The following is a 56,356-nucleotide window of genomic DNA, read 5'->3' on the forward strand; positions in this document are numbered from 1 at the left end:
TGGCGGAGAGAGAGGGATTCGAACCCTCGATGGGATTTTGTCCCATACGCCCTTAGCAGGGGCGCGCCTTCGGCCACTCGGCCATCTCTCCTTGCAAGCAAGATGCCTGCAAGGATACCTGCGCACCCCGGGGACGTAAAGCTAAAACCGGTAAATTCAGCCCTTGCTGCCGCCCTGAGCCATGCCGGGCATGGGATGCAACTCGCCCGATTCTTTCTCTTTTTTGATGCGCTCGTAGATTTCCTCGCGATGAACGGGGATCTCCTTGGGTGCATTTACACCGATCCGGACCTGATTGCCTTTGATGCCTAGCACGGTGACCTGAACATCGTCGCCGATGTTGAGGGATTCGCCAATGCGTCGAGTAAGTATCAGCATTGCTCTACACTCCTTTCAGTATTACCTAAATCCATAACGTTCCTTTCCCTTTTCCCTTTGCCCGGTCACCCACCCCTGGGCTTGACCGACTCCTCAACAAGTGTTGCCGAACATCTTTATGACAAATTTTTGGCAAACTTTCCCATGGCGGCAGGCGCTACGGCATTTTCAGCGTCTCGCGCAACCCGCTTGGCGCCTTACTGATCACCCGGCGGATTGCTAACTCGCGGATATCACAGGAAAATCCTGTTAATCCCGCTATATTCGCCTACCTGCCTATACCTATGCAGCTTCTGTGCCAGCTTTGGAGGGGTATTAAACTGCGGATTAAATGCTTTTTTCGAGACCAAAGGTACCGTGCAGGGCACGGACCCCCAATTCCAGGTACTTTTCATCGACCACCACGGAAATCTTGATCTCCGAGGTCGAAATCATCTGGATGTTGATGCCTTCGTCCGCCAGGGTCTTGAACATCTGACTGGCAATACCGGCGTGTGAGCGCATGCCAACACCGACCACGGAAATTTTCACGATCTTGTCGTCGCCGCTCACCTCGCGCGCCTTCAGCTCCTGGGCAACCCGCTTCAAAATTTCCATAGCCTGCTTGTAATCGCCACGATGGACCGTGAAGGTGAAGTCGGTGGTGCCATCCGCGCCGACATTCTGCACGATCATGTCGACATTGATATTGGCCTTGCCAATTTCATTCAGGATACGGGCGGCAATGCCAGGCTTGTCCGGTACACCACGTACGGTGAGCTTGGCTTCGTCACGATTGAACGCAATGCCTGAAATGGCGGGTGCTTCCATGTTGTTTTCCTCATAGGTAATGAGCGTGCCCGGCCCTTCCACGAAGGAGGAAAGCACGCGCAATGGGACCTTGTACTTGCCGGCGAATTCGACCGAGCGGATTTGCAACACCTTGGAGCCGAGGCTCGCCAACTCGAGCATCTCCTCGAAGGTGATGCGATCCAGTCGCCGTGCCTCGGGGACAATGCGTGGGTCGGTCGTATAGACGCCATCCACATCGGTGTAAATCTGGCATTCGTCGGCCTTGAGCGCGGCGGCCATGGCCACGCCCGTGGTGTCCGAACCGCCACGTCCCAGCGTGGTGATATTGCCCTCTTCGTCCACGCCCTGGAAACCGGCCACGACCACGACACGGCCTTTCTTCAAGTCCTCGCGGACGCGTGACTCGTCGATGTCGAGAATACGCGCCTTGCCGTAGACATTGTCGGTGCGGATATGCACCTGGTGGCCGGTATAGGAACGCGCCGGGCAACCGATTTTCTCCAGTGCCATGGCGAGCAAGGCAATGGTGGCCTGCTCGCCGGTTGCAAGCAGTACGTCGAGCTCGCGCGGCGGCAGATCGGTGTTAATGGATTTGGCAAGCTTCAACAACCGGTCGGTCTCGCCACTCATGGCAGAAACCACAACGACGAGATCGTCCCCGTTCTGGCGCATGCGCGCGACCTTCTCGGCCACAGCGTTGATACGCTCGGGACTGCCGACAGAAGTGCCGCCGTATTTCTGTACAATCAATGCCATGGATACCGGTTTCGCTTGCTGCTGGTTACCCCTCTCCCCTTGCCCTCTCCCGCAAGGGGAGAGGGGGGCAAGTGCGCCTGCGGCGCGTCATGAATGATTGGGGCGCAAATTAAACCCGCTTTTATGACGGGAGTAAACAGGCCGAGAGCAGCGTGAAAGCACTGGAACTACTTGAGATTTTGCTCGACCCACGCCGGCACATCGTTGAGTGCCTTCTCGAGACCATCGGGGTTGGTTCCACCCGCCTGCGCCATATCCGGCCGGCCGCCGCCCTTGCCGCCCACGCCCAACGCAACCTGGTTGACCAGTTCACCGGCGTGCAGTCGCCCCGCGAGATCCTTGGTCACCCCGGCAATGAGCGTGACCTTATTATCCGCGACAGCCGCCAGCACAATAGCCGCCGGCGCCAGTTTATCCTTGAGGCGGTCCATAGCATCGCGCAAACCCTTGGTGTCCATCCCGTCCAGCCGCGTGGCGAGCACCTTGATGCCTTTGACTTCTTTGGCCTCCGCGGCCAAATCCTTGGAACCGCCGGCGGCAAGCTTGCCACGCAGTTGATCCAGCTCCTTCTCAAGCCCCTTGAGGCGCTGGGTAAGTTGTTCGACCTTGCGCGGGACCTCCTCAGGAGTGGCGCGCAACAATTCGGCGGCTTCGCACAACTTGTTCTCTCGCTCGTAAAGATATTTCAGCACGCCGAGCCCGGTGACAGCCTCGATACGCCGTACACCGGAGGCGACACCACCTTCGGAAACGATCTTAAACAATCCGATGTCCCCGGTACGACGCACATGCGTGCCACCGCACAACTCGATGGAATCGCCGATATTCAGCACACGCACTTCGTTGCCATATTTTTCGCCGAATAATGCCATCGCGCCTTCGGCCTTGGCGGAATCCATGTCCATGACACGTGACCGCGCGTCAATGTTTTGCAGAATTTGTTCGTTGACACGTCGCTCGACTTCAATAATCTGATCTGGCGTCATGGGCGCGATATGCGAAAAATCAAAACGTGTATGCTGCTCGTCCACCCGCGAGCCCTTCTGCTGCACGTGCGCTCCCAGCACGTCACGCAGCGCCTTGTGCATGAGGTGAGTGGCCGAATGGTTAAGCACAGTTGCCCGACGCAGCGTAACGTCGACTTCGGCCGTTACTTTATCGCCCGCACGGAATTGGCCTTTCTCGACTCGCCCCTGGTGCACGTGGACCTGTCCGTGCTTCTGGGTATCTTCGACACGAAATACCGCATCACCCACACGCAGCACGCCACGGTCGCCTACTTGGCCGCCGGATTCGGCGTAAAACGGTGTGCGATCCAGCACAATATTCCCCTGTTCACCCTCGCGCAAACTGTCCGTCTGGGCGAGATCGGACCCGCGCGTGATTTGCAGTACTTTGCCTGCATCGCTCAGCTGTGCATAGCCGGTAAATTGTGTCGGCTTATCCACGGTGACGGCGCCAATCTCGGCCGTCTTGAAAGACGAGGCCGCGCGGGCGCGCGCCCGCTGTGCTTCCATTTCACGCTCGAAGCCTTCCATGTCGATTTTCAGATTGCGTTCCAGGGCCACGTCACGCGTGAGGTCCACCGGGAAACCATAGGTGTCATAAAGCTTGAAAGCGGTTGAGCCCGAAATGGTATTGCCTTTCAGAGAGGCAATGTCGTCTTCAAGTATGCGCAATCCCTGCTCGAGAGTTTCATTGAAACGGTCTTCCTCCTGCTGCAGCACGCGTTCTATGAGCGCGCGTTCCTTGTTAAGCTCCGGATAGGCATCGCCCATTTGCTGGCACAAGGGTCCGACCAACTTGTAAAAAAAGGTCTCGTGCGCACCGACTTTGTGGCCATGACGAATGGCACGGCGGATAATGCGCCGCAGAACGTAACCGCGACCCTCGTTCGACGGCAGAACGCCGTCGATAATAAGAAACGCCGCCGCGCGAATGTGATCAGCCACGACATTCAATGAATTGCCCTGACGATCGGTAGCGCCGGTAATCTCGGCGGCGGCACGAATCAGGTGTTGAAACAGATCAATTTGATAATTGCTGTGCACACCCTGCTGCACTGCCGCAATGCGCTCCAGCCCCATGCCGGTATCGACCGAGGGCTTGGGCAGCGGGGTGAGTTTGCCGCTCTGGTCGCGGTTGTACTGCATGAAGACCAGATTCCAGACCTCTACGTAGCGGTCGCCGTCTTCATCGGGTGAGCCGGGCGGGCCGCCGGGAATGCCGGGACCGTGATCGTAGAAGATCTCTGAACAGGGGCCGCAGGGGCCGGTATCGCCCATTTGCCAGAAATTGGAGCTTTCGCCCAGATAGCCGAAACGTTTCGGGTCCACCTTCATTTCCTTCAGCCAGATGTCGGCGGCCTCTTGATCATCCTTATATACCGTCACCCAGAGCCGCTCGGCGGGAAGCTTCAAGTCCTGGGTCAGGAATTCCCAGGCATAGCGAATGCCTTCGCGCTTGAAGTAATCGCCGAAGCTGAAATTGCCGAGCATCTCGAAGAAGGTGTGGTGGCGCGAGGTGTACCCGACGTTCTCAAGGTCGTTGTGCTTGCCGCCTGCACGCACGCAGCGCTGCGAACTGACCGCGCGCGCGTACGGACGCTTCTCCAGTCCAAGGAAGACTTCCTTGAATTGCACCATGCCAGCATTGGTGAACAGCAGCGTCGCGTCGTTTGCCGGCACCAACGGGCTGGATGGCACGATCGTATGGCCGTGCCGTTTGAAGAAATCGAGAAAACGTTGCCGGATTTCGCTGCTTTTCATTACGCGTAAAGACTAATCCTGACCGCGAGGATTGAGTAATTGCTGTATTTGATCATAAGTGAAGCCGCGATATTGCAGAAAACGCGCCTGACGGGCACGTTCCGCATAACTTTTGGGTATTTTGCCGCCGAATTTCTTGCGCTGGACACGGCGGATGTCTTCGAGCCATTCCTGTCTCGTGACAACGAGCCAGTTTTCGATGGCCGCGGGCGCCACCCCCTTTTCCTGTAATTCCTTCTGGATGCGCAGCGGCCCATAACCCCGGTTGCGTCGTGCCCGAATCAGGCTTTCCATGAAGCGGTCATCGGAAACAAGATGCTCGCTTTCCAGATTGCTGACGACCACCGCGGCCAACGCTTCGTCGCATCCCTTTCTCAACAATTTATGTTGTAACTCACGGCAACTGTGTTCGCGCCGCGCCAGATACTGCATGGCCATCTGACGCGCACGCGCCGGAGTGATCTCCGGCGAATCTGATTTCAGGCCTCTTCCTCCACGGTGGCTTCCTCGGCCTCATCTTCCTTCACTGGGCTCTGGTTCGCCAAAACAATCTTGTCACGGATGCGTTTTTCGATTTCGGCGGCGATGTCCGGGTTGTCCTTCAGGAACTGGCGGGCGTTGTCCTTGCCCTGGCCGATACGTTCCTTGTTAAAGCTGTACCAAGCCCCGGTCTTCTCGACAATTTCGCTTTCGGAGCCAATATCGATGAGCTCGCCTTCCTTCGAAATGCCTTCGTTATAAATGATATCGAACTCGGTCTGGCGGAACGGCGGTGCGACCTTGTTCTTGACCACCTTCACGCGCGTCTGGGCTCCGATGACTTCCTCGCCCTTCTTGATGGCGCCGATGCGACGAATGTCGAGGCGCACCGAGGCGTAGAACTTGAGCGCGTTGCCGCCGGTGGTGGTCTCGGGATTACCGAACATGACACCGATTTTCATGCGGATCTGGTTGATGAACACCACCATGGTGTTGGAGCGCTTGATGTTGGCGGTCAGCTTGCGCAGCGCCTGGCTCATCAGGCGCGCCTGCAGGCCCATGTGTGAATCGCCCATCTCGCCCTCGATCTCGGCCTTCGGGGTCAGCGCCGCCACCGAGTCGATGACCACGATGTCCACGCCACCCGAACGCACCAGCATGTCGGCGATTTCCAGCGCCTGCTCCCCGGAATCCGGCTGCGACACCAGCAAATCGTCAATATTCACGCCAAGCTTCTTGGCATACAGCGGGTCAAGCGCGTGTTCGGCATCGATGAAGGCCGCCGCTCCACCCAGTTTCTGGATCTGGGCGATGACGGAAAGAGACAACGTGGTTTTGCCAGAGGATTCCGGCCCGTAAATCTCCGTTACCCGGCCGCGCGGCAAGCCGCCGATGCCAAGCGCGATATCCAAACCTAACGAACCGGAAGAAACCGCCTCCACCTGCTGTACCACCCCGGCGTCGCCGAGGCGCATGACAGAACCCTTGCCAAACTGCTTCTCGATCTGTCCCAGGGCCATGCTCAACGCCTTAGTCTTGTTCGTGTCCATGCTGTTCTCCTGCGGCAATTCGCCGAAACGGTGTTCAATATTTTTGAAAAGCTAGATGTGAAAACGATTATTCCACAATTCCCATGAAATGGCCTAGCCCCACGCAGACAGCGTCTGCCAAGGCCTAAAAACCTCACCTTTCAGGTTAAAGGTTGATAAAAATACAACGCAATCTCAGCGAATAAAATCCAGCACGCCCTGAAGCGCCGCGGTCACAGCCTGCCTACGCACGCTCTCGCGGTCGCCGGAAAAGACCTGCTTGCGGCTCTGGGTGTCGCGTTTCTTGCCGGCCCAGGCGAAACAGACGGTGCCGACCGGTTTCTCCGGCGTGCCGCCGCTGGGGCCGGCAATACCGGTAATGGCAAGCGCGACCTGCGCGTGGGAATGGGTCAGCGCCCCCTCGGCCATGGCGCGCGCCGTCTGGTCGCTGACCGCGCCGTAGCGCGACAGAATTGTGGTCTTTACGCCCAGCATTTCGCGCTTAGACAGGTTGGTGTAAGCGACAAAACCGCGCTCAAACCATTCAGAACTGCCCGCCACCGAGGTCATCATCTGCGCCACCCATCCGCCGGTGCATGATTCGGCCGTGGCCAGCATGAGGCCCTGACGTTTCAGTTCCTGACTGACGGCACGCGCCAGCGTTTCGATTTCCATGCGCGCAAGGATAACGCGGTAACCGCCGAGGTGACAGAGTGGCCGGAAGATCTTTCAAAACACCTGAAACGCAGATATGCGACTAAAAGCCTTCTCAAAAACGTCGCGAGCGGCCGTCAGCCGGGTGAGTACGGAGCGCAGGAACCGGAGTGGACACGGCAATCCATGAGGGCGAGAGCGAAATAGGCGAAGCACCGCTTCGCCCGCTCGCAGCGCCCGCCGCCTACCAGCGGCGGGCCGGACCGCCGAAGGCGGCCGAGCACCGCCCGATCCCGGATCACGGACGCGCAGCAGTTTTTGGGATGACTTCTAGCCGATCAGCATGCGCACGCCGAGTACCGCCAGGAACACGGCGAAGAAACGGCGCAGCACGACAACTGGCAAGATATGCGTGAGCTTTGCGCCGAGCGGGGCAAACAACAGGCTGGATATTACGATGCCGGCGAATGCCGGCCAGTAGAGATAACCGCTGCTCCATTCGGGAAGACCGCTTTTATTCCAGCCCGTAGCGACAAAACCGGCCGCGCCGGCCAAGGCGATGGGCAAGCCGCAGGCGCTGGAAGTGGCTACGGCCTGACGCAGGGTAAAGTTGCACCAAACCAGGAAGGGAGTGGTCAAGGTTCCTCCGCCGATTCCCAATGCCGCCGATATCGCACCGATCACACCACCGGCGATGTTCGTGCCCACAGTCCCGGGCAAATGCCCGCGCGGCGCCACCATAAGATTAAATCCGATCTGCGCCGCCACCAGCAGCTCGAAAATGCCGAACCACAGACGCATCGCATTCGTGGGCAGGAAATCGGCGATCACCGCGCCCAGCAGCGCCCCGACCACGATGCCTGGTGTCAACCGGCGAAACACCGGCCATTGCACGGCGCCGTGCCGGTGGTGCGCGCGCATGGAGGAGATCGAGGTGATCGCGATGGTCGCGAGCGAGGTGCCGATCGCTAGATGCACGATCACGGTTGGATCGACGCCCTGCCCCTGAAAAACAAATACCAATACCGGGACGATAATCAGCCCACCGCCAACGCCGAGCAATCCGGCAATCAGTCCGGCGAAGGCGCCGACCAGCAGATAAATCAGTAGGGTTTCCAATTCCTCATTTTCCAGTCATCTGATAAATCTGGAACAACACGAATCCGGTGGCCGCGAGAAATCCGGTGATGGGAATCCAGACCGGATAAACACGAATGACGTCCGGCTTCGGATGACGCTGCTTGATAAGCACCAGAGACAGGTTGATCAGCGCAAACACTATCAGAATAATAAAGCTGGTCACCTTGGCCAGCGTCACCAGCGGCAGCCACAACGCCAGCGCGAGTACGATCGCGGTGGCCACGGCCGTGGACAGCAGCGGTGTCTGCGTGACGGCATGCACCTTCCCGAACGCGCCGTGCAGCCAGCCCTCGCGGCTCATGCCGTACAGCACGCGCGCCACCATGATGATCTGGATCAGCGCTCCGTTCACCACGGCGAAGATGCTGATCAAGCTGATGAGCGTGGGCGGGGAACCGGTGGCACGCTCGTAGATCAGCGCCAACGGCGCGCGGCTTTGCGCCAGCTCCGCCGGCGGCAGCGCCAGTACTGCCACCAGCGAGACCAGCAAGTACAAAACGGTTGAAACGACGATGGCGATGATGATGGCCAACGGAAGAATTCGTGCCGGGTCCTTCACTTCCTCGGCCACGTTGACCATGTCTTCGAAGCCGATGAAGGCATAGAACGCGAGAAATGCCCCCATCATGATCCCCAGCCAGATGCCACCATCGGCCGGCGGAATCAGCTCGGGCAGGCGCGCCGGCAGATCGCCCAGGCTGCCGCCAGCCACGAACAGCACCAGCAGCAAACCGCCCACTTCCACCAGCGTGATCAGGGACGCGGCCATCACGGATTCGGCGATGCCCCATGCCGCCAGCGCCCCCAGCAGCAATACCAGCAGCGTGATGGCAAACCAGTCGGGAATCGCCACGAAGACATGCAGGTAGCCGACGAAACCGTTAGCAATCGTGGCCGCCGAAACCACACCGGTGAGAATGATCAACCAGCCTACCAGCATTGAAAGCCTGCGCAGGCGAAAACCCTTCTGCACATAGACTGCCTCGCCCGCGTTTTTCGGATAGCGTGCCGATAACTCGGCGTAAGACAATCCCGTCAACGCCGCGAGCACTGCCGCAATCACGAACGACAACGGCGCGTAAAGACCGGCGAGACCGGCGACTTTACCGATCAGCACATAAATGCCGGCGCCGAGGATGGTGCCCAATCCGTACAGCGTGATTTGCGTCAAAGATAACGAGCGCTTGAGTTCGGTAGGTGGCGTCATGTGATTTTCAGATTTTTTATTTGCTCAGCGACTGTAATGGCAGCATAACGCACCCTATAAATGATGCACAAAAAAATCAGGCGCCCTGGACATTCATCCAATACACAGCCGCCTGTATCACGGCCAGGGAATAGAAACCGGCGAGGGCATCATCGAGCATGTTGCCCAATCCGCCCTGAATCCGGCGCTCGATCTGGCGGATGGGAAACGGTTTCCAGATATCGAACAGCCGGAACAGGATAAATCCCGTCACGATCCACATCCATCCGTTCGGAGCCATGAACATGGTAATCAGGTATCCGACGATTTCATCCCACACGATGCCGGGATGATCGTGCACGCCCAAATCTTTTTCCGTCACGTGACAAATCCAAATGCCCAGGCCGAACAGCAGAAATACGACAACGGCGTAGGTCAATGCTGACAGGGGTTGCAGCAACAGATAAATGGGGATTCCCACCAGTGTGCCAAAAGTGCCCGGTGCCATGGGTGCATTGCCGGCGCCGAAGCCAAAGGCGAGAAACCGTGCAAACTTTCGCAGCGCTGTCATATGCAAACGCACCGCCTCACGCGGGCGAAGCCTCGCGCAGATCCTGGCGAACGAGATTGTCACGCAAGAAGAATGCTTCGACATCTTGCAGCTTCTGGCTCAACGGCATGGGCGGCAGACTGGCGAGAAAGACCTTGCCATAACCTTTGCTCAACAAGCGCGGGTCGCACAACATCAGCACGCCGTGATCGCTTTCATCGCGTATCAGCCTGCCCACGCCCTGCTTCAGCGTAATGACGGCTTCCGGCAACTGGTATTCGGCGAAAGGGCTGCGTCCGGTCTGCTCCATCGCCGCCGCGCGCGCCTGCAGCACCGGATCGTCCGGCGAAGCAAAGGGAAGCTTGTCGATAATGACGCAGGACAACGCCTCACCGCGCACGTCCACACCTTCCCAGAAACTGCTGGTGCCAAGCAGCACGGCATTGCCCATGTCGCGGAAACGCCGGAGCAACTCCGAACGGGGAGCGTCACCCTGAACCAGCAGGGGATATTCCAGTTTGTCACGCAGCCGTGCAGTAGCCGCCTTGAGGGCACGGTGACTGGTGAACAGGATAAACGCACGACCGCGGCTGGCCTTTAGCACGGGTAACGACGCCTCGATCACACGATCCGTGTAATCCGGCGCCGACGGCGCAGGCAAACCGGGCGGAATGTATAAAAGAGTCTGTTGCGCATAATCGAAGGGGCTGTCCCACAATCCCGTTTCGGCTTCCTCCAGCCCCAGACGTGCCTGAAAGTGTGTGAAACTTTTTTTGATTGCGAGGGTGGCAGAGGTGAATATCCAGGCTTTCTTTCCATTGCCTGTGTGCTCGCGGAATGAAGCCGCGATATCGAGCGGGGTTAGATACAGTGTAAAGCTACGCACCGTGGTTTCGAACCAGGCAACGTACTCAGACGGCGGACTCTCACTGATCATCATCAGCCGGTCCAACAGATCCGAGGCCCGGCGCGCGCAGTTGGCCAGCCCTTGGCCCTTTCCAGCGGCGATATCGAGCACGGCGGAAAGATCCGTTAACCGTGATTTCAATTCCGTCAGCGCCGCATGAACTGCCTTGGTATTCTCCAGCTTTTCCCAGGCATCGCGGCGCGGCTCCACGCCAAACGCAAGACGAAAATCGGCGGCTGCCTTTTCGAGCGACTGCGTGGCTGGCAACAAACCGGCAACGCCACTATGCTCATTTAAATCCTCGGCAATGGCGTCGCGACACAGGCTGACAAGCTGATGGCCGCTGAGCGAAATACCAAGAAAATTCGACGCCACTTCCGGCAGCTGGTGTGCCTCATCGAAGATGACCGCCTCCACGCCGGGCAATAATTGCCCGAATCCTTCATCGCGCAAGGCCAGATCGGCAAAGAAGAGATGGTGATTCACGACGACCACATCGGCGGCCAGCGCCTCGCGGCGTGCGCGGTTGACGAAGCAATCGTCGTAATGTGTGCATTCGCCGCCCAGACAATTATCGGTGGTGGAAGTAACGAGCGGCCACAGATCGGAATCCTCGGAGATACGGCTCATCTCGGCAACATCCCCGCGCGGTGTGCTCCCGCTCCACTCCCGGATCAGTGCCAGATTCGACTGATGGCGCCTGCCGGCGAGACGGCCCTCCGTTTCCTCACGTTCGAGGCGATGGAGACAGAGGTAATTCGAACGACCCTTGAGCAGGGCCGTCGTGACGGGAATCGCGAGGGCGTCGCGCACTATGGGAAGGTCGCGGTGATACAGCTGGTCCTGCAGGTGGCGCGTGCCGGTCGAGATCAGGATTTTCTTGCCGGACAGCAGCGCCGGCACCAGATAGGCGAAGGTTTTGCCGGTGCCGGTACCCGACTCAGCGATGAAAACAGAATAATCCGCCAGCGCCTGCTCGATGCGGGTCGCCATTTCCTGTTGCGCGCGACGCGGTGTGAACCCTTCCTGCCGCCCGGCGAGCGGCCCGTCAAAACCCAGAATGTCTTTGCTGGTCAATGGCAATGTATCGCTCGTCTGCTTCTTGCGCCTGATCTGCCCCGGCGATAAGCTGGTGGAAGCATACAATATAATCGGGGTGCACCATAACCATGCTGGTCGAAATCAGGCCCCAGTCCGCGCTCGCGCCAACGCGTCCTGCCATGCTTCCTCATCTGATAATAAGAGGCATGTCGATCGTCCTTTGTGGTCTGGTTCTGAATGCCTGTTCCATGGGCCAGATGGTGGCGCGCTCCTCCCTGTCCATTCTGGATAGCGGCAACATCGCCATGAACCGCGAGACCGATCTGGAGCTCGCTCGTGCCGCCATTCCAGCCAATCTCAAACTCATCGAAGGACTGATCCTGGAGCTCCCGGACAATGCCGAGCTGCGACTTCAGGCCGCCCAGGGATTTTACGGTTACACCTACGGTTTCATCGAAGATGAGAATAGCCGGCGCGCCTCCGAGCTGTATCGCCGCGGTTTGGAACATGCCCTGCGGGCACTCATGTCAGCGGGGTTTTCCGCCGACGTTGCCACGCTGCCTCAGAAGGAGCTCGAGCGCCAGCTCGGCATGCTCGACCGCGGCGCCGTCCCGGCGCTTTTCTGGTCAGCCACCTGCTGGGCCAAATGGATAGACATGAACCGCGATGACCCGGCACGCATCGCCGAAATGGGCAAGGCCGCGGCACTGATGACGCGCGTGCTCGAACTCGATGAAAATTATTATTACGGTGGCGCACACCTGTTCTTCGGTGTTTATTACGGCGCCAAGCCGCCCATGTTCGGGGGTGATTTCAACCGCTCCGCGCAACATTTCGAGAAAGCGCGTGCCGTCACCCAGGGGAAACTGCTGTTTGTCGACATGCTAAGGGCGCAGTATCTGGCGCGTCAACAACTCGACCGTCAACAGTTTCATGAACGGCTGACGGCTGTCGTCAAGGCCCCGCCCGATATATTTCCGGAAATGGCACTGGCCAACGCCATCGCCCGGCAAAAAGCCAGACAACTATTGACCAAAGAAGAGGAATGGTTTTGAAAAAACTCTGCTCTTTGCTGTTACTGATTCTTTTCATTTCTCCCGTGCGCGCGAACGAAACCTACGTGCTTAAATTCGCCACCCTGGCGCCGCAGGGCTCCACCTGGATGAACATCATCACCGACTGGGCCAATCAGGTGGGCAAGGAAAGCAAGGGTCGTCTCACCTTCAAGCTCTATCCCGGCGGCGTCTCCGGAGATGAACCCGATGTCCTGCGCAAGATCCGCTTCGGCCAACTGCAGGGTGGCGCCATGACCGGGCACGGCATCGGATATATCTATTCGCCGGTGCGCGTGCTGGAAATCCCGTTTCTGTTCCGCAACTACGATGAAGTTGATCATGTGCGTGCGCGACTGATGCCGGACATCCGCGAAGGATTCCGCAAGAACGGCTTCGAGCTGCTCGGTTGGATGGAAGTCGGCTTTATCCAGCTCTTCTCCCAGGAACCCATTTATTCCCTCGAAGATATGAGGAAAAGGCGCATCTGGCTGTGGCAAGGAGATCCGTTGGGCAAGGCCTTCTTCGCGGCGAGCGGCATTTCGCCCGTGCCGTTGCCGATCACGGAGGTGTTTACCAGCCTCTCCACCGGCTTGATCGATACCACCATCGCACCGCCTCTGGGCGCCATTGCGCTGCAATGGTTTTCCAAGACACCTTATATGACCAACATGCCGGTGATGGACGGCATTGGCGGACTTCTGGTAACACGCAAGTTCTTTGAGGGTTTACCAGCGGATCTCCAGAAACTGCTTCTGCAAACCGGCGAGGAGGCGGGTAAACGTCTGTTGGTTGAAACACGGCAGGACAACGAAAAAAGTCTCAAGGTGTTAAAAGAACATGGCGTGACATTCACCAACGAATGGAAAGACAGTGACGCCGTTCTCTACGACTTGCGTGATCGCGCGGCGGCAGCGCTGGCGAAGGACGGCTATATCCCGGGCGAACTGTATGCCCGCACACGCCAGGAGCTCGAAGAATACCGCGCGCGGATCAGCAAAAAGTGATTGAGCCGGGTGAGCACTACGCACGAAACCGGACCTGGAAGGCCAAGCTCGAGTTCTATTTCACTCGCATAGAAAGCACACTTGCCATTTCCGGCCTGATACTGATGTTGGGCCTGTCGCTGATTGAAATTCTCCTGCGAAATCTGTTTCACACCTCGATTCCCGGCGCCGACATTCTGATCCGCCATCTGGTGCTGTGGGTAAGCTTCATCGGCGCCGTCGTGGCCGTGCGCGAGCGCCACATCAAGGTTGAAATCATTTCCGTTTGGTTGCCCGAGATTTGGCGAAGTCGTCTGGAGCGGCCGATCTTTCTGTTCTCCACCATAGTCTGCACCATGATCGCCTGGGCGGCTGTCCGGTTCTGGTATCAGGAGTGGCTGAATGTGCCTCCAGGCGAGAAATGGATTGCCCTGCTCAGCATCGTCATTCCGCTGAGTTTCTTGCTCCTGGCGCTGCATTTCGCGCTGCGCTTCCTGATTGGTCCGCGCTCACGCGAACGGACAGCGTGACAATCGCAATCATTGTCTTCCTGGTGTTGATCGCCGCGCTCGGTGTGCCGTTGTTCGTGGTCCTGGGCGCCGGCAGCTTGATCGCCACCTATGCGGCCGGCCTCGATCCGGCCGTCCTGCTGATAGAAATGCTGAGGCTCTCGTCCTCGCCCAATCTCATTGCCATTCCACTGTTCACTCTGGCTGGCGTGACGCTCGCGCGCGGAGGCGCTGCGCAACGACTGGTGCAGCTGTTCAACACGGGCTTCGGCTGGATGCAGGGCGGGCTGGCGATTGTGGCGCTGTTGTCCTGCGCCTTCTTCACCGCCTTCTCCGGCGCTTCCGGCGTCACTATTCTGGCGCTCGGCGGTCTGCTTTACCCTATGTTGGTCGGCGAAAACTATTCGAAACGTTTCTCGCTCGGCCTGTTGACCTCATCCGGATCGCTCGGCTTGCTGTTTCCACCCAGCCTGGCCGTGTTGTTGTACGGCATCATCGCGGGCGTCAGCATCGAACAGCTCTTCACCGCAGGAATTATTCCGGGGACGATCCTGCTTGTCATGCTGGCGCTATACGCCATGGTGACTTCCCGACGGATTGGCATACCCCGACATCCCTTTTCTTTCGCCGCTTTCATCGCGGCGGCACGCGCCGGATTATGGGACATCCTTCTGCCCGTCGGTATCATCGCGGGGTTGTTCGGCGGGTATGTGACCGTAACCGAGGCGGCATCCTGCTCCGCGGCTTATGCCCTGTTGCTGGAAGGCGTGATTCACCGGCGACTGAACACGCTGACCCTGTATTACGAGGTGTTCCGCGAAACCTGCGTGCTGGTGGGCAGCCTGCTGATTATTCTCGGCATTGCGCTCGGACTGACCAATCTCATGATTGACGCCCAGTTACCGATGATGATCCTGTCGCTGCTCGAACAAGACATTACGAGTCAGTGGCAATTCTTGTTGCTGTTAAACGGTTTCCTTTTGATCATCGGCTGCATCATGGACATTTTTTCCGCCACCATGGTTATCGTGCCGCTGATTCTGCCGCTGGCACAGCGCTTCGGCGTCGATCCGGTGCACTTGGGAATTATTTTCCTGGCCAATCTCGAGATAGGTTATCTGACCCCGCCAGTCGGAATAAATCTTTTCCTCGCCAGTCAGCGCTTTCGGGAGCCCATGCTGAACCTGTTTCGCGCCGCCCTGCCCTTCCTCTTTATTATGCTGATCTGGCTGGCCTTGGTGACCTACCTGCCGCAACTCTCGCTTTGGTGGAAATAATCCTCGAAGTCAGGGGTTCTTTTCACCGCTACTCCCCGATTCCGAAACGCTGAATCACGCCTGACGCCAAAACAAACTTTTTGCGCCAGGCTTCAAATTCCTCAGCGGGCATCGGCCGGCTGAAAATAAAACCCTGAATTTCATCGCAGCCCATCTCCTGCAATAGCCTGACCTGTTCCTCGGCATCGACTCCTTCGGCGATAACCTTGTGCTTGAGTAGATGCGCCAGGGAAATAATGGTGGAAACAATGGTTCGATGATCCGGATCATCGACCATGTTAATGACAAATGACCGATCGATCTTCAGTGCATCGACAGGCAGAGTGGCAAGATGGCTGAAGGAGGAATAACCGGTGCCAAAATCGTCGATGGAAACACCCACGCCCATTGCCTGGATCATTTTGAGCTTCATGACGTTTTCCTCGACATTCTTCATGATCAGGCTCTCGGTGATCTCGATATCGAGTCCGCAATTTTTATAACCGTGTCTTTCCACGATTTCCTGAATCATCGGGATGAAATTCTTCTGCACTAGCTGTATTTGAGAAATATTGACGGCGATGCGTGGCGCTTGCGGATCTTTCTCACGCCAGAGGGCATGCTGCGCTACGGCCTTTTCAATGATCCAGCGGCCGACATCGATGATCAATCCGGAATCTTCCAGAGTGGCGATGAACTCGATGGGCGGCACCATACCGCGATCCGGGCTGTTCCAGCGCAACAGCGCCTCCGCCCCCGATACCTGCCCGCGACGGACGTCAATCTTGGGTTGGTAGTGCAGCAGGAATTCATCGCGTTCCAACGCACGACGCAACAGCGTCTGGAGCGCCAGCCGATCGCTTAACCGTACATTCAGCTCCTTCGTATAGAACTGGAAATTATTGCGTCCGAGTTCCTTGGCGCGGCGCATGGCGGCCTCGGCGTTTTTGAGCAGCACGTCGGGTTCCTGCCCATCGTGCGGAAAAAGACTTACGCCAATGCTGCAAGTGATATCAAGCTCGCGGTTGTTCATCACGATGGGTTGCGAAACGGTGCTTAAAACCTTCTGCAGGGTGTCCGTGACCTGCGGCCGTGATGAGATGGCCTCCACAATACGTTGCAGCACTTTCGGGATGTTCTCCTCGTTGGCAATACCAGACAATAGCAGTACAAATTTATCACTGGCCAACCGCGCCGCGGTGTCCGTTGTCCGGATGCATGTCCTGATACGTTGCGCCACCAGCTTCAGGACTTCGTCGCCCGTCTTGTGACCCAAGCTGTCATTGACGAACTGGAAATTGTCGAGATCGAGAAATGCCAACGCCACGATCTGTTTCTGCCGCCGGGCCAGCGCCACTGCCTGTTGCAGACGATCTTGCAACAGATTCTGATTAGGTAACTCAGTGAGAAGGTCAAAATTGGCCTGACGTTCCAGCTGTTGCTGGTAGTTCCGGGTTTCGGTGATGTCATTCAATACCGCAACGAAATGCGTGATCTTCCCTCTTTCGTCGCTAACAGGAGCGATATGCATGTCATTCCAGAACAGACTGCCGTCCTTTCGACGACATTGGAGAATGGCATGACCTACGCGCTGCTCCGCGATGGCTGTACGAATATCTGCCAGGGCGGCCTGATCCGTCTCGCTGCCAACCAGGAATTCAATACCTTGCCCGATTGCTTCGGCGGAGGCGTACCCCGTTATACGCTCGAAGGCAGGATTGATGTATTCAATCGGCCTGTGGGGATCGTTGAAACTCGCGATCAGCACCGCATTGACACTTGATTCAACGGCACGGTTACGCAACCGCAAAGCCTTGTCGGCTTTTGTGTACCGGCGCGAAGTAAACATGACCGCCAAGATGCCGATGACGGCGGCTGTCGAACAAACAACCAGCAAGCCCCAGAAGAAAGACGCATCACTCATGTGGACAAGTATAGTTACCACCTGCCCCAGGCGGATCGTCAACATCAATGCGGCATAAACAAAAAGGCCCCGCTCATAGGCGGGGCCTTTTTGTTTGCATTGGCGTCCCCAAGGGGATTCGAACCCCTGTCGCCGCCGTGAAAGGGCAGTGTCCTAGGCCTCTAGACGATGGGGACAAAACTGACGACTGAAAGAAACGGGTTGTTCCTGAGCAACCCTTTCATCGAAATTGGTGGAGCTAGCCGGGATCGAACCGGCGACCTCATGCATGCCATGCATGCGCTCTCCCAGCTGAGCTATAGCCCCTTGCAAGGCGCGGTACTTTACATGCCCATGCGGCGATGGGTCAAGCCGTAACCGTTTGTTTCCTTATATGTTCCAGCGCGGAATCGAGCCGCGCGAGCGTTTTGTCGCGTCCAAGAAGTGCCAGCGTCACATCGATTGGCGGTGAAACAGCGCGACCGGCGACGGCCACGCGCACGGGTTGCGCGATCTTGCCAAGCTTAAGTCCTTCCGCCTCGGCCACGCCGGTGACGGCATTATGAATTGACGGGGCATCCCACACCGGCAACGCCGCCAGGCGCGCACGCAATTCGATCAGCGACTTTTGAGCCTCCGGCTTTAAATGCGTGGCGGCATCTTTGGGATCGTAAGCGTCAAAATCCCGATAGAAAAATGCGCTGTTCTGTGCCATTTCCAGCAATGTTTTGGCACGCTCGCGTTGCGCCTTCACAACCTCCACCAGATCCGGTCCGGTGGCCGGGTCTACACCCAGCTTTCCCAGATGATGGCTCAGGTGGTGCGCTACATGTTTGGGATCACCATTCTTTATATAGTGCTGGTTCAGCCACAGCAGTTTTTCTGGATTGAAGGCGGCGGCCGAACTGTGGACCTTGGTAACATCGAACAGCTTGATCATCTCGTCGATGGAAAACACTTCCTGATCACCATGCGACCAGCCGAGGCGCGCCAGGTAGTTGAGCAGCGCTTCGGGCAAATAACCATCATCACGGTATTGCATGACGCTCACGGCGCCGTGGCGCTTGGATAGCCGAGCACCATCCGGGCCGAGGATCATGGGCACATGCGCGTAGATCGGTGGCGCGTAATTGAGCGCCTTCAGCATATTCATCTGGCGCGGGGTGTTGTTCAGGTGATCGTCGCCGCGAATGACATGGGTGATTTTCATGTCCATGTCGTCCACCACTACAGTAAAATTGTAGGTTGGTGAGCCGTCGCCGCGCGCGATGATCAGGTCATCCAACTCACCGTTCTGGAATATCACGCGCCCACGAACCAGATCCTCGACCACCACAGGCCCATCGAGCGGATTCTTGAAGCGCACGACGGGTGACACTCCTGCCAGCGGGTTGGAAACTCCGTGGCGGCATTTTCCGTCATAACGCGGCTTTTCCTTGCGCGCCATCTGTTCGGCGCGCAGCTGCTCCAGGCGCTCCTTCGAGCAATAGCACTGATAGGCCTGCCCTTCCTTGAGCATCTGCTGGATGACTTCCTTGTAGCGCGGGAAACGCTGGGTCTGGAAAAACGGCCCCTCGTCGTATTCCAGCCCGAGCCAGGTCATGCCCTGCAAAATGGCGTCCACCGATTCGGCAGTGGAGCGCTCCAGATCGGTATCCTCAATGCGCAAGATGAACGTGCCACCGTGCTTGCGCGCATACAGCCAGGAAAACAACGCCGTGCGCGCGCCGCCCACGTGCAGATAGCCGGTCGGACTGGGGGCAAATCGTGTGCGGATGGTCACGGGATATATATGATTGGGAGAGAAAGCCTATGTTAATGAAAATCGGCGTCGATTTCAGCTGAATTGACGCTCATTCCCCACCGGCTTAAACTTGCGCGCTCGTTTTCCCCAACGGGGCGATTAGCTCAGCGGTAGAGCACTGCCTTCACACGGCAGGGGTCGTAGGTTCGAACCCTACATCGCCCACCATATTTTCAAACACTTAGCGACCGCAATCTGCCCGTCACTACAGCGCTGTGATCGAAATTGTGATCGTTGGCATAAGTCCTGTCATGCCCGAATTAATGAAAATATTTCGGCTAGAACGAATGGCTTAAACCGGCCATAACCGGACATTCATTGAGTGTCACAAATTAAAAAAGCCCCGCCTATGCGGGGCTTTCCGGTGACCAATGAATTTCTTGCTTAAGTTGTTTTGCGACGAGCAAAGCCAATCAAGCCAAGCAGTCCCGAGCCGAACAGCCACATGGCGGCGGGCACCGGAACCGTTGACGCGGCGCCGACATCGCCCGCATGAACGGCCCACGCTTGGTAGCCATTGGTTTTAACGATAGCGCCTTGATTACCATTGTAGTAATTGAACATCCACGCGGCGTTGGTACTTGGCGCGAACTCCGTGGCCGACCAATAGGAGTCGGGCACGAGGGCGTAGAACGGCCCCGTGTTGGTCAGGCCCCAGCCGTCTGGAAAGCAGGTGCCCGAGGTGGTGCAGACGGCCTTGTTGCCCAAGGTCACGTAGAACATATGGGACATCTCGCTGTGGGTCGTCATGTTATAGCCAGCGTCCACGCCGATGGTGGCGCCGTCGTTGCCCACATCGATGGTGGTCGGCAGGCGCCAGCCGGTAATATTGCTGCCATAGGGATTCAGGCCCATCGCCCAGGCATTAGCCGTCAACCAGTTCCTGCTCGTACCGGCGTAGCCGGCATTCGCCAGCCAAGTAATATCCAACACGGTGTCGTAGTACGCCTCGAAGGTTGACAGGTTGCCATCGAGATCACGCCCTTGCAGCGTAGTCTCCCAAGTGCCTTGTCCGCTCACGGACGCGGCATGGGTAAGCGCTGATACACCAGACGCAATGACGAACAGGGCCGTGGCTGCCCAACGATGATGGAATTTCATGGAACTCTCTCCTAGCAATCAATTTTGGTTTTGTTGTTAGCGGTTCCTGGTCATGCCCATTTTTATAACTGCATAGCTTGCTTTGCTGACCGCTTAGTGCGCACTCTCCACCTACCCCCCATACCTGTCAAGCACCTAGGATCAGCGCCCGAATATGGAGTACGCCCCACGGTTTCCGTCAAATGTGAACGTCTGGTTTGGGTCGAGTCTGACCCTATCGATCGTTGGGATTTTTCAGGAACTGAACGAATTGATTAATTTAACTGACCTTAGTTCCGCTGCAAATGCATCATGCTAATAGTTTGAAAACGACCAGAAGCGGTCATTTAACGCTTGAGTGAACCGGAGGCGCGGTTTGTGCTGGTCTGATTAAGCGAGTTGTTAGGCCTATCATTTACCAATGAATTCACGGGCCTTCACAATATATGAAACCTCTCTCCCAGGGGCCGTCATTTCTGCCTCTGTAAGCGCAATGCTATGCGCACGAAGATCAAAAATTGCTTTTAAAGCGCTGCCAATTTTAAGGTCCAAAAGATGGGCGAGAGCTTCAGAAGAAGCAACCATAACTGTGGAAATGATACCTTCACCATGTTTTTTATGTTGTAAATCCATGTATTTCTGATAATCATGCAAAAGTGACTCAAGCTCCTCTTGTATTAATGAAGCAGGCTCAGATGAGCTTGCTTGTTTCTGAATCCAATGACGTAGAGCTAGCAGTCTTTGGACATTTTCCTCATCATTTCTAAACTGAAGAAAATCCTCCCAAGGCATGTTCTCAGGCGGTAATGGAACTTTTTTTAGGCACACTTCTAAAGTGGATGGAGGTCCTTCACTTGTAGGCAGATGGCGTGTTTTAACATGAGCTGTTACAGGTGCATCCTTATATCTAAGTCGCCCTGACAAATTGCGAATAATGGTGTTAGCGGTTTCCTCATCGTCTAATTCATTAGGGTTATGTAAGCCTTCAAGTATTTGAAATGGTAATACAAGATCACAATTTTCAGGCCACAATGCTGCGAATGGGTTCCATGAGTTCCCATCTGCAGCTGGTTTGAGTTCAATAAATCGGGGGCCATCTGTGCCCACTCGTACAACGACTTCTTTCTTGGACAGATAATCTATTTCGGCTGCAAGGCTTTGATATTCTTCTTTGTCCGCAGCAGTAAATTTTAAATTATGGCGATCAAGAGGCCAGATGAGAATATGATCGAAAAATAGCGCCAGCCTCTGAGCCTCAGCTGTATCTCTAATTAAATCCCTTGTCGCCATAATCGCTCTACTCAGCATATCTGTGAACGCTCCATGTTGGCCCGACGTAATTTAGATGTCACATTCTGACGTATAACCTAGCCAAGTGACATCTAACTTAGCGGGACCATGTGGCGATACGCGTTTCCAACAAGCACTTAAGCAATGTTGCCCACAATTCATACAGTATTAAACGATCCGCCAAACCCAGCAAGGGTCGTGTGTGGGTTTGAGGCTGGTACTGCAGCAATTAGCAGGTGGGGTGCTGCTTCCCAATTAGGCTCGAAGGTCTGCAGTGGGTCTTCCTGCTGTTCGGGGAAGCTAACAGAGCCCAATAGTCATTTAAATAAAGGCGGGCACTTTCTGGAGGCGAATCACTACGTTTGAGAGATCCGCTTCATTAACGATATCGTAACGGTCAAATACCGCTCGGGTGCGGTGCCCAGATATCTCCATCGCCACCCGCTCCGAAATACCTGCTCGCACCATGTTCCGTACCGCCGTCCGTCGCAGATCATGAAATAACTTACCCGCCATTCCTACCTTTTCACAGGTCACGCGCCACATCCGTTTCGGAACTTTTTGCAGTCTTCTCCCGCGGTAATGACAGGCCCAAGAACATTCGGGATAGTCGGCTATATTTACCTTTAAGTGCGAATTTTTCTCCGCTTTCGCGGTTTGTTTGCTCCACCTGTCTTGAGTCCATTGAGATAACCGTCAATCAGCGGTTCTGCATTCTTGGCGAGCGGCAGGTATTTCGTGTCCAGCACCCAGTTCGTGATCAGGCCATCCACCAGTGCATGCAGCCCCACCGCCGCGAGCCGCGGGTTGACCGACTTGGCGAGCAGGCCCTTTTTCGCTGCGTTGCGCAGGCCGCGCTCGATATTTCCCAGACACTCGGTACGACACTCGATGTGACGCGCCCGCAGCGGCTCCATTTCGTCCGCATATTCGACCTTGTAGCGTGAAATTTCCGCCACACGCCGGGATTGCGGGTCAGAAGTAATGCGCTCGAGCACAGCCAGCGCGCAGCGGCGCACGTAAGCCAGCGGGTCCGCGATATCCTTGTCGCCCGCGCGCGCCACCATGGCCTCCATGGGCAGCGACACGCGATCCATCATGGCCTCGAACAGGTCAGCCTTGTTCTTGAAGTGCCAGTAGATGGCCCCACGGGTAACGCCGGCCGCATCGGCCACGTCGGCAAGCGAAGTACGCGCCACCCCCTTCTTGAGAAAGACACGCTCGGCAGTATCGAGGATGCGGTGGCGGGTCTCCTGCGCTTCTTCCTTGGTTCGTCGTGCCATCTCTAAGATATCTCCGGTACCACGGAACGCAGTCCGTGCTCGCGCAAGTCAAACGGATTAAACACTCGGATAGCCAAGGGAGGCTGTTTACATACATTCATGAATGTATATAATACATGGCCTGCGATGGGATGTCATCAATGAAATCGGCCACCGCATCAAACCGGGTCGCACGCGAACCGGATGAACCGAGAGACAACAAACAATGAAAATCCAAAACTCGATACCGCGCGTCAGTGTCTCTGGATGGTTTGTCTTCGCGCTGGTGGCGCTGCTGCTTTCCGGCTGCGAACGCGCCGGCTCGCAACCACCCAACGGTATGCCGCCGCCCGAAGTATCGGTGGTGACAATCGAGCCGAAAAATATTCCAGCCACTTTTGAATACACCGGCCAGACCGCCGGCTCGCGCGAAGTCGAAGTACGGGCACGCGTAACCGGCATTCTGCTAAAACGCAATTATTCTGAAGGTGGCACCGTCACCCAAGGACAATCGCTGTTCACCATCGACCCGGCTTTATACAACGCCGCGTTCAAGCGCTCCGAGGCCGATCTTGGCGCCGTCCAGGCGCGCTTCCAGCAGTCGCACCGCGAAGTGTTACGCCTGAAGCCGCTCTTCAAGGCGAAGGCAATCAGTCAAAAAGAATACGACGACGCCGTTTCGAATGAAGCCATTGCCGCGGCCGACGTCAAGGCGGCTCGGGCGCGTGTCACCGAGGCACGGCTTAACCTGGAGTACACGCAAGTCGAATCGCCGATCTCCGGTATCGCCGGCAGAGGACTGCGCTCCGAGGGCAATTACGTTACCGGTCCCGACGTGCTGCTCACAACAGTGACCCAGATCGATCCAATGTATGTGCTGTTCGGCATTTCCGACGAGGAACGCCTTAAGCTCCATCGTGAATCCGAGGCCGGGCGCCTGATCCTGCCGAAAGACGGGAATTTCGATGTGAACGTCAAACTTGCCGAGGGCGGCTTGTATCCCAAGTCCGGAAAAATGAATTTCACCGGCGTGCGCGTGTCAGGAACCACCGGCACCAGCGAGGCCCGCGCCGAACTGCCAAACCCCAATGGATTATTGCGGCCCGGGACTTTCGTGCGCGTGATTCTGGGCGGTGCGCAACGTCCCAATGCCATCCTGGTGCCGCAACGCGCAGTGCTGGAAGGACCGCAAGGCAAGTTCGTCTATATCGTGAACGCCGAAAACAAGGCTGAAGCGCGGCCGGTGCAATTGGGCGACTGGCAAGACGACGACTGGATCATCACGGCCGGAGTCAATGCTGGCGACAAGGTAATTGTAGACGGTGTCATGAAAATCGGACCCGGTGCCCCCGTGCGCATAGCGGATCCGAATTCAGCCAAAGCACCTCCCGGCAAGCCGGGTGACAAGCCGCCCGCCTCCAAACCAGCGACAAAATAACCGGATCCTCCGAGCAACGTCATGTTCTCGCGTTATTTTATAGATCGCCCGATCCTCGCGGCCGTACTGTCCATCTTTATTGTCATTGCGGGACTGGCGTCGATGCGCATCCTGCCGATCGCACAGTATCCGGAAATCGCCCCGCCTGTTGTCACGGTGCAGGCGGTCTATCCCGGCGCTTCGGCCGAAGTGATCGAGCAGACTGTGGCCGCGCCGCTGGAGAACCAGATCAACGGCGTCGAGAACATGATCTACATGAGCTCGAACTCGGGCTCCAACGGCGTGGTGCAGATCCAGGTCACGTTCGACATTGGCACCGACGTGGACCAGGCCGCGCTCAACGTCAACAACCGCGTCAAACAGGCTGAACCGCGACTGCCGGAGGAAGTGCGCCGCCAGGGCGTGACGGTCGAGAAAGGTTCGTCTTCGTTCCTGCAGGTGCTCGCCTTTTACTCGCCCGACGGGCGTTACGAAAACCTGTACATCAGCAACTACGTCACACTCAACGTGCTCGATGCCCTCAAGCGCGTGCCGGGCACCACGAACGTGCAAATCTTCGGCGCCAAGGATTACGCCATGCGCATCTGGATCAAACCCGATCGCCTGGCCCAGTTGCGGCTAACGCCAAACGACCTGATCCGCGCGCTGAACGAGCAGAACGCGCAATTCGCTGCCGGCAAGATCGGGCAGTCGCCGACCGGCGGGCCGCAAGAGCTGGTTTACACCATCACCACAAAGGGTCGCCTCAGCGAGGCGCGCGAATTCGAGAACATTATCGTGCGCGCCAATTCCGACGGCTCGACTTTGCGTCTCAAGGACGTTGCCCGCATCGAGCTCGGTTCCAAGGACTACGACTTCATCGGCCGCGTCAACGGCAAGCAGGCAATACTGGTCGGTATTTTCCTCCAACCGGGAGCCAACGCGCTCGAAGTGGCCGAAAGCGTGGAAAAAACAATCGAAGAGCTGGCGCAGCGCTTCCCCGACGGCGTCACACACTCCGTCGTCTACGACACCACGCGCTTCGTGAAGGTGTCCATCCGCGAGGTGGTGAAAACGCTGGCGGAAGCGATGCTGCTGGTGTTCCTGGTGGTGTTCCTGTTTCTGCAGAACTGGCGTGCCACACTCATCCCGTTCGCGGCCGTGCCGGTATCGCTGCTCGGGACCTTCGCGGGGATGTACCTGCTCGGTTACTCGATCAACACCTTGACGCTGTTCGGCATGGTGCTGTCCATCGGCATCGTGGTGGACGACGCCATCGTGGTGCTGGAAAACGTCGAGCGCATCATGCACGAAGAACGTGCCGCTGTGCGCGATGCCGCCATCAAGGCCATGAACGAGGTCTCCAGCCCGATCATTGCCATCGTGCTGGTACTGTGCGCGGTGTTCGTCCCGATCGCCTTCCTCGGCGGGCTGACGGGAGAGCTGTACCGCCAGTTCGCGGTCACCATCGCCATCGCTGTCGTGATCTCCGGATTCGTGGCGCTCACGCTCACGCCGGCGTTGTGCGTGCTGATCCTGAAGCACGAGCACAAAGTCCCCAACCGCTTCTTCAACTGGTTCAACGACTGGTTCCACCGCATGACGGGGCGCTATTCCGGCGGCGTGGCCTGGATGATCCGCCGCGGCGGCATCGGCCTGGCCCTGTTTCTGGTCATGGTCCTGGTCGCCACCGGCCTGTGGCGCCTCACTCCCGGGAGCCTGGTACCGGACGAGGACCAGGGCTATTACATTACCGCGGTGATCCTGCCGGACGGCGCCTCGCTCGAGCGTACCGACAAGGTGGTCAGTGAAGTCATCGAGGCCATCAAATCCAATCCGGCCAACGAGAACGCGGTGGCCTTCACCGGCTTCGATTTTCTCGCCGGTTATTTCCGCAACAACGCCGCCACCATCTTCGTCACCCAGACGCACTGGGACGACCGCGACGTCGGCACGAAGGAACTCGTGGGCGAGCTGTATATGAAGACGGGGCATATCAAGGAAGCGCTGGTGCTGTCCTTCCCTCCGCCTCCAATCTTCGGTCTCGGCAACGCCGGCGGCTTTGAGCTGTACCTGCAAAACCGCGGCGAAGGCGGTGCAGCACGCATGGCCCAGGTAATGGGCCAATTCCTGCAACGCGCCAACAGCGACCCGATGCTCGGCGGTGTGCAGACCCTGTGGCGCGCGAACGCGCCGCAACTCTACGTGGACGTCAACCGCGAAAAGGCCAAGGCACTCGGCGTGCCGCTCAACGAACTGTACGGCTCACTGGCGGCCACGCTCGGCAACTATTACGTCAATGACTTCAACAAATTCGGACGCACCTGGCAGGTGCTGATGTCAGCCGACCCGGTCTACCGCAAGGAACCCGGCGCAATCGGTGACATCTACGTGCGCTCTGACAACGGCGAGATGATTCCGCTCAGCGCGCTCTCCACAGTGCGTTACACCGCCGGGCCGGACGCGCTCGACCGCTTCAACAACCTGCCGGCGGTAAAGATGTTCGGCCAGGGCGCGCCCGGGGTGTCTTCCGGACAGGCGATTGCCGAGGTCGAGCGCCTTGCCGGAGAAGTTCTCCCTCCCGACTTCAGCTATGACTGGGGCGGCGCTTCGTACCAGGAGAAAAAATCCGGCGGCACCTCCGGCCTCGCGCTCGGCCTGGCGGTGGTGATGGTGTTCCTTATTCTGTCCGCGCAATACAGCAAATGGTCGCTGCCGCTGACCGTGCTGATGGCGCTGCCCTTCGGCACTTTCGGTGCACTCGCCGCGGTGTGGCTGCGCGGCTATACCAATGATGTCTATTTCCAGATCGGCCTGGTGACATTACTCGGTCTCGCCGCCAAGAACGCGATCCTGATCGTCGAATACGCGGTATTGAAACACCACGAAGGCCTGTCGGCCTCGGCCGCCGCGCTCGAAGCGGCACGCCTGCGTTTTCGCCCGATCCTCATGACCTCGCTAGCCTTCATTCTCGGCGTGCTGCCACTGGCCATCTCCACCGGTGCCGGCGCCGGTGCGCGCCAGTCGGTCGGCACCGGTGTCATGGGCGGTATGCTGGCCGCCACCTTTCTGGCGATTTTCTTTGTACCCATGTTTTTCAAACTAGTCACCGACCGGCACCTGACGGAAAAACGTTCGACGGCGGAAATCAAAGCCGAGGTCGAGCATCACAAGCAACTGGAACACAAGACCGTGCGCGCACCGCACGTGGCGCCGCGCATGAAGGGGGATGGCGATGTTGAGGTTTAATCGTCATGGCGTCACCTTCATCATGATCCTGGCGCTGGAAGGTTGTATCAACCTCGCGCCGGATTATCAGCGCCCGGCAAGCGACCTGCCGTCAGACTGGAAAATGCCGGAAGGTCAAAGCGCCACCACTCTCGGTGCAACGTGGTGGAAGATATTCGATGATCCGCAGCTCACCCGCATGGTGGATGAAGCGCTGGCGCATAATGCCAACCTTGCCGTCGCCGTCGCACGCGTGGACGAGGCACGCGCCCTGCTGGGTGAAACGCGTTCCGGACAATTCCCGACCTTGGACGCCACCTACAGCCGTGATCGCACACAATCCTCGCTGCGCACTGCCACGCCACTGCCACCGGGCGCGGCACGCCAGCGCGACAATTATCGCGGCACGCTGAACCTGGCTTACGAGCTCGATCTGTGGGGTCGTTTGCGCAATGCCACCGCCGCCGCCCGTTCCGAGCTGCTCGCCACCGAGGCGGTGCAGGTAACCGTGCGGATTGCACTGGCCGCGGACGTAGTGCAGGCCTATTTTGCGCTGCGCTCGCTGGATGAGCAGGTGGCCGCGACGCAGCGCTCGGTGATCTCACGCGGAGAATCGCTTGCGCTTCAGAAAAAACGCTACGATGCCGGCGTTATTTCCGAATTCGAATACCTCCAGCTCGAGGCCGAGGAACTGGCGGCACGCGCGCAACTACCCGCCCTCGAAAGCCGGCGCACCCGGCAGGAAAACGCGCTCGCGGTCCTCCTCGGCCGCAGTCCCCGCGCCATCTACACAGGGGTTGTGGTGGTAAAAGCAGCGACGATGGATGCGCCGGCCAAGCCACAGCAAGCACTCGTGGTGCCCGTCGGCCTGCCCTCGGAACTGCTGTTGCGCCGTCCCGATCTGTTCGAGGCCGAACAGCACATGATCGCCGCCAACGCCCGCATTGGTGTCGCGCGCGCAGCCTATTTTCCGTCCCTGTCGATCACCGGCTTTTTCGGCGGTGAAAGCGCGGCCATGAGCGATCTTTTTACCGGCCCTGCCGGAACTTGGCAGGCGGCGGGAGCGCTCACACAACCAATCTGGAACTTTGGACGCGTTGGTTCCCAGGTGGATGCCGCCAGCGCGCGCCAGCGCCAGGCGCTCGCGCAATATCAACTGGCGATTCAGAACGCGTTCCGCGAGGTGCGCGACGCGATCGTGGCCCAAACCAAGACGCGCGAGCAATTCGATGCCGAGGACAAGCGCGCCGCTACCCTGCGCGAGACGCTGCGCCTGGCCAAGTTGCGCTATCGTAGCGGTATTTCCAGCCAGCTTGACGTGCTCGACGCCGAACGCAATTTGCTTGCCGCCGAACTCAATCGCAGCGATGCCCTGCGCGCGCAGCGCGCCGCCGTTGCCGACTTGTTCAAAGCACTCGGTGGCGGCTGGAACCCGGGTTCCTGATCCAAACAACAAAGGGCCCATAAGGGCCCTTTGTGTTTAACCATCGATGATTCAGTGCGCCCGTGCCGCTCTTTCGGGGCGTTCCGGCCGGCTTACGCGCTCAGGTCGTACGGGCTTCTCGGCTCTTACTGCTGTCTTTTCAGGCTTCTCAATTTTAGGAACAGTGGATTTTACCGGACGGGAATCCTTGCGCAGCTCATTACGCACGTGCTGTGCGGCGCTGACCACCGGGCCGAGCTTGAAGCCAAGTTCCTTGGCAATCTGGCCCCAACCCATTTTTTTCGCGCGCAGAGATTCGATGTGCTGCAATGCGTCGGTCAGCTTCGGATAGGTGTTTGGGTCGGTTTTCGAAAATTCCTGCGCCATGGCAAGCTCGATACTCACACTGCCCCATCCCTGCTTTTTGGCGCGCAGATCCTGCACTACATCGGGGGCAACATTGAACTGTTTGGCCAGCGACTGAATCTTGTCAGTCTCACTCTTCGCCGTTAAATCCTCGTCTAAGTCCTTGCGGATGGTTTCGAGTTGCGCCTCATCGGCGTCAACCCGCGCCCACAGCGGGCTGCTGAGAGAAAACAGCAGAAGCATTCCGCCCAATACCGCTGTTACCAGTGTCCCTTGCATTGTTTCCTCCTTGTTGCAGTTATATTTCGCACGCGTCCATGTGCATCTGCATTAACGCACGATGAGAGGAAACGATACAACACCGTTCAGCGGGGAATTTATGCCTCCCATTCCTCCAGCGGAGAACTGGGCTGACGCTTTTCGGCGAGCAGGTGCTTGGCCTTGATCTCATTCTCAGCGAACGCCATGCGGATAACGTTGGGATTGTCAGGCGATTCGGCTATCCGCAGTTCACGGCAGAGGTCTTTCGCTTCCTTGTATCTCTCGCAGGTCTTGACGAGTTTCAGCTGCTTGTCGGCTGCAATCCGGAAAACGAAATAAGGCATGGTGTGTTCCTGTAGATAGGTGAAAGCCCGGGAATGCTACCCCGGCGTTACTCGCGTGTCATCACTCTCCGACGTGCAGCAACTGACCACGCACGCGCGCGAGTTTGAAGAACGCCAGGAACGAAACAAAACCCGCCGTGAGATAGACCACGTTGAGCAGCACGGCGTGCATCAGCAAATCCACGCGAAAGACATGGTCAAACAGCACCGAACGCATACCCTCGAACACATGGCTCGATGGCAGCATGGCCGCGACGTATTGCAGCCATTCGGGCAGGGTTGATATGGGGTAATACACGCCACTGATGGGCTGCACCGCAAAGATGGCGATCCACGCCATGCTTTCCGCGCCGAGGCCGTAGCGCAGCACAATGCCCGAAACCAGCAGGCCGATGGCCCAGCCCATCACAATGAGATTGATGAAAAACGCCAGCAGCGGCAGACCCAAGCTGAATACGGAGAAATTGAACAGCGGAATGGCGATGAACGCCGCGCCGCCGACGCCGATCACGGTGCGGATCAGGCTCATGGTCAGCAGCGCGCAGCCCAGTTCCGTCGGACGCAAGGGGCTGACGAACAGGTGGCCGAGATTGCGCGACCACATCTCCTCCATGAACACCAGCGACACCCCGAGCTGGCTGCGAAACAACACGTCCCACAACAGTACCGCCGACAGCAGCACGCCCGAAGCCTGCGCGATCCAGGAGCTGTGGTTGATCAGGAACATGGTGATGAAGCCCCACAGGATCATCTGCACCGTGGGCCAATACACCAGCTCCAGGATGCGCGGCCCGGAACTGCGCAGCAGGTAGGTATGACGCAGTACCAGCGCGTAGATCCGGCGCAGCGAAGGGATAAAACCGGTGTGCGCGTGCGCAATTATGCTCATTGCTGCGACGCCTGCTGCTCATCGAGGGTGAGTTCCAGACGGCGCTCACGGGCGATGTCGATGAATACCTCTTCCATATTTTTCCGTCCGTAGCGCGTCAGCAATTGCGCCGGCGTGCCACGGTCCACGACCTTGCCGGCACGCAGCATGATGACGTCATCACACAAGCGCTCGACCTCGGACATGTTGTGCGAGGCCAGCAGGATGGTTGCGCCGGTACGCTTTTTATAGGCCTCCAGCATGCCTCGCACGTAATCGGCGGTGTCGGGGTCGAGCGAGGCGGTCGGTTCATCCAGCAGTATCAGTTCCGGCTCGTTCAACAGCGCCTTGGCCAGCACCACGCGCGTCTTCTCCCCCGCCGAGAGTTGGCCATAGGGACGATTCAGAAAACGCCCGATCTGGAGCTCCTCGCTGAGCGCCTTGATGCGTGCGGGGATGTCGATAATTCCGTAAAGACGCGCATAAACCGTGAGGTTTTGACGCACCGTGAGCCGGCGCGGCAGGTCGACATACGGCGAGGAAAAATTCAGGCGCGGCAGCACACGGTAACGGTGGCGCAACATGTCCACGCCGAACACGGAAATGCTGCCCGAGGTTGGCAATAGCAAGCCGAGCAGCATGGACAGCGTCGTGGTCTTGCCGGCGCCATTGCCGCCAAGCAGCGCCGTGGTTGATTGCGCCGCGACATCGAAGCTGATGTCATCGACAGCGATGACGCTGTCGAAATGCTTGCGGACGCGGGAAACGGAAACAACGGATGCAGACATGAGGGGCGCAGATTAGCGCAGCATGGCGAGATTGTCAGCAGCACCGGCGACGCGCGGGGAAGCGCACCGCGGTCTGCGGGCGATCAGGCAGACGCTACACCCCGTGTTGGCGTCAGCTTCCCTGGGCCGCCTTGCGCTGTTGCTCAGCCAGCATATCAAAATACTTGGCGCATCTTTCGATGGCCAGCGGCGTTGCCGCATCCCACAACTGCTTGGCCTTGTCGCGCGACTTGATGACTTCCGGGAATGGGAAGTCGATCGGCATGGAGTTGGAGTCAGCGCCGCAGGAACTCAGCCACACACGCTTGTACTTGCCGCTGGCCGCGTCACGCTTGTAGGCCTCCAGCCAGACGGTGACTTGGGCGGTCACGTTCTTGGTATTGGTGCCAAGGGTGAAGCCGGCCGCCAAGGCGTTGCCCATGGTCTGGCGTTCGGTCAGCATCAGTTCACTCACCTCAAATACCAGCACCAGATCGGTCACCGGATTGAATGCGACAAAATTGAGGTCCGCATCACGTATAGGGGTGTTGGAATTCACGACCCGCAGACGCGATGGGTCGTAATTCTGTCCCCAGACTGCGGAGAACTTTGGAATCAGTGCTGACGAGACCTGGCTCACCAGCGGATGGTTGTTGTACAAACTGCGCATTACCTCGGCCACCGTCGGCGCACGTTTGGCCTGTTCGGCCTTCCCACTGCTTTCCAGCCCCTGCCAGACCGCACCGCCGCCCAACTGGCCCGAAACACCGCCACCATACGCAGCCCAGAAGCTTGAGGTATCCACAACGCCGAACGCGTAACGCAGCGGTTCCTTGCCGTGTTGCACGATAGTGGCGGTTTTTACATCGCCACGCAGTTCCTGCAGCGATGGCCCACTCGCACAGCCGCCGAGCAGTGCCAACATGGAAATAACCGGTAAGAATAGAAATGTGATTGCCCTGTACATGCTTTATCCCTCAGCTTGAAATCGTTTCCTGATTAAGAAGGATTAGCACAGGGGATAACCACGCGCCACAAAACCGGCGATCCTGCATGGCGCAGGGATCGAAAAACCGGGGATTTTGCAGGATCAGGAAGGGACAGTATCCAGCTTTTTCCACAAACACTTGCCGCCGCTTTTCTTGTCCAACTCCTCCAGCCACACCTGATGCTCGGCCAGTTCTTCGGCGCTCGCCGCGATCACCGGCAGCTTCGGGCGCTTCGGGTCGAGGCGGCGGATATCCGAGGGTGTGGCAACGATGTTGCCGGTCGTAGCGCCTTTCATATGGCTGTGTGTGTCCTCGAACAGCCCGGTCTGGCCGCCGGTCATGGCGAGATACACATCCGCCAGAATTTCGGCGTCGAGCAGCGCGCCGTGCAACGTGCGGTGCGAGTTGTCCACGCTATAGCGCCCGCACAGTGAATTCAAATCGTTCTTCTGACCCGGGTGCATGGAGCGTGCCAGCTTCAGCGTATCCACCACGGTACAGATTTCGTCAATGCGGACCGGCTTCCCGTTGTTCGCCATCCGGGTTAGTTCGCTATTGAGGAATCCCACGTCGAACGGTGCGTTATGGATAATCAGCTCCGCACCCTCAATGAAATCCAGCAGGCTCTGCGCGATATCGGCGAATTTCGGCTTCTCCGCCACCATTTCATTCGTAATCCCGTGCACCTCCATCGCCCCGGCATCAATCTCGCGCTCCGGGTTGAGGTACTGCTGATAGCGATTACTGCTCGCCCGCCGGTTGATCAGCTCGACGCAGCCGATTTCAATGACCCGGTGACCCTCGGAAGGTTCGAGACCGGTGGTTTCCGTATCGAGAATTATCTGGCGCAATTTGTATTCCTCGTGTGTACCTAACAATATCCAATGAGTTTTATTCAGTAACGGCGTCTAACTTGGCCCGCAGACTCTTGGATTGCTGTTACCTTGTCATTTTCAACATAAACATACTGATTGCCATATATCCATTGTTCATGAGTCACGTTTTTTGTGATCGTGCGATTAACTTTCTCCGGTTTACCCCAAGACAATATTAGTTGCTCAGCTGTCATCCCAATAAAAACCTTTTTTTGTTTTATTGACTCTATAGTCTTCTTGTCCCATGCACTTTTAATAGGGTTTTGTGCATAAAAATTCCGCTGACTGTAACCCAGCAGAGCTTCTTGTCCATCGCCAAATTTCACTCTTAGCCAGAACGGTGCTGCGCCAGTACCATGACCATATCGCATAGTATCAATACCAACGACTTGAACCTCTTCAAGATGAGAAACATGACGAATGACGTCTTTTGATGAAGAAATCAAACCTTTTTTAATTCCTGGTTGTGTCCAGTTCAGCCAAATTTTTTCCCCAATTACTTTTTGTGCCTCATCTAAATCAGACTGAAATACAAGATCATTTATCTGGTCGGACAATACGGGACTCCAGCGAGCATAAACTATTTCTCCTCCTTCTAGCTCTAGATGCCAAAGGTAAGTCTCGCTAAACCTCGTCAGAGGTATGGCAATAATCCCAATGACTTTACCTTTTTTTCCTTTGTACTCCTCATAACTCAACTTATCACCATAAGTTCTTTTTTTATTTTTACTTATATCCATATAACCATATTTCGCAATTGATTCATCTGCTTCGCGGAATATGAAAGACTGCCCAATTCTGGCATTTGCCTCTGGAAAATCACTTGGCGTCTTATCTCGCGGCATACTGTGCACAAGCGTCATAAGACACCACATAAGCATTCCTGTGAGTGTGGAAATCTTTTTTGCACTAGAATTTTTCTTATGATTCATGATCCCTCCTGTGTTTTGAATTCAGAGTCATCAATGCCCAATATACAAGAGTGGCCAAAGTTACAGGAAACCGGTACTAACACTACAGGATTCTCTCTAGATGTATTGGCTACAAGGAAGTTCACGTTACGCACAAGATTACAGACATCCCAGACAGCATGAAACAACGTTATTTTTGCACCATTTTCACTTACAGCAGATTTGAAATTTTTTAATTTAGCTGCCTTAAGTGGGCTCCTTTTTCCAGACCTATGAAAATAGTGGGAGTTAAACCAAATATCGATAATCGTCATGGGCGTGTACTCACCCTGGTAACCAAGCAATGCATTTCCTAGAATTTTACTCTTATGAAACTCTCTCTTGGCATAAGACGTATATAGTTTAAGCAACTCGTCGCTAGAAGAATCGTGCAGCGCGTTAATAAAATATTCAAAACAGGATTTTTCACTTTTCAAAACGAAAAGTCTGAAGCGAAGTAGCAAACCTTCTAGTTCGCGTTCGTTTGGTAATGATCCTGTAATTCGAGGTAACCCCTGAATAGTTCGCTCAACACTTACTGAATGCGTACCCCATTTAATTTCTTGTCGGTATTCATTTAATCGAGTTGCGCAATCTCGATAAGCATCGAGCCGTTCCCAGAAATTCGATGTAGTCTGGCTGTTGAGATGAATTGCCGCAAAGTCGTATGCCATATTTATGCGCTAGCAGACGCAATTTGAATATGTTCAAGAAAATTCATAAAACTTTTCACTTACGTTGCGAGCCAAGCACTGCAGCAAAACTAGCAGTGGTTTTTTCACATCCCGTATGGCACATCCGAGCACCGTAAGGCTTTGGGTAAGCGCCTCGAAGAGGTTGCACACAGGAAGTGTGCAACTGGCCCACGCGGCAGGGACGACGCGTTGGGCCAGCGCCGGGAACCCAAAGCCGCGGAGCGCAGGACAATGTGCCATCCGGGCGGCTTTCTCTTTGGTTTCTTTCTCTTGGCCGGACAAGAGAAAGAAACCCGCCCGCGGTGCGGGGAACCGCAAGTAAATACGCGGGGGAAGCTCGCTCGACAAAAAACATAATCTCACCCCTCACCCTACCCCTCTCCCGCAAGGGGAGAGGGAACTAACTCAACATCTCCTCAATCGCCCGATTCGCCAGCTGATCGGCGCGCTCATTCTCCTCATGCCCACTATGCCCCTTGATCCACTTCCAGTGAATCTTGTGCTTGTGCGCCGCTTCGTCGAGGCGTTGCCATAAATCCTGGTTCTTCACCGGTTTCTTGTCCGCGGTTTTCCAGCCGCGGCGTTTCCAGTTCGCAAGCCATTCGGTGATGCCTTTTTTCACGTACTGGGAGTCGGTCGTGAGCGTGATCTCGCACGGGCGCTTGAGGGCTTCGAGTGCACAGATGGCCGCCATAAGCTCCATGCGGTTGTTGGTAGTCTCGCGCTCGGCGCCGTAGAGTTCTTTTTCGTGGTCGTCCTTGAACAGGATCGCGCCCCAGCCCCCGGGTCCGGGATTGCCGCGACAGGCACCGTCAGTGAAGATCGTGACTTTATCCACGATGACCACTCACCGCAAAGACGCGAAGGACGCAAAGAAAAGCATTTTTAAATTTCAAGAACTCTTTGCGCTCTTTGCGCCTTTGCGGTGAAAATTTATAAAAAGCATTTATTGCTTGCGGAACGGCAGGATCATCCCGCGCGCGGTGGATTGCGCCGCGCTCGCCGCGACGGCGCGTTTGGTTTTCCAACTGACTGGCAGCGGGGTCACGCCGACGACGCGTTTCTTCGCCACCACCAGATACGCCCCCGCCATCATCGGCCACCAGCGGTCGCCCATCTTGTCGAGGAAGTGCAGGCGCTGCATGAAACCTTCATTGCGCAGCGGCGGACGGTAATAGAGCATGGTGCCGTGCGTTGTTTCGAAATCGAGCAGCGCCAGCCAGTCCTTGATGCGTGACAGGCGCAAGAATTTCCCGCACCACGGGGCGGCGCGCGGCCGGCGCGCGACGAGGCGACGGAATCCCCACAGACTCATGGGATTGAATCCCAGGATCACCACATGCCCTTCCGGGCGCAGCACGCGATCGACCTCGCGCAGGACCTGGTGCGGATCGTCGCAGAAATCGAGCGTGTGCGGCAGGATCATGACGTCGGTGCTTCGGGTGTCGAGCGGGAGTTCTTCCGGAACACTGCGCACCCGGCATTTGCCGGGGCCATCGTGGTCGTCGAGCATGATGCGCGTGGGGGCGATGCAGGAATCCATGAGGTCGAGCTCGCCGATGCGCCCGAGCTGGGCCGCCACGGTGCCGTAAAGATTCGGCAACACGGCGCGCAAGTGGTGCGCCTCGTGCGCCTGCAGCGACCGCCCGAGCGGCGAATCGAACCACTGGCTCAGTTGCTGTCGCCTCATGGAACAGGAATCACGATCACTCATTGACGTCTTCCCGGTATCAACTCAAACTGAATGCATGACTGAAGTTTTACACGCCCACGCCTTCGAGGACAACTATATCTGGCTGATCCGCGGGAAATCGCCGGGCCATGTGGCCATCATCGACCCCGGCGACGCCGATCCGGTGCTGGCCGCTCTGGAAAAGCAGCATCTGAAGCCGGCCGCTATCCTGTGCACCCATCATCACGGCGACCACGTGGGCGGCGTGGCGGACATTCTTAAAGAATACTCCATCCCGGTGTACGGCCCGGCGCGCGAGCGCATTTCCACGCTCACACATCGGCTCAAGGATAACGATCATATTAAGCTTGCCGAACTCGATCTGGAATTCGACGTCCTCGACGTGCCGGGCCATACCGCCGGACACATCGCCTTCTTTGGCGGCGGCATGCTGTTCTGCGGCGATACCCTGTTCTCCGCCGGGTGCGGGCGGCTGTTCGAGGGTACCGCCGAGCAGATGCATGCCTCGCTGTCCCGCTTCGCGGCGCTGCCCGAGGCTACCCGAGTGTACTGCGGGCATGAATACACCGAGGCCAATCTGCGCTTCGCCCTCGCAGTCGAGCCAAACAATGTCGACAGTCTCGCTTATCGCGAACGGGCGCAGACACAACGCAAGCTGCAGCTCCCCACCTTACCTTCCACCATTGGCCTGGAGCGGCGCGTAAACCCGTTTTTACGCTCCGGACAGCCCGGGGTGCGGCAGTCCGCGGAGAAACAGGCTGGCCGTAGCCTCGTTTCCGAGGTGGAGGTGTTCGCGGTGCTGCGCCGATGGAAGGACAGTTTCAGGGGATAAGCGGCGGGCATTGTTTCAGACAAAGGTACCGATTCCGATTACTCTCGCACTGGACAAATGCCGATATTCGCATTTACTTAAACTTTGTAGTTCAACGGGTTGACGCTCATTTCTCCAACAAATACTATTGCCCCATATGGATTGTAAAAGAATTAAGAATCAGGTCCTGTCCGTTGTTTTCCTCCTGGCCGCCGCCGGGTGCGCGACAACCTCCCCGGAGACCGACCAGACCGCCAAGGATTCGGCGTCGACACCGGCTGCTCCGTTCGTTTCCAAGGAAGATTCCCCCGCGCCGGTCGCAACGGTAAAACCCAGAGCAGAAAACACCAGGCCCGTTGCCACGTTCGATGATGGAGCGGCTTCGGCCAACCATTCAGATATCTGGAGCCGGATTCGCGCCGGATTTTCCATCAAGCCGCTCGACAGCCCGCTGGTGGAACGCGAAGCGCGCTGGTTCGCCAACAATCCCGAATACATGCAACGCATGATGGAGCGCGCCAGCCTCTATCTCTATTACATCGTCGAGGAAGTGGAGAAACGCGGCATGCCGATGGAAATCGCCTTGCTGCCCGCCGTCGAGAGCGCCTATAAGGCGAATGCCTACTCGCGCGCCCGTGCCTCGGGTCTGTGGCAGTTCATGCCAGCCACCGGCCGGCTGTATGGCCTGAAGGCCAACTGGTGGTACGACGGCCGGCGCGACGTGCAGGCCTCCACGCAGGCGGCTCTGAATTATCTCGAGAAACTCTACAACGATTTTGACGGCGACTGGCATCTGGCGCTGGCGGCGTATAACGCCGGCGAGGGCAAGGTCGGGCGCATGATTAAATACAACGAGCGCAAGGGAAAATCCACGGACTACCAATACCTCAAGCTCAAGCGCGAAACCCAGCACTACGTGCCCAAGCTCATGGCCATGGCCAGCATCGTGGCGGACCCCGACAAATATGGCGTCAAACTGGCCGATATCCCCAACGAGCCCTATTTCACGCGTGTCGAAACCGGCTCGCAGGTGGATCTCGGCGTGGTCGCCAAGCTGGTCGATCTGCCGGTGAGCGATCTGCATTTGATCAATCCCGGCTTCACCCGTTGGGCCACCCATCCCGACGGCCCGCATTACCTGCTGGTGCCGGCCGACAAGAAAGAAGCCCTGCTTGAGGGGCTGAGCAATATGCCGGAAGAAGAAAGAATCCAGTGGCAGCACCACGCCGTCAAGCGCGGCGAAACACTGTCCGAGATCGGCCGGCGTTACGCGCTCGACGCTGAGACGCTTCGCACCGCCAATAACCTGCGCAGCAATCTGCTGCGCGTCGGTCAAGACCTGCTGATCCCGATATCCGCCCGTCCGCTCACGGTGGCGGCGGTGCGCACCACCTATCGCTCAACCGAAGCGCACACGGCCAAGCGCGGCGAGAACATCGTTCATCGCGTGCGCCGGGGCGATACCCTGTCGAGTATCGCGCGGCGCTACAACGTGCTGGTGAACCAATTGATCAAATGGAATTTCATCAAAGCCAACGACATCCTGCGTCTGGGCCAGAAACTTAAAATCTGGCCTAACGGCTCACCCACGGCTGCGATCGAGACTCCTGTCCCGAACGGTTAGCCGTTCTTTCCGGTTTTAATTCTTTTTTTCCGTGGTAAATAGATGGCAGTGCGCTTCGTGCGCACCGCCGAACATCGTCGTTGCGGGATACTCCCGGCGGCAGATGTCCATCGCCTGCGGGCAACGCGGATGGAAATGACAGCCTGAGGGCGGATGGCTGGGTGAGGGCATGTCGCCCTGCAAGCGGATGATGGTGCGTTTCTCGCGCGGATCGATCACCGGCACCGCCGACAACAGCGCTTCGGTGTAAGGATGTTTGGGGGTGGAAAGCACCGCATCCACCGGTCCGCGCTCCACGATACGGCCGAGATACATGACCGCCACTTCGTGCGCCAGATATTCCACCACCGACAAATTGTGCGTGATGAAGAGGTAGCTCAGCCCCAGCTCGTCCTGCAGGCGCTTGAGCAGGTTCAGCACCTGCGCCTGCACCGACACGTCGAGGGCGCTGGTGGGCTCGTCGCACACGATCAATTCCGGCTCCACGGCCAATGCCCGAGCAATGCTGATACGCTGGCGCTGACCGCCAGAGAACTCATGCGGATAGCGGCTACGCGCATCCACCGGCAGGCCCACCTGCTGCAACAAGTCCGTTACCCGCGCCAGACGCTCCGTACCGGCAGTACCAATCCGCTGGGCGCGCATGCCTTCCTCCAGGATCTCGCCCACCAGCATGCGCGGATTGAGCGAGGCATAGGGGTCTTGAAAAATAATCTGGAAGTGGCGCCGCAAGGCGCGCAATTCCTCGCCTTTCAGTTGCGTCAGCTCGCGCTTGTTATACAAAACCTGCCCGCCCGTGGGCGGAACCAGCTGGAGGATGCCCTTGCCGACGGTGGTCTTGCCGCAGCCGGATTCCCCCACCAGCGCCAGCGTGCGCCCACGCGCGATATCGAGCGACACCCCATCGACCGCCTTCACGTGCCCCACCACACGCTGGAACACACCTTTATGGATCGGGAAATGCACTTTGAGGTCACGTACCTGCAATAGCGCCTCACCGGCCTTGTGTGTCGCTGACGGCGGGGTTTTGCGAGCTTTCCGGCGTGGCGATCGCGGCGCGGCAGGCGCTGAAATCGACTCATCATACAAGTGACACCGAACACCTCGCTCATCCTGATCGATCCAGCCCGGCAACTTCTTGTGGCACAAATCCCAGACACGGTCACAACGCTCGGCGAAGCGACAACCGCGGAATTCCTGCATCAGCGACGGCACACTGCCACTGATCACATCGAGCGCGGCGCCACGCTGCAGGCGGCCCGGCACGGAACGGAATAACTTGCGTGAATAGGGATGCTGCGGATCAGAGAAGAATTTTTTACGCGGCGCAAGTTCAACGATTTGTCCTGCGTACATTACCGCCACCCGGTCCGCCATCTCGGCCACTACCCCGAGATCATGGGTAATGAGCAGCATGGCCATGCCGGTCTTTTGCTGGATGTCCTTGAGCAAGGCCAGAATCTGCGCCTGAATCGTGACATCGAGCGCCGTGGTCGGCTCATCGGCGATCAACAAGTCGGGCTCGGTTGCCAGCGCCATGGCAATCATGACGCGTTGTTTCATGCCGCCGGAAAGTTGAAAGGGATACTCATCGTAACGCCGCGCGGCATCGGCAATGCCAACGGCCTGCAGCAGTTCGGCGACGCGTGTGCGCGTCTCGCGCCGGGTAAGTTTACCCACCTCCGGAATCGCCTCACTGATCTGCTCACCGATGGTCAGCACCGGGTTGAGCGAAGTCTGCGGCTCCTGGAAGATCATGGCCATACGCTTGCCGCGGATAGCGCGCATTTCCCGCTCAGGCAGTGCCAGCACGTCCTGATCTCGCAACAGCGCGCGACCGGAAACAATGCGCCCCGCCGGTTCCGGCACCAGTTGCAACAGCGACAACGCGGAGATGGACTTGCCGCAGCCGGATTCTCCGAGCAAGGCCAGTGTCTCGCCGGGAGCGATATCGAAATCGATCCCATCCACCGCGCGTACCGTGCCCTCGGGCGTATCGAACCAGGTTTTGAGGTTCTCGACCTTGAGCAAGATTTTAGTCATAAGGCGTTTAACCACGGGGCGCACGGGGAAAGATAGGAATTACATGCAATCCTTTGAAAACCCCCGTGTTCCCCGTGGTTCCCTTTCATTTTCTTAATCTCGGGTCAAACGCATCCCGCACGGCATCGGAAAACAGATTGGCCGCCAGCACCAATCCAAACATGAATACGAACGCCGAAACCAGACTCCACCACACCAGAGGCTCACGCGCCATTTCAAGGCGCGCGCTCACGATCATGTTGCCCCAGCTGTCCATCGTCGGGTCCACACCGACACCCACGTACGACAGCACCGCCTCGGCCAGCACCAGCCCGCTGAAATCCAGCACCACCGCGATGAGAATAATATGCATGACGTTGGGCAATATATGGCGTGACATGACTGACAGGTGGCTCGCTCCCAGGGCGCGCGAAGCCTGGATGTAGTCCACTTCACGCAGTTTGAGCGTTTCGCCACGCAGCAACCGGCACAGACTGGTCCAGCTGGTGACGCCGAGGATCAGGCACAAAAACAGCAGTCGGATGTCCGCACGCTCTGTGGCACTGGTGAATGATTCGGGATGGATCGCGATATACGCTTGCAGGCTCAGGATCGCGGCAGCGATCAGGAGCACGCCAGGGATCGAGCTCAGGGTGGTATAGACATACTGGATAACATCATCCACCCAGCCACGAAAATACCCGGCCATGATGCCGAATAGCACGGCGAACGGCAGCATGACCAGCGTAGTGAGCGTGCCGATCACCAGCCCGGTACGAACGCTCTTCAGGGATTTTAAGAACACATCCTGGCCAACCTGATCGGTGCCGAAGATGTGATAGTAGAGCGACAAGTATGTGGCATTCGTGGCCAAAATTATAAGGATACCAACTGTGATCAAAACAGTGCGCCACGGAAAATCACTCTCGCCGCGCGCCAATCTGCGTGCCGCCTGTGTCAGTGACTCCCGCGATTGGCGCCACAAAAACAGGAAGCCTGTCATCAGCAGCAGCCACAAGCCCAACGCCGCCAGCGTGGCGGTGCCGGCACGTCGGACGATATCCGTGGCACGCTCACCGGGGTCTTGCAAATGCGCGCCGCCATGAAGCAATCGCGAGTTTTCGCGCGCGTGCCGGCCGTCCGGGTATTCCACGGTCTCCTTCGAATAGGCTTGCATGGCAAACGGTGCGGAATAGGTTTTTTCAGTGCGGGCCCGCAAAGGCGTCGCTGCCATGTCCAGCAGGCTCAATACTTCGTTGGAATAAACCGGTGCACCCGATTTCTGCTCTTCCTGCAAGGGGCGGTAATGAATGGAATCCATCACGCCGACGACCACATAAGACAAAAGGATGACCAGCGAGGCCATGGCCATGGGGCGGCGCGCTACCTGGCGCCAAGGCACACGCAGGTGCTCGTGGCGCCAGGTATAGACGCCGAAGGCCAGAATGGATCCGATCAAGATAAATATCAGAAAGTCGGTCCACAGTATTTCGGGCCGGAATAGCATGGAGTTCATTCGAGCCGCACGCGTGGATCAACCAGCGTGTAGGTAATGTCGGTCAGAATCAGGCCCGTGATGTACAGCACCGAACCCAGAAATACCATGGCGCGAACGATGGCAAAGTCCTGCGAGTGAATGGCGTCGATGGTGTAGCTGCCGAGACCGGGAATGGCGAAGAACGACTCCAGGATCAGGCTACCGGTGAAAAGCAGCGGGATGACAACCACCACGCCGGTGAGAATCGGGATCATGGCGTTTTTGAGTACATGGCGAAACAGCACGCGCAGCTCGGACAAACCCTTGGCGCGCGCGGTACGCACGTAGTCTTTGTTGATTTCCTCCAGAAAGAACGTGCGATACAACCGCGTGCTCGCGCCGATGCCGCCCACCACGCCGACAATGACTGGGAGAATCAGGAATTTGACGGCCTCTACGCCCACGTCATAACCCGAGATCGGCACCAGCTGCAGCAGCATGCTGATGAGGTATTGTCCGCCGATGACATAAAACAAGCTGGAAATGGACATCATGATGACACACAGCACCACACCGGAAGTGTCGAGATAGCTTCCACGAAAAAACGCCAGCAGCATGGCAAAGGTAATGTGCATCAGAATACCGACCAGAAATACCGGCAGAGCGATGGCCAGGCTTGGCCACATGCGCTGGTAAATGTCGTAGCCGATGTCACGACCCTGATCGGAGCGTCCGAAATCGAACACGAACAATTTCACCGAATGACGGAAAAAGATGGTATCAGTGAGCTTTTCTGCGCTAGCACCAGTGGATTGGTAGAACCTTGGTTTGTTGTAACCATGATCTTCCTTCCACTTCACGATGGCTTCAGGCGTAACGCGCTTACCGCCCAAATGAATGCGCGCCATGTCATCCGGGCTGTTGACGAAGAAAAACAACACGAAGGTAAGCAGGTTCACCCCGATCAGGATCGGGATGGCGTACAAAAGACGGCGGATGATATAGCCGATCACCGCACCGCCTCCGAAATATCATGCAAAATATTTGCGCCACCTTGTCGGCGGCCTGCGTCAATTCGCCGGTCGCATCCCCACGTATTACGTGGGGCCCCTGCTCCGCGGCTCATGCCGCTCCCTCGCGCTCTCTTTTTCGATAGGTAACGACGGCCGGAACCGCACCCACTACCAGTGTTCCCAGCGCCAAGACGATGGGCCAGACTACCGGGCGATTCCAGGCCGCGCGTTGTTCCGCACGTTTGTCCGGATCGAGACGACTGTATTTGAGCGTGTTGTTCGCCATTTGATTCAGCTTGGCGTTGTACATCCATGTATGTTCAAGCTGGAAATTCTTGGGGTGCATGCCCCATATCCAGGGAGTATCGCGCCGCACTATTTCCAGCATCTGATTGATAATCGCCGCCCGCTCCGTTGTGTTCTCCATATTCTTCATGCGCTCGAACAGGCGGTTGAATTCCGGGTTGTCGTAGTTCGAGGCATTCTCGCCGTCGTGCCCCACCTTCTTGTTTGGTCCATAAAGCAGGAACAGGAAGTTTTCCGGATCGGGATAATCCGCGTTCCAGCCCCAATCGTATATCTGCGCATCACCTTTGCGCATCTTCTCCTGGAAACGGTTGTAATCGGTAGCGCGCACCACCAGCTGAATGCCGAGCTTGCTGAATTGCTTGAGCATCCAGTCGAGCTGGGCCTTTCTTTCCGGGCCGATAGCCGGGGTTTCATAATTGATCGACAGCGGTTTCCCCGATGCCGGGTCCATGCCACGCGGATAACCCGCCTCTGCCAGCAGCTGGCGGGCGTATTCGATTGGTTTGCGCCGGGGCTTGCCTTCCACCCAATCGTACACGTACGGATTGATGCCAGCCTGTCCCTCGCGGTAACCGAAAATACCCGGCGCCAGCGGCCCTTGCGCCGCAATGCCGCGTCCATTTTCGAAGATAGAAATCTGCTCTTCGAAATCAACGGCGATGGAAATGGCCTGGCGCAGTTTGCGTGCGCGCTCGGTGTAGCCGCCGACAACCGGGTCGAGTATGTTGAAACCGAGGTAATAGGTCGAGGCGGCAACGCTGGTCAATAATCGAATTCCCTTTTGCTTCATCGCGTCGCTGACTTCGGTATCGCCCTCACCGGTGAAACGAATCGCCTGATCAAAACCCTCCGTCAACACCGCGGACCGGTCGTAATAGCCTTGCAGAAATTTGTTCCAGCGCGGAATGCTTTCCTTGTCGAGACTGAACACGACCTTGTCGATAAAGGGCATACGCTTGCCGGCGTCATCCAGCAATCCGGCCGCGTCGTCGCCCGGCTCGCCTTCGGCGGGGTAAAGTTCCTCGTGATAGTTGGGGTTGCGTTCGAGCACCATCTGGCGATTGGGATTATTGACCGTGAGCATGTAAGCACCGCTGCCAACGGGGAACCAGTCGAGCGTGAGATTCTTCTCCGCCATGCCCGGTTGTGAGAAAAACCGGTCTGCCTCAGGCGGCATCGGGGCGAAAAACGGCATGGCCATCCAGTACAGCAGTTGCGGATACTTGCCGTGAAGCTTCACGCGGTAGGTATAGCGGTCTACTTCCTCGACGCCGGCGAGCGGAAATTTCACGAGATCCAGATAAACACCGCTATCGCGACCGCCGGCGATTTTTTCATACTCCTTTTTCAGTGTGCCGGCGTATTCACGAATACCCACGATGTATTCGTTCATGACGCTCAGGATCGGGGAATGCACCTTGGGATGCGCGAGGCGCTTGATCTGATACACGTAGTCGGCCGCGACCAGCTCGCGCGTGCCAGTGTGCGGAAAATCGCCAATGGCATAAACGCCGGCAAGATCGTGCGTACTCAAGGCATGGTACAGATACCGGCCCTCGGCATCGCGCGCGAAGGCCGGGTGTGGTTGATAATAAATGCCGGGGCGGATATGGATTTCATACACGCTGTAGGCAACCGCCGTAGCCGGGGTATTTCGTGGCAGCTGGCTCCCGTGTTTATCGAAGTAGACGGGTATCGGCACCGACACCGCCGTGAGCGGCGTCAGCGTGTAGGGCCGCTTAAGATAGTGATACTGAAACGGCGGCTCGTAGATCTGCGCGATAAAGAGATACTCATTGGAGCTATAGGCGCGTGCGGGATCGAAGGTCTTGGGGCGCTCGCGGAAGGCGGAATAGAGGATGTTGCTTTTTGACTCCGCCGCTGGATAGGGATTGTTCCAGGAAGCCGCCGCGCTGGCGGAGAAAATCAAAGAAATCGCCAACAAGGCATAGCGCGTCGCGCCGGGGCGTTTCATGCTTCCTGAATCCGTTCTCCAACCATGTCCGTTGTCCGGGATGAATGTGCCGATTGCGCCGTCAATATACCAAATTCCTCCGTTCCGTCCCTCTTCCCGCGAACGCGAATATTCGCTACTGTAGCGGCAAATACCTTCCAGATGTCGATACGAACAATCAACGACATCCCGATTTTGAACCAATTAGCCGGTGGAGAACGTTTATGGGATTTCTGACAGGGAAAAGGGCGTTGATCGTGGGTGTGGCCGGGGACCGGTCCATCGCCTGGGGCATCGCCAAGGCCATGCATCGGGAAGGCGCTGAACTTGCCTACACCTATCAGAACGACAAGCTGAGGGAACGCGTCCAGAAACTGGCGACCCAGACCAAATCCGACATTTTGATTCCCTGTGATGTTTCCAGCGACGAACAGATCGAGGCCGTGTTCTCGCATCTCGACGACTTTTGGGACGGAATCGATATTATCGTCCACTCCGTCGCCTTTGCCTTGCGCGAACAATTGTCCGGAAATTTCGTGGACGTCACGACACGCGAAGGATTCCGCGTCGCGCATGAAATCAGCTCCTACAGCCTGACCGCGCTGGCCAAGGCCGGCCGGGGAATGATGCAGAACCGCAAGGGTGCCTTGCTGACGCTGACCTACATCGGCGCGGATCGATCGGTGCCCAACTACAACGTCATGGGGCTGGCCAAGGCGAGCCTGGAAGCCAACGTGCGCTATCTGGCGCAGGCACTCGGCCCCGAGGGCATTCGCGTCAACGCCATCTCCGCCGGCCCCATCCGCACACTGGCGGCGGCCGGCATTACTGACTTCAAGAAATTGCTGGACTACAACGACAAAATGGCGCCGCTTGGACGCGGCGTAACCATCGACGAGGTGGGAAATGTGGCGGCGTTTCTGTGCTCGGATCTCGCCTCCGGCATCACCGGCGAGATTACTTACGTGGACGGCGGTTTCAACACCGTGGCCATCGGCCTGGATTACGGTAAGCTGCTCGAATAAACCGGCTGCTCAGAGCTTGTCAGGGTAAGTCTTGATTTCCGTTTTTTGCCGCAGCCCCGCGCGGTAATTTTCATAATAATCGGATCCGCGACGCATCGTGAGCAGCTCGCGTGATTTTTTCTGCAGCCCGTCATCCAGCTTGCCCGAAGCATCGTGCACGCGCTTCAACGCCAACACGGCGTATCCCTGATCGCCCAGGCCCACCAGGTCATACGCCGGTTTACCGCCTTCCGGCCGTGGCGCGCGAAAAGCGGTTTCCACAATACGCCGATCGACGCCGGCGGTCTGCCGACGCGTGAGCGTTTTCGGCGGAAGGTATTTAAAACCATGTTTCCTGGCGAGCGATTCGAGAGAGCCTCCGGCGCGCAACTCCTGTAACGCCTCCTCGCCCAGCTGGCGCGCCTGCTGCAGGGCGCGCTCCTGTTTCAAGGCACGTTCAACCTGGGGACGCACCTCCGCCAGCGGCTTACGGCCGGCGGGGCGACGATCAGCAACGCGTATGGCCACGAGCGTGTCGGCACTGATTTCAATGGTGTCGCTATTGCGTGCCTGGCTCAGCACATCCGGCTCGAAGGCAGCCTGTATCACCTTGGGATGGGCCGCCATGCCGGTGCCACCCGCCTGCGTGAACCATTCACTCTTGCGGATTTCAAGCCCCAGCGCCTTGGCGGCGGGCGCCAGGCTGTCCGGTTGTTCATAAACGAGATTCCGGAATTTTTCAGCTACATCCAGGAAACGCTCCTCGCCCTGACGGCGGCGTACCGCCTCGACCAATTCCTTGCGTACGTCGGCAAAAGCTTTTCGTTTCTCCGGTGTGTGGGCAGTCAATTTGACCAGGTGATAACCATAGGTACTGCGTACGGGCTGACTGACCTCACCGGACTTCAGGGAATACACCGTGTCCTCCAGTTCCTTCGGCAACACGCCACGCCGGATTTCTCCGAGATCGCCGCCCTGCGAAGCCGTTACGCTGTCAGCCGAATGTTTCTTCGCTAAACCCGCGAAGCCAGTGGCTGCCCGCGCCTGCTTGGCGATATCCTGTATTTTGGCAAGCGCTTCCTTGGCTTGGCTCTCGGAGGGCTCGGCGGGAAGGGAAATCAAAATATGGCTGGCGCGGCGCTTTTCCGGCACGGTATAACGCGCAGCCTCCTCAGAATAGGCTTTTTTCAGCTCCTCTTCCGTCGGCGGCTGGTTCTGGTTCAGGTCGCCGGCAGAAAGTCGCAGATATTCGACGCGCACCTGCTCGGGAAACTGGAACAACTCAGGATGTGCAGAATAATATTGATCAATATCCTGCCCACTGACCGTCGTCTTGGCCATCAGCGCATCAACACTGATCAGCGCGTAGGCAACTTCCCGCTCCTGCGACAACAGACGGGCAAGATCCGCAATCTCGGTCTGCGTGACAATACGGCTTTCACTGATGCCGGCCTGAAGATGAGTTATCAGGATTTGTTCGCGTACCCTGGTCTCAAATTGCTGCGGGCTCATGCCTTCTCGGCGCAGCAGGGCTTCATACATGGCCGAATCGAATTTTCCGTCGCGCTGGAAGTTTGGCTGTTGGCGGATAGTTTCTGCCAATTGTGCGTTGCCGATACGATAGCCCTGATCCTCGGCATGCTGGACCATCAATGTCTTGTCTATCAGGCTGTCCAGGATGGTCTGCTTGAACTGGGGGTTGTCCAGAGTTTTGGGTTCCACACGCCCGCGCAGTCGATCTATCTCGCTACGGTAGGCATTCTGGCTGATCTCAGCGCCACCGACTTTGGCGACGTTGAACTGTCCCCCGGAATCAAAATACGAGTTAACTCCCCACAGCGCAAAAGGTATAGCGATCAGCGCGATGATGAAAGTGGCGATAATGCCCTGGGTTTTTTCACGGATGGCGGAAAGCATGGGTGGCTACTCTATCGAGGGATTGCCGAGGTATCAATTTATGCCTGGACAATAGCCCAAATGAAAGGGCGAGGGATTAGCTCGCCCGTCATGATGCATATTTAGTGGCGGAGCGGACGGGACTCGAACCCGCGACCCCCGGCGTGACAGGCCGGTATTCTAACCAACTGAACTACCGCTCCCGGTCTCTGGTGGGTGCTGAGGGGTTCGAACCCCCGACATTCGCCTTGTAAGGGCGACGCTCTACCAACTGAGCTAAGCACCCGGAGGCGAAACGCCCTCCCCCAAAGGGGCGGCTAGTTTAAGGCATCCTTTAAGCCTTTGCCAGACTTGAATTTGGGTGCCTTGGAGGCCGGGATGGTGATCATCTCACCGGTTCGCGGATTGCGTCCGGTGCGTTGAGACCGGTTGCTGACTGAGAACGTGCCGAAACCGGAAAGCGTGACGGAATCGCCATCACGCAGTGTACCGGCAATGATGTCCAGTACAGCTTCAACGGCGCGAGCGGCGGAGGTTTTGTTAAGCTCAGTGGATACAGAAACTCTATCGATCAGATCGGTTTTATTCACGTTAGCTCCTCTTGCTGGATGTGGTGAACAGGATTCCCGAAAAGCCTTTGCTGCCGATACAAAATGGCGCGCTTGAAAAAAACAAGACGCGTCGCAGGTTTTATACAAGTGTAGAAATGGCTTGTCAAGAAAGATATGCGCGGCGCGGATTATCGAAATGACGCGCCGTGATACCCGGAGACAGTAAATACCTCTCCCCCCGATTGAGGGAAGTTAGCGCCGTCCAACCCGGTCAGTGCGTACGGGCTGGGTTGGCAGAATCGTGCGGCTCGGGAGGCTTGGCAGCCTCCGCAAGTTTCGATTCATCCAGAGGCTCTGGCAAGCGCTCAAGCGCCGCTTCCAGCACCTGATCAATCCACCGCACCGGACGGATATCAAGGTTGTCACGGATGTTCTTCGGGATCTCGGTGAGGTCCTTGCGGTTCTCCTCCGGGATCAGCACTACTTTCAGGTTGCCGCGATGCGCTGCGAGCAGCTTTTCCTTAAGCCCGCCGATGGGCAGAACCTCACCGCGCAGCGTAATCTCGCCCGTCATGGCGACTTCCGCGCGAACCGGAATCTTGGTCAACGCCGAGACCATGGCCGTGCACATGGCGATGCCCGCGCTCGGACCGTCCTTGGGCGTGGCCCCTTCAGGCACGTGTACGTGAAAATCATGCTTCTGGTAGAAATCCGGCATGATGCCGAGCTTGGTGGCGCGAGCGCGTACCACGCTCATGGCGGCCTGAATGGATTCCTGCATGACATCGCCAAGTTTGCCGGTAATGGTCAATTTGCCTTTGCCGGGCACGATGGTGGCTTCAATGGTGAGCAGTTCACCCCCCACCTCGGTCCACGCCAGGCCCGTCACCTGGCCGATCTGATTGCTCTGCTCGGCAGTGCCGTAGCGGAAACGTTGCACACCCAGATATTTTTCCAGGCTCTTGGGCGTAACAGAAATCGTCTTTTCCGACTTGACCTTGTTGAGCAGCAATTCCTTGGTCACTTTGCGACAAATTTTGGAAATTTCGCGCTCAAGATTGCGTACGCCCGCTTCCCGGGTGTAATAACGCACGATGTCACGGACACTTTTTTCAGACAGGTGCAACTCGTTTTCCTTGAGCCCGTTATTTTTAAATTGCTTGGGAACCAGGTAACGCATGGCAATATTCACCTTCTCATCTTCGGTATAACCCGAGAGGCGGATAACCTCCATACGATCCAGCAACGGGGGCGGAATATTCAGTGTGTTGGCGGTGGCGACGAACATGACATCCGACAAGTCATAATCGACCTCGAGATAATGGTCGCTGAAGGCATGGTTCTGCTCCGGGTCGAGCACTTCCAGCAACGCGGATGACGGATCGCCACGGAAATCCATGGCCATCTTGTCCACCTCATCCAGCATGAACAAAGGATTGCGCACCTTCATCTTGGACAGGTTCTGAATGATCTTGCCCGGCAGCGAGCCGATATAGGTACGGCGATGGCCACGGATTTCAGCCTCGTCACGCACACCGCCCAGCGACATGCGCACGAATTTCCGGTTCGTGGCGCGTGCGATGGATTGGCCCAGCGAGGTCTTACCGACACCCGGTGGTCCCACCAGACACAGAATTGGGCCCTTGAGCTTGACCACACGCTGTTGCACGGCGAGGTATTCGAGGATGCGTTCCTTGACCTTCTCCAGGCCGTAGTGATCGGCTTCCAGGATTTCTTCAGCCTTCGTTAGGTCCTTCTGGATCTTGCTGCGCTTTTTCCACGGCACGTTCACGAGCCAGTCGATGTAGTTGCGCACGACGGTGGCCTCGGCTGACATCGGCGACATCATCTTGAGTTTCTTCAGTTCGGATTCGGCTTTTTCGCGCGCCTCCTTGCTCATGCCTGCTTTCACAATCTTCTTCGCCAGCTCTTCGACCTCGTTCGGACCCTCTTCGAGCTCACCCAGCTCCTTCTGGATTGCTTTCATCTGCTCGTTCAAATAATACTCACGCTGACTCTTTTCCATCTGACGCTTGACGCGACCACGGATGCGCTTCTCAACCTGAAGCAGGTCAATCTCGCTCTCGAGCACGCCGAGAATTTTTTCCAGGCGCTCACGAACGTCCTGAACTTCGAGAATCTGCTGTTTGTCTTCGATCTTGAGAGACAGGTGCGCCGCCACCGTGTCAGCCAGACGGCCCGGATCATCAATACCCGCCAGCGAAGTGAGAATCTCGGGAGGAATTTTCATGTTGAGTTTGACGTACTGGTCAAACTCATTCAGGACGGAACGCGTCAGCGCCTCGCCTTCCTTGTCCGTCAGCGGCAAGGCCTCGAGCATGGCCACCTGCGCGGAGAAATGGTCTTCCGTTTCCAGATATTTTTGTAACACGGCACGACGCTCGCCCTCGACCAACACTTTGACGGTGCCGTCCGGCAACTTCAGCAACTGGAGAATGCTGGCGATGGTCCCGATGGTATGAATATTTTCTGTCGTCGGATCGTCATCCGAAGCGCTCTTCTGCGCCACCAGCATGATTTGTTTGCCCGACTCCATGGCTTGCTCAAGGGCGCGTATGGATTTACGCCGGCCCACGAACAAGGGGATAACCATGTGCGGAAACACGACGACGTCGCGCAACGGAAGCACGGGGATGTTCGCCTCAGATCCTGGAACTATCACGGCTTGTTTGGTTTCTGGCATTTGCGCCTGCAATCGTTTGTGTGAATGGGTTTCTTCAAGTTTGGGGGCTAAATGCCCTGATTTCAATGATTCCCCGAAGATTTATTTGGAGAAATCCGCCTGTTTCGTTCACACATGCGACGAGTGGCCTATATGGCCATACAAACAGCGACTGAAAAAAAGAAACCCCGCATTTGGCGGGGCTCTTTATGTGGAATTGATGCGCCACTTACTGATTTACCGATGCCCGTCGCTTGTCCTGTTCATCGTTTTCGGCGTAGATCACCAGTGGCTTGCTGCCCTCCGTGATGACGCCGGCTTCGATGACCACTTTTTTCACATTCTCGGTGGAAGGCAGATCAAACATGACGTCCAGAAGGGCGCGCTCGAGAATAGAGCGCAAGCCGCGCGCGCCGGTTTTGCGCTCCATGGCGCGCTGGGCCACCGCCAGCAGCGCGTCCTCGCGAATCTCGAGCTCTACTCCTTCCAGCTTGAGGAGCTTGTGGTATTGCTTGGCCAGGGCATTCTTGGGTTCCGTCAAAATCTGGATCAGCGCCCGTTCGTCAAGTTCTTCCAGTGTGGCCACCACCGGTAGTCGTCCGACGAATTCCGGAATCAGGCCGTATTTGATGAGATCTTCCGGTTCCACCAAGCGCAGGATTTCTCCGGTTTTTTTGGCGTTCTCTTTGCTGCGAATCTCGGCATGAAAGCCAATTCCGGTTCGCTCACTGCGGCTTTGAATAACTTTTTCCAGCCCCGAGAACGCGCCACCGCAAATGAACAGGATATTGCGCGTATCTACCTGCAGGAATTCCTGCTGTGGGTGCTTGCGGCCGCCTTGAGGCGGAACCGAGGCAATCGTGCCCTCGATCAGCTTGAGCAATGCCTGCTGCACGCCCTCACCCGATACGTCGCGGGTAATCGAGGGATTTTCCGACTTGCGTGAAATTTTGTCGATTTCGTCGATATAAACAATACCCTTCTGTGCTTTCTCAACATCGTAGTCGCACTTCTGAAGGAGTTTCTGAATGATGTTTTCGACGTCCTCGCCGACATAACCCGCTTCGGTCAATGTGGTGGCATCGGCAATCGTAAACGGCACATTGAGCAAGCGCGCCAGAGTTTCAGCGAGCAGCGTCTTGCCCGAACCTGTCGGTCCGATGAGCAGGATGTTGCTCTTCGAAAGCTCGACCTCGCCGATCTTGCCTTCGTTCTCAATACGTTTGTAGTGGTTGTATACCGCGACCGACAATACCTTCTTGGCATCGATCTGTCCGATCACGTACTCGTCGAGAATCTGATTAATCTCGTGCGGGGTGGGAAATTTCTTCTTCGCGTTGGCGGCGTTTTTCTCTTCCTGAACTTCTTCGCGAATGATGTCGTTGCACAGCTCGACGCACTCATCGCAAACGAATACGGAGGGACCGGCAATCAGCTTGCGCACCTCATGCTGACTCTTGCCGCAGAACGAGCAGTACAAGAGCTTTTCGCCCTTGCCATCGCCCCTGCCCGTGTGGTTGTTGTCAGCCATCCTTAAACCTCACTTTCGATTAAGGACCTTATTGCCGCAAAGAATGCGGGTTTCCGCCCTCATATGCAAGCAATAATCACCTGCTTTACCGACACTCTACCTTAGATTTATAGCATATCCCTCGGAAAGTGCACCTGTTTTTTAACTGCGCTTTTCGATAACCGAGTCAATCAGGCCAAAACCCTTGGCCTCCTCGCCATCCATGAAATTATCGCGGTCGGTATCCTCCTTGATTTGATCCATGGGGCGCCCGGTATGTCTGACCATGATCTGATTCAGCCGTTCGCGCACACGCAATATCTCTCGTGCATGGATGTCGAAATCCGTCGCCTGGCCCTGAAAACCACCCATGGGCTGATGCACCATCATGCGCGAATGCGGCAAGGCGAATCGTTTGCCCTTGGCGCCACCGGTAAGAATAAGCGCTCCCATGCTCGCTGCCTGACCGATACACACGGTACTGACATCCGGCTTGATGAATTGCATGGTGTCGTAAATGGCCAACCCCGCATTCACCGCGCCCCCCGGCGAGTTGATATAAAGATGTATGTCCTTGTCGGGATTCTCGGATTCGAGAAACAGCAATTGCGCCACCACCAGATTCGCCATGTGATCTTCGACGGGGCCGACAAGAAACACCACGCGTTCTTTGAGCATCCGCGAGTAAATATCGTACGCGCGCTCGCCACGACCCGTGGTCTCGATGACCATGGGGACCAGGCCCAAGGCCAAGGGATTTAGCGCACCACCAAGCTGTCCGGTATCTTTCATTATCTAGTTCCTTCCATTGTCAGCATTCTTTAGAGTATATGACCGATCTATTGAACAAGGGTCTCAATCTTCAATAGCTCCTGAAAACTCACTGGCTTTTCACTGATTTGTGCAGAAACAAGGAGGTCTTCAACCACCTTCTCCTCCATGACCAGGCCTTCGATTTCACTCAGTCTTTCCGGTTTTTCATAATGCCACTGAATGAACTCTTGGGGAGACTCATAATCAGCCGCCATTTCCTCAAGCCGCGCGCGCACTCTCGCCGGATCGGGAACAAGCCCGCGGTTGCGAATGAATTCACTCAGGATAAGCCCCAGTGCCACGCGGCTGCGAGCCCGCTTTTCATAGGCAGTCTCATCCCCTGCATTCAATCCGTTCGACACATCACTGGTCTTCAGGCGCTGAATCTCGGCATCGAGCAGGCTACGGGGCACTTCTACCGGATTCGCGTCCAGCAGCGACTTGAGCGCCCGTGCCCTCACGATGGCGCGGGAACGACCATTCGCTTCACGTTCGAGATTGGATTTCACGTCGGATCTTAACGTATCAATACTTGAGTCTTTTACGCCCAGATCCCGGGCAAGTGCCTCATTCAGCTCCGGCAACACCGCCTCGGTGACAGCGCTGATCTTCACGTCGAAATCTGCTGTTTTACCTGCCAGCGGGGAATGTCTGTAGTCCGATGGAAACTTGACCGAGATATGGCGCGTGTCACTCATTTTGGCGCCAACCAGGCCCTGCTCCATGTCCTCAAGCAGCGTTCCGCTGCCGAGCACCACCTGAAAGACATTGGCCTTGCCGCCATCAAAATCCTTGCCGTCGATACGACCGACGAAATCAATGGTGAGCCGATCGCCCAGATTGGCCGCGCGCTCAACCGGCTTCCAGTCGGCGCGCTGTTTACGAATGGTCTCCAGCGTGCGGCTCACGTCGTCTTCGCCCACCGTTACCACTGGACGTTCGATACGCACTCCCGTCAGGTCGAGGCGCTTTACCTCCGGGAAAATTTCAAATTCCACGGTGTACTCAAGCTGCTCGCCCCGTACGAACGGCTTACGTTGCAGCTTCGGATCTCCGGCTGGGCGCAACCCCTGGCTCCCAATGGCCTCGTATAACGTGGTTTGAACCAGTTCTCCGGCCACTTCGTCTATCAATCTCCCGCCATATTGAGCCTCGACCATTTTGAGAGGCACTTTGCCTGGGCGAAAGCCGGGTATCTTCACCTGCTTTGACAAGCGCTGAAGCCTGGCATTGAATTCTTTCTCTACCTGATCCGCCGGCACGGCGACTTTCAAACGCCTCCCGAGCGTACCGATAGTTTCAACCGAAACTTGCATTGGAAAACCCCACGATCATTGAATAATAAAATATTGAACCAGCTGTATTTTGGAGGGGAATCATACCGATTTGCCGCGGGCAGGCCAACAAAATGCGTATTTCGGGCAAAAAAACGAGGTGGTGCGAATGGAGAGACTCGAACTCCCACGGGTTACCCCACTGGAACCTAAATCCAGCGCGTCTACCAGTTCCGCCACATTCGCAGTAATACCGGGCACAGTATAGCGCCAAGCTGCCTGACTCTGGCCAGACAGGCCTCGCCGTAAGACCAAGGGATGAAGGGAGGCGGCATCGCCGGGAGTGAAGTGATCTTCACGCCTAAAAACACCCAGTGGTGCAAAAAATGGTGGGCCGTGGTGGGCTCGAACCACCGACCCGCTGATTAAGAGTCAGCTGCTCTACCAACTGAGCTAACGGCCCAAATTTCAACTTACGTGCATGCCATCCATGACGAGACATCAAACCGATTCTACGCCCCGGCCCAGACATCCATGTCTGGGCGCTCGCCGGGACGAAGACACGTTAAGTGTCTTCGTCTGTTTCCGGCTCGCCCAACTGAGCTAACGGCCCGGGTCAAAAAATGGGGTGAGCGATGGGATTCGAACCCACGACAACCGGAATCACAATCCGGGACTCTAACCAGCTGAGCTACGCCCACCATAACTGATGATCAA

General features: G+C 57.1%; 46 protein-coding genes, 9 tRNA genes and 1 other RNA gene. 11 read left to right on the forward strand and 45 right to left on the reverse strand.

Going from position 1 to position 56,356, the window contains the following annotated elements:
* The 12 genes from NUV55_RS04465 to NUV55_RS04520 form a co-directional block, all read right to left on the reverse strand.
* A tRNA-Ser gene (locus NUV55_RS04465) sits at positions 1-91 on the reverse strand.
* 65 nt (positions 92-156) lie between these two features.
* The gene (gene csrA / locus NUV55_RS04470) at positions 157-378 is read right to left on the reverse strand and encodes a carbon storage regulator CsrA (protein WP_296670759.1); all 222 of its coding nucleotides are present in this window, start codon (positions 376-378) and stop codon (positions 157-159) included.
* A gap of 327 nt (positions 379-705) precedes the next feature.
* Complete coding sequence (locus tag NUV55_RS04475; RefSeq protein WP_296670761.1) at positions 706-1,926, reverse strand: aspartate kinase; 1,221 nt, start codon at positions 1,924-1,926, stop codon at positions 706-708.
* A gap of 167 nt (positions 1,927-2,093) precedes the next feature.
* Positions 2,094-4,694, reverse strand: a complete 2,601-nt coding sequence (gene alaS / locus NUV55_RS04480; protein WP_296670762.1) for an alanine--tRNA ligase — start codon at positions 4,692-4,694, stop codon at positions 2,094-2,096.
* Positions 4,695-4,706: 12 nt separating this feature from the next.
* On the reverse strand, positions 4,707-5,126 hold the full coding sequence (locus NUV55_RS04485; protein ID WP_296670764.1) for a regulatory protein RecX: 420 nt from the start codon (positions 5,124-5,126) through the stop codon (positions 4,707-4,709).
* A gap of 47 nt (positions 5,127-5,173) precedes the next feature.
* Positions 5,174-6,223, reverse strand: coding sequence for a recombinase RecA (gene recA / locus NUV55_RS04490; RefSeq protein WP_296670765.1), 1,050 nt, complete (start codon positions 6,221-6,223; stop codon positions 5,174-5,176).
* A 174-nt stretch (positions 6,224-6,397) separates the two neighbouring features.
* Positions 6,398-6,877: a CinA family protein gene (locus NUV55_RS04495; protein ID WP_296670767.1), complete on the reverse strand. Its 480-nt coding sequence runs from the start codon at positions 6,875-6,877 to the stop codon at positions 6,398-6,400.
* Between the two features lie 91 nt (positions 6,878-6,968).
* Positions 6,969-7,044, reverse strand: a non-coding RNA gene (locus tag NUV55_RS04500) — sX9 sRNA.
* A gap of 142 nt (positions 7,045-7,186) precedes the next feature.
* The gene (locus tag NUV55_RS04505) at positions 7,187-7,975 is read right to left on the reverse strand and encodes a sulfite exporter TauE/SafE family protein (RefSeq protein ID WP_296670769.1); all 789 of its coding nucleotides are present in this window, start codon (positions 7,973-7,975) and stop codon (positions 7,187-7,189) included.
* 4 nt (positions 7,976-7,979) lie between these two features.
* Positions 7,980-9,203: an APC family permease gene (locus NUV55_RS04510; RefSeq protein ID WP_296670770.1), complete on the reverse strand. Its 1,224-nt coding sequence runs from the start codon at positions 9,201-9,203 to the stop codon at positions 7,980-7,982.
* A gap of 76 nt (positions 9,204-9,279) precedes the next feature.
* Positions 9,280-9,753, reverse strand: coding sequence for a phosphatidylglycerophosphatase A (locus tag NUV55_RS04515; RefSeq protein WP_296670772.1), 474 nt, complete (start codon positions 9,751-9,753; stop codon positions 9,280-9,282).
* A 16-nt stretch (positions 9,754-9,769) separates the two neighbouring features.
* Positions 9,770-11,722, reverse strand: coding sequence for an ATP-dependent DNA helicase (locus NUV55_RS04520; RefSeq protein WP_296670774.1), 1,953 nt, complete (start codon positions 11,720-11,722; stop codon positions 9,770-9,772).
* Between the two features lie 164 nt (positions 11,723-11,886).
* Between NUV55_RS04520 and NUV55_RS04525 the strand changes: the two genes are divergently transcribed.
* Genes NUV55_RS04525 through NUV55_RS04540 form a run of 4 tightly spaced genes read left to right on the forward strand, consistent with a single transcriptional unit; the run spans position 11,887 to position 15,504 of the window.
* Positions 11,887-12,735, forward strand: a complete 849-nt coding sequence (locus NUV55_RS04525; RefSeq protein WP_296670775.1) for a TRAP transporter TatT component family protein — start codon at positions 11,887-11,889, stop codon at positions 12,733-12,735.
* Complete coding sequence (gene dctP / locus NUV55_RS04530; protein WP_296670777.1) at positions 12,732-13,739, forward strand: TRAP transporter substrate-binding protein DctP; 1,008 nt, start codon at positions 12,732-12,734, stop codon at positions 13,737-13,739. The genes NUV55_RS04525 and dctP overlap by 4 nt, the downstream gene beginning before the upstream one ends.
* The gene (locus NUV55_RS04535; RefSeq protein WP_296670779.1) at positions 13,736-14,248 is read left to right on the forward strand and encodes a TRAP transporter small permease; all 513 of its coding nucleotides are present in this window, start codon (positions 13,736-13,738) and stop codon (positions 14,246-14,248) included. The genes dctP and NUV55_RS04535 overlap by 4 nt, the downstream gene beginning before the upstream one ends.
* On the forward strand, positions 14,245-15,504 hold the full coding sequence (locus NUV55_RS04540) for a TRAP transporter large permease (protein ID WP_296670781.1): 1,260 nt from the start codon (positions 14,245-14,247) through the stop codon (positions 15,502-15,504). Before NUV55_RS04535 ends, NUV55_RS04540 begins: the two co-directional genes overlap by 4 nt.
* Positions 15,505-15,532: 28 nt before the next feature.
* On the opposite strand, the gene NUV55_RS04545 is transcribed toward NUV55_RS04540, so the two are convergent.
* From NUV55_RS04545 to gltX, 4 genes are all read right to left on the reverse strand, one after another.
* Complete coding sequence (locus NUV55_RS04545) at positions 15,533-17,407, reverse strand: EAL domain-containing protein (protein ID WP_296670782.1); 1,875 nt, start codon at positions 17,405-17,407, stop codon at positions 15,533-15,535.
* 100 nt (positions 17,408-17,507) lie between these two features.
* Positions 17,508-17,583 (reverse strand) — tRNA-Glu (locus NUV55_RS04550).
* 54 nt (positions 17,584-17,637) lie between these two features.
* Positions 17,638-17,713: transfer RNA gene (locus NUV55_RS04555), tRNA-Ala, on the reverse strand.
* A gap of 40 nt (positions 17,714-17,753) precedes the next feature.
* Complete coding sequence (gene gltX, locus NUV55_RS04560) at positions 17,754-19,169, reverse strand: glutamate--tRNA ligase (RefSeq protein ID WP_296670784.1); 1,416 nt, start codon at positions 19,167-19,169, stop codon at positions 17,754-17,756.
* A 114-nt stretch (positions 19,170-19,283) separates the two neighbouring features.
* On the opposite strand from gltX, the gene NUV55_RS04565 reads away from it, so the two are divergent.
* A tRNA-Val gene (locus tag NUV55_RS04565) sits at positions 19,284-19,358 on the forward strand.
* 216 nt (positions 19,359-19,574) lie between these two features.
* Here the strand turns inward: NUV55_RS04565 and NUV55_RS04570 are convergent.
* The 4 genes from NUV55_RS04570 to NUV55_RS04580 form a co-directional block, all read right to left on the reverse strand.
* A complete protein-coding gene (locus tag NUV55_RS04570) occupies positions 19,575-20,309 on the reverse strand; it encodes a PEP-CTERM sorting domain-containing protein (protein ID WP_296670786.1) in 735 nt (244 codons plus the stop codon).
* A 372-nt stretch (positions 20,310-20,681) separates the two neighbouring features.
* Positions 20,682-21,560: a hypothetical protein gene (locus tag NUV55_RS04575; RefSeq protein ID WP_296670787.1), complete on the reverse strand. Its 879-nt coding sequence runs from the start codon at positions 21,558-21,560 to the stop codon at positions 20,682-20,684.
* A gap of 321 nt (positions 21,561-21,881) precedes the next feature.
* Positions 21,882-22,178 carry a tyrosine-type recombinase/integrase gene (locus NUV55_RS13780; RefSeq protein ID WP_367280350.1) on the reverse strand — a complete coding sequence of 99 codons (297 nt, stop codon included), beginning with the start codon at positions 22,176-22,178 and terminating at the stop codon, positions 21,882-21,884.
* A gap of 8 nt (positions 22,179-22,186) precedes the next feature.
* Positions 22,187-22,843, reverse strand: coding sequence for a TetR family transcriptional regulator (locus tag NUV55_RS04580; protein ID WP_296670789.1), 657 nt, complete (start codon positions 22,841-22,843; stop codon positions 22,187-22,189).
* Positions 22,844-23,048: 205 nt separating this feature from the next.
* Here NUV55_RS04580 and NUV55_RS04585 point away from each other — a divergent pair, with 205 nt between their 5' ends.
* Genes NUV55_RS04585 through NUV55_RS04595 form a run of 3 tightly spaced genes read left to right on the forward strand, consistent with a single transcriptional unit; the run spans position 23,049 to position 28,911 of the window.
* The gene (locus NUV55_RS04585; protein WP_296670791.1) at positions 23,049-24,260 is read left to right on the forward strand and encodes an efflux RND transporter periplasmic adaptor subunit; all 1,212 of its coding nucleotides are present in this window, start codon (positions 23,049-23,051) and stop codon (positions 24,258-24,260) included.
* A 21-nt stretch (positions 24,261-24,281) separates the two neighbouring features.
* Complete coding sequence (locus NUV55_RS04590) at positions 24,282-27,488, forward strand: efflux RND transporter permease subunit (RefSeq protein WP_296670793.1); 3,207 nt, start codon at positions 24,282-24,284, stop codon at positions 27,486-27,488.
* The gene (locus NUV55_RS04595; RefSeq protein WP_296670794.1) at positions 27,475-28,911 is read left to right on the forward strand and encodes an efflux transporter outer membrane subunit; all 1,437 of its coding nucleotides are present in this window, start codon (positions 27,475-27,477) and stop codon (positions 28,909-28,911) included. The genes NUV55_RS04590 and NUV55_RS04595 overlap by 14 nt, the downstream gene beginning before the upstream one ends.
* A 51-nt stretch (positions 28,912-28,962) precedes the next feature.
* Here the strand turns inward: NUV55_RS04595 and NUV55_RS04600 are convergent, their stop codons facing one another.
* From NUV55_RS04600 to NUV55_RS04645, 10 genes are all read right to left on the reverse strand, one after another.
* Positions 28,963-29,535 carry a hypothetical protein gene (locus tag NUV55_RS04600; protein WP_296670795.1) on the reverse strand — a complete coding sequence of 191 codons (573 nt, stop codon included), beginning with the start codon at positions 29,533-29,535 and terminating at the stop codon, positions 28,963-28,965.
* Between the two features lie 98 nt (positions 29,536-29,633).
* Complete coding sequence (locus NUV55_RS04605) at positions 29,634-29,861, reverse strand: hypothetical protein (protein WP_296670797.1); 228 nt, start codon at positions 29,859-29,861, stop codon at positions 29,634-29,636.
* Positions 29,862-29,922: 61 nt separating this feature from the next.
* On the reverse strand, positions 29,923-30,750 hold the full coding sequence (locus NUV55_RS04610; RefSeq protein ID WP_296670798.1) for an ABC transporter permease: 828 nt from the start codon (positions 30,748-30,750) through the stop codon (positions 29,923-29,925).
* Complete coding sequence (locus NUV55_RS04615; protein WP_296670800.1) at positions 30,747-31,517, reverse strand: ABC transporter ATP-binding protein; 771 nt, start codon at positions 31,515-31,517, stop codon at positions 30,747-30,749. The genes NUV55_RS04610 and NUV55_RS04615 overlap by 4 nt, the downstream gene beginning before the upstream one ends.
* 112 nt (positions 31,518-31,629) lie before the next feature.
* Positions 31,630-32,421: a hypothetical protein gene (locus NUV55_RS04620; RefSeq protein WP_296670802.1), complete on the reverse strand. Its 792-nt coding sequence runs from the start codon at positions 32,419-32,421 to the stop codon at positions 31,630-31,632.
* Positions 32,422-32,586: 165 nt separating this feature from the next.
* On the reverse strand, positions 32,587-33,336 hold the full coding sequence (gene dnaQ, locus NUV55_RS04625) for a DNA polymerase III subunit epsilon (protein WP_296670803.1): 750 nt from the start codon (positions 33,334-33,336) through the stop codon (positions 32,587-32,589).
* A gap of 44 nt (positions 33,337-33,380) precedes the next feature.
* Positions 33,381-34,292 (reverse strand): hypothetical protein, encoded by a 912-nt coding sequence (locus NUV55_RS04630; RefSeq protein ID WP_296670805.1) that lies wholly within the window; start codon positions 34,290-34,292, stop codon positions 33,381-33,383.
* Positions 34,289-34,984, reverse strand: a complete 696-nt coding sequence (locus NUV55_RS04635) for a hypothetical protein (protein WP_296670806.1) — start codon at positions 34,982-34,984, stop codon at positions 34,289-34,291. The genes NUV55_RS04630 and NUV55_RS04635 overlap by 4 nt, the downstream gene beginning before the upstream one ends.
* Before the next feature lie 421 nt (positions 34,985-35,405).
* Positions 35,406-35,843, reverse strand: a complete 438-nt coding sequence (rnhA, locus tag NUV55_RS04640; RefSeq protein ID WP_296670807.1) for a ribonuclease HI — start codon at positions 35,841-35,843, stop codon at positions 35,406-35,408.
* Between the two features lie 108 nt (positions 35,844-35,951).
* Positions 35,952-36,695, reverse strand: coding sequence for a class I SAM-dependent methyltransferase (locus NUV55_RS04645; protein ID WP_296670809.1), 744 nt, complete (start codon positions 36,693-36,695; stop codon positions 35,952-35,954).
* 58 nt (positions 36,696-36,753) lie between these two features.
* Here NUV55_RS04645 and gloB point away from each other — a divergent pair, with 58 nt between their 5' ends.
* Both gloB and NUV55_RS04655 read left to right on the forward strand, forming a co-directional pair.
* The gene (gene gloB, locus NUV55_RS04650) at positions 36,754-37,530 is read left to right on the forward strand and encodes a hydroxyacylglutathione hydrolase (RefSeq protein WP_296670811.1); all 777 of its coding nucleotides are present in this window, start codon (positions 36,754-36,756) and stop codon (positions 37,528-37,530) included.
* A 136-nt stretch (positions 37,531-37,666) separates the two neighbouring features.
* Positions 37,667-39,133 (forward strand): transglycosylase SLT domain-containing protein, encoded by a 1,467-nt coding sequence (locus NUV55_RS04655; protein ID WP_296670812.1) that lies wholly within the window; start codon positions 37,667-37,669, stop codon positions 39,131-39,133.
* 15 nt (positions 39,134-39,148) lie between these two features.
* Here the strand turns inward: NUV55_RS04655 and NUV55_RS04660 are convergent, their stop codons facing one another.
* The 4 genes from NUV55_RS04660 to NUV55_RS04675 form a co-directional block, all read right to left on the reverse strand.
* A complete protein-coding gene (locus NUV55_RS04660; RefSeq protein WP_296670815.1) occupies positions 39,149-41,176 on the reverse strand; it encodes an ABC transporter ATP-binding protein in 2,028 nt (675 codons plus the stop codon).
* Positions 41,177-41,261: 85 nt separating this feature from the next.
* Positions 41,262-42,662, reverse strand: coding sequence for an ABC transporter permease (locus tag NUV55_RS04665; RefSeq protein WP_367280349.1), 1,401 nt, complete (start codon positions 42,660-42,662; stop codon positions 41,262-41,264).
* A 5-nt stretch (positions 42,663-42,667) separates the two neighbouring features.
* On the reverse strand, positions 42,668-43,645 hold the full coding sequence (locus NUV55_RS04670; protein ID WP_296670819.1) for an ABC transporter permease: 978 nt from the start codon (positions 43,643-43,645) through the stop codon (positions 42,668-42,670).
* A gap of 109 nt (positions 43,646-43,754) precedes the next feature.
* Positions 43,755-45,929 carry an ABC transporter substrate-binding protein gene (locus NUV55_RS04675; protein WP_296670821.1) on the reverse strand — a complete coding sequence of 725 codons (2,175 nt, stop codon included), beginning with the start codon at positions 45,927-45,929 and terminating at the stop codon, positions 43,755-43,757.
* A gap of 203 nt (positions 45,930-46,132) precedes the next feature.
* Between NUV55_RS04675 and NUV55_RS04680 the strand changes: the two genes are divergently transcribed.
* Positions 46,133-46,933 carry an enoyl-ACP reductase gene (locus tag NUV55_RS04680; RefSeq protein ID WP_296670824.1) on the forward strand — a complete coding sequence of 267 codons (801 nt, stop codon included), beginning with the start codon at positions 46,133-46,135 and terminating at the stop codon, positions 46,931-46,933.
* A gap of 9 nt (positions 46,934-46,942) precedes the next feature.
* Here the strand turns inward: NUV55_RS04680 and NUV55_RS04685 are convergent, their stop codons facing one another.
* The 11 genes from NUV55_RS04685 to NUV55_RS04735 all read right to left on the reverse strand — a co-directional run bounded on the left by NUV55_RS04685 (position 46,943) and on the right by NUV55_RS04735 (position 56,340).
* Complete coding sequence (locus NUV55_RS04685; protein ID WP_296670826.1) at positions 46,943-48,829, reverse strand: SurA N-terminal domain-containing protein; 1,887 nt, start codon at positions 48,827-48,829, stop codon at positions 46,943-46,945.
* A 105-nt stretch (positions 48,830-48,934) separates the two neighbouring features.
* Positions 48,935-49,011: transfer RNA gene (locus tag NUV55_RS04690), tRNA-Asp, on the reverse strand.
* A gap of 7 nt (positions 49,012-49,018) precedes the next feature.
* A tRNA-Val gene (locus tag NUV55_RS04695) sits at positions 49,019-49,094 on the reverse strand.
* A 31-nt stretch (positions 49,095-49,125) separates the two neighbouring features.
* Complete coding sequence (locus NUV55_RS04700) at positions 49,126-49,506, reverse strand: HU family DNA-binding protein (RefSeq protein ID WP_296670828.1); 381 nt, start codon at positions 49,504-49,506, stop codon at positions 49,126-49,128.
* Between the two features lie 124 nt (positions 49,507-49,630).
* Entirely contained in the window at positions 49,631-52,063 is a 2,433-nt protein-coding gene (gene lon / locus NUV55_RS04705; RefSeq protein WP_296670830.1) for an endopeptidase La, read from the reverse strand.
* Between the two features lie 208 nt (positions 52,064-52,271).
* The gene (clpX, locus tag NUV55_RS04710; RefSeq protein WP_296670831.1) at positions 52,272-53,573 is read right to left on the reverse strand and encodes an ATP-dependent Clp protease ATP-binding subunit ClpX; all 1,302 of its coding nucleotides are present in this window, start codon (positions 53,571-53,573) and stop codon (positions 52,272-52,274) included.
* 141 nt (positions 53,574-53,714) lie between these two features.
* Positions 53,715-54,344 (reverse strand): ATP-dependent Clp endopeptidase proteolytic subunit ClpP, encoded by a 630-nt coding sequence (clpP, locus tag NUV55_RS04715; protein ID WP_296670833.1) that lies wholly within the window; start codon positions 54,342-54,344, stop codon positions 53,715-53,717.
* A gap of 47 nt (positions 54,345-54,391) precedes the next feature.
* Complete coding sequence (gene tig, locus NUV55_RS04720; RefSeq protein WP_296670835.1) at positions 54,392-55,681, reverse strand: trigger factor; 1,290 nt, start codon at positions 55,679-55,681, stop codon at positions 54,392-54,394.
* Between the two features lie 119 nt (positions 55,682-55,800).
* Positions 55,801-55,885, reverse strand: a tRNA-Leu gene (locus tag NUV55_RS04725).
* 141 nt (positions 55,886-56,026) lie between these two features.
* Positions 56,027-56,102 (reverse strand) — tRNA-Lys (locus NUV55_RS04730).
* A gap of 161 nt (positions 56,103-56,263) precedes the next feature.
* A tRNA-His gene (locus NUV55_RS04735) sits at positions 56,264-56,340 on the reverse strand.
* Between the last annotated feature and the right edge of the window lie 16 nt (positions 56,341-56,356).

The organism is Sulfuricaulis sp. (genome assembly GCF_024653915.1).
GTDB lineage: Bacteria > Pseudomonadota > Gammaproteobacteria > Acidiferrobacterales > Sulfurifustaceae > Sulfuricaulis.

Coding starts and splice junctions, on each gene's coding strand:
- NUV55_RS04495 (WP_296670767.1), bottom strand. CDS start 6,877: ATGGAAATCGAAACGCTGGCGCGTGCCGTCAGTCAGGAACTGAAACGT.
- recA (WP_296670765.1), bottom strand. CDS start 6,223: ATGGACACGAACAAGACTAAGGCGTTGAGCATGGCCCTGGGACAGATC.
- NUV55_RS04590 (WP_296670793.1), top strand. CDS start 24,282: ATGTTCTCGCGTTATTTTATAGATCGCCCGATCCTCGCGGCCGTACTG.
- alaS (WP_296670762.1), bottom strand. CDS start 4,694: ATGAAAAGCAGCGAAATCCGGCAACGTTTTCTCGATTTCTTCAAACGG.
- tig (WP_296670835.1), bottom strand. CDS start 55,681: ATGCAAGTTTCGGTTGAAACTATCGGTACGCTCGGGAGGCGTTTGAAA.
- NUV55_RS04475 (WP_296670761.1), bottom strand. CDS start 1,926: ATGGCATTGATTGTACAGAAATACGGCGGCACTTCTGTCGGCAGTCCC.
- NUV55_RS04645 (WP_296670809.1), bottom strand. CDS start 36,695: ATGAGGCGACAGCAACTGAGCCAGTGGTTCGATTCGCCGCTCGGGCGG.
- csrA (WP_296670759.1), bottom strand. CDS start 378: ATGCTGATACTTACTCGACGCATTGGCGAATCCCTCAACATCGGCGAC.
- NUV55_RS04595 (WP_296670794.1), top strand. CDS start 27,475: ATGTTGAGGTTTAATCGTCATGGCGTCACCTTCATCATGATCCTGGCG.
- NUV55_RS04655 (WP_296670812.1), top strand. CDS start 37,667: ATGGATTGTAAAAGAATTAAGAATCAGGTCCTGTCCGTTGTTTTCCTC.
- NUV55_RS04620 (WP_296670802.1), bottom strand. CDS start 32,421: ATGTTGGCACTGCTCGGCGGCTGTGCGAGTGGGCCATCGCTGCAGGAA.
- NUV55_RS04600 (WP_296670795.1), bottom strand. CDS start 29,535: ATGCAAGGGACACTGGTAACAGCGGTATTGGGCGGAATGCTTCTGCTG.
- NUV55_RS04680 (WP_296670824.1), top strand. CDS start 46,133: ATGGGATTTCTGACAGGGAAAAGGGCGTTGATCGTGGGTGTGGCCGGG.
- NUV55_RS04675 (WP_296670821.1), bottom strand. CDS start 45,929: ATGAAACGCCCCGGCGCGACGCGCTATGCCTTGTTGGCGATTTCTTTG.
- NUV55_RS04660 (WP_296670815.1), bottom strand. CDS start 41,176: ATGACTAAAATCTTGCTCAAGGTCGAGAACCTCAAAACCTGGTTCGAT.
- NUV55_RS04635 (WP_296670806.1), bottom strand. CDS start 34,984: ATGGCATACGACTTTGCGGCAATTCATCTCAACAGCCAGACTACATCG.
- NUV55_RS04515 (WP_296670772.1), bottom strand. CDS start 9,753: ATGACAGCGCTGCGAAAGTTTGCACGGTTTCTCGCCTTTGGCTTCGGC.
- clpX (WP_296670831.1), bottom strand. CDS start 53,573: ATGGCTGACAACAACCACACGGGCAGGGGCGATGGCAAGGGCGAAAAG.
- NUV55_RS04685 (WP_296670826.1), bottom strand. CDS start 48,829: ATGCTTTCCGCCATCCGTGAAAAAACCCAGGGCATTATCGCCACTTTC.
- NUV55_RS04545 (WP_296670782.1), bottom strand. CDS start 17,407: ATGAGTGATGCGTCTTTCTTCTGGGGCTTGCTGGTTGTTTGTTCGACA.
- NUV55_RS04580 (WP_296670789.1), bottom strand. CDS start 22,843: ATGGCACGACGAACCAAGGAAGAAGCGCAGGAGACCCGCCACCGCATC.
- NUV55_RS04575 (WP_296670787.1), bottom strand. CDS start 21,560: ATGGCGACAAGGGATTTAATTAGAGATACAGCTGAGGCTCAGAGGCTG.
- gloB (WP_296670811.1), top strand. CDS start 36,754: ATGACTGAAGTTTTACACGCCCACGCCTTCGAGGACAACTATATCTGG.
- NUV55_RS04605 (WP_296670797.1), bottom strand. CDS start 29,861: ATGCCTTATTTCGTTTTCCGGATTGCAGCCGACAAGCAGCTGAAACTC.
- NUV55_RS04585 (WP_296670791.1), top strand. CDS start 23,049: ATGAAAATCCAAAACTCGATACCGCGCGTCAGTGTCTCTGGATGGTTT.
- NUV55_RS04525 (WP_296670775.1), top strand. CDS start 11,887: ATGTCGATCGTCCTTTGTGGTCTGGTTCTGAATGCCTGTTCCATGGGC.
- NUV55_RS04615 (WP_296670800.1), bottom strand. CDS start 31,517: ATGTCTGCATCCGTTGTTTCCGTTTCCCGCGTCCGCAAGCATTTCGAC.
- clpP (WP_296670833.1), bottom strand. CDS start 54,344: ATGAAAGATACCGGACAGCTTGGTGGTGCGCTAAATCCCTTGGCCTTG.
- NUV55_RS04610 (WP_296670798.1), bottom strand. CDS start 30,750: ATGAGCATAATTGCGCACGCGCACACCGGTTTTATCCCTTCGCTGCGC.
- NUV55_RS04485 (WP_296670764.1), bottom strand. CDS start 5,126: ATGCAGTATCTGGCGCGGCGCGAACACAGTTGCCGTGAGTTACAACAT.
- NUV55_RS04510 (WP_296670770.1), bottom strand. CDS start 9,203: ATGACGCCACCTACCGAACTCAAGCGCTCGTTATCTTTGACGCAAATC.
- lon (WP_296670830.1), bottom strand. CDS start 52,063: ATGCCAGAAACCAAACAAGCCGTGATAGTTCCAGGATCTGAGGCGAAC.
- NUV55_RS04630 (WP_296670805.1), bottom strand. CDS start 34,292: ATGAATCATAAGAAAAATTCTAGTGCAAAAAAGATTTCCACACTCACA.
- NUV55_RS04665 (WP_367280349.1), bottom strand. CDS start 42,662: ATGCTATTCCGGCCCGAAATACTGTGGACCGACTTTCTGATATTTATC.